Genomic DNA, 57,671 nt, shown 5'->3' with positions numbered 1-57,671 from the left:
GCACGAAGGTGCCTGCGCTGGTCGCGTCGATCTGGAGCAAGTTCGCCGAGTACGAGCGTGCGCACGCCGGCCACCAGCGGCTCGGGTTCGAGGGCTTCGCGGAAGCGGTGCTGGCCGCCGTCGACACCTACAAGGCGACCGGTGACCTCGAACAGGCCGCGCAAAAGGTCTGGCATCTGCCCGAAGCTCGCCGCGTGTTCCTCACCGACGGCCTGGGCGAGCAGACCCAGCCTTCGGTGACGGCGGCGTCGGTCCCGCCGCCTCCGAAGCGGCTCGCGCCGCTCTACACGGAGACGCGCAGCAACTGGTCGCGTCGCGCGTATTTCCGGCACGCGCTCGCGGCGCCGGGCCGCGTTGCGATGATGGGGCCGCATTATTCGCTCGCCGATGGTCAGGACTGCTACACCGCGGCGATCGCGTTCGAGCGCGACGGCACGCACGTGCTGTGCGTCGACTTCGTGCCGGAGGCGTCGCCGCCGGATGTGCGCACCGGCAGACGCGGCGCGAGACGTTAGCGACCCACGCCGCTACTCGTGCGCGCGGCCGCGCCCCGACTTGACCTCGCTGCGCCTGGCCTTGCTGTCGAGCCGCCGCAGGTTCGACGCGCGAGTCGGCCGCGTCGCGACCCGATGCTTGCGGGCCACGCTAACGCTTTCGATCAGTTCATCGAGCCGCGCGAGCGCCGCCGCGCGGTTCATCTCCTGGGTCCGATGCTCCTGCGCCTTGATGATCACGACGCCGTCGCGCGTGAGCCGGTGGTCGGACAGCGCGAGCAGACGCATCTTCAACACTTCCGGCAGCGACGAGGCACGCACGTCGAAACGCAGATGGATCGCGCTCGACACCTTGTTGACGTTCTGACCACCCGCCCCCTGCGCGCGCACGGCGGTCAATTCGATTTCGTTGGGCGGGACCGGATAGCGGGATGTCATGGGTGGTCGGGAAGGAAGATGCGTCAGTGTACAAGCGCTCGACGCGAGATGCCCGAACTCGCGGGAAGGCGGCGGAGCGCCCGGTGCGGCACCGGCTCGCGAACGCTACGAAAAAAACCATTTGCGTCGGCCCGACCGGTTCATCGATACTGGTTCTTTCGCTTACGGCGTAAATTCATATGAAAATCCGTCCCGGTTTCGTGCTCGAACTGGCCGTCAACTTTCTGCTGCCGTGGCTTGCTTACCGGCTCGCGTTGCCGCGGGTCGGCGAGACCGGCGCGCTGATCGCGTCCGCCGTGCCGCCGCTCGTGTGGAGCGCGATCGAGCTCGCGCGCTTCAGGCGCGTCGATGCGCTCAGCGTGATGGTGGTGGCGGGCATCGTGCTGTCGGTCGCGGCCATGGCGCTCGGGGGCAGTCCGCGCATGCTGCTGTTGCGCGAGTCGCTGGTGTCCGGCGCGGTCGGCGTCGTGTTCCTGCTGTCACTGCCGATGCGTCGTCCTCTGATCTTCTACCTCGCGCGCGCGACGGTCGCGCGCGAAATGGAAGGCGGCGCCGCGCATTTCGAGGCGCTATGGCGCGAGCGCCCCGGTCTCGCCACCGCGATGCGAACCATGACGCTCGTGTGGGGCATTGGGCTGACCGCCGAAACCGTGCTACGCGCGTGGATGGCGCTGACGTGGCCGATCGAACGCTTCCTCGTCGTGTCGCCCTTTATCGGCTACGGCATCTACGCGGGACTCGCGCTGTGGACACTGTGGTATCGCAGGACGATGCGCAGCCGCGTCGAGGCCATCGAGCGGGCGAGCGGGGTTGCCGGTTGAGCGCCGCTCGCACCACAAGTCCGCCACTTCGCTTTTTCTGCCTGCTGCCGCGCGATCAACGCGATGCTTCGCCAATCCGCGCGGCCAGCCCCGAATCACGCTGCGTCGGCGTCGCGATCGCCTGCGCGAGCACGGCCCGCGCGCCGATCACCTCGACGCGCTCGCGCGCGCGAGTAATCGCCGTATACACGAGCTCACGCGACAACACCCGGCTGAACGCCGACGGCAGCACCAGCACCGCTTGCTCGAACTCCGAACCTTGCGACTTGTGGACCGTCAGCGCGAACGCGGTGTCGTGCGGCGGCAGCGCGGCCGGCGACACCGCGCGCACACCGCCGTCGCCGGTGCGGAAGTACACGCGCAGCGCGCCACCCGCGCCCGGCAGCGTAATGCCGATGTCGCCATTGAACAGACCCAGCGCGTAATCGTTGCGCGTCACCATCACCGGACGTCCGGCAAACCACTGCGCGCCGACCGCGAGCGTGACGCCCGCGGCGCGGCGCACCTCAGCCGCCATCGCCGCATTGACCTGATCGACGCCGCGAGGTCCGAGCCGCGTCGCACAGAGGATGCGGAAGCGGTTGAGCGCGTCGAAGAGCGGCACTGGATCGGGCGTATCGACGGCGAGCGCCCTGGCAAGCGCGTCGGCGTACGGCGCGAAGCCGCCGGCAAGTCTTGCGGTGGTGCGCTCGGCCAGCGTCGTGTGAGCGTCCTCGTGCAGCGCCGCGGCGCAGACCTCGGTCGGGTCGATCTGCAATACGTCGAGCGCCGCGCTCGGTGAGCCGTTGCGAATCGCGACGGACAAACGGCCGATCGGCGACTCGAGGCCGAACCGGTAGTTGCGCTCGAGCCAGACGACGCAGTCCGCGAGCGGGTTGCGTTCGATCGCCGATCGCTTATCGCGATCCGCCTGCTCGTCAGTCACCGATGTCACGCCGTCACCGAACAGATCGCCCGACGCGGGTGACTCGAAGGTTTGCGGCGTCTCGGGCGGCGCAAATAAATCGTCCAACGGTGTTTCATCGACTTCACGCAACGCGCGCGGCAAAGCCCGCGCGAGCCGCGCCTCGTCGATGTCGAGCGCCTGCGCGACCCATTGCAATCCGCGCGCGCTCAACGCCGGCCGCGCGCTGAGTTCGGCGAACACCGCGCCGGCTTCGACCGCGGCGAGCTGGTCCTTGTCACCGAGCATCACGAGCCGCGTTTGCGGCCCGATCGCGTCGAGCAGATGCGTGGCCATCGCCACGTCGATCATCGACGCCTCGTCGATCACGACCACGTCATACGGCAACGGATTGTCGCGATGATGCCGGAAGCGCCCGCCCGGCCCCGACCCCAGCAAGCGATGCAGCGTGTACGACGTCTGCGGCAAACGCGCGGCGAGTTCGGGCGGCAGGTCGCCCGCGCGCGCGAGCAACGCTTCCTGCATCCGTTGCGCCGCCTTGCCGGTCGGCGCCGCCAGCGCGATGCGCAAATCGGCGCGCGCGTCGAGCAGACACGCAAGCACGCCGACCACGGTCGTGGTCTTGCCGGTTCCCGGGCCGCCGCTGACGATCGTCAGCCGCCCCGACAGCGCCATCACGGCCGCGACGCGTTGCCAGTCGACGTCGTCGTCTCGCGGCGGACCGAAGTAGCGCAGCAGGCGTTCGCGCAAAGCGGCGGGGGCGGTGTCCGCGTCGGCCTTCGCGGTGCTCGCCTCGCCCGTCGCATGCGCGACCAGGGCGTGGGCCAGGCGCCGCTCGTAGTCGTAGTAGCGCGCGAGATAGAGACGCCCCTGCGCGTCGACCACGAGCGGGCGCAACGCCGCCGCGCCCGCCGCGTCCGCCGCGCCATCGCTTGCCATGCCGCTCGCGAGCAGCGCCGCGCGCACTTCGGCGCTCGACGCGTCGAAGCGGCGCGCGAGCGTCGCGAGCGGCACGCACACGTGCCCTTCGGCGGTCGCGCGGCTCGCGGCGAACGCGCCGCGCGCGGCCCACTTCACCACCTCGGTCGATGCGCCACCGCGCCGCGCGAGCATGCCGATACGGCGCGCGAACCCTTCGGCCAGCGCGATGCTGAAATCGGCCGGCGCGGGCAGGTTGACGCCGATGTCTTCGAGCCCGAGCGACGCGGCCGTGGGCTCATCAAGCGTGCCGGACGTGCTCATGCGCCACCTCCGATCATCGCCGCGTCGAGCAGCGCCACCAGTTCGAACGGCGCACGCCGCCTGTGCACACCGGCGGCACCGTCGACATCGCGCCAGTCGGGCCGCACGCCGCGCACGAACAGATACAGGTAGCCGCCGATATGCGTGTCGTATGCATAGTCGCGCACGCGCGTCTTCAGATAGCGATGCAACGCGACCGTATAAAGCAGCGCCTGCAGGTGGTACGCGTGACTCGCCATCGCCGCTTCGAGCGGCGCGGCCGCGTAGTCGGCGGCGGTGTCGCCGAGATGGTTCGACTTCCAGTCGACGATCCAGAAGCGGCCGTCGTGCTCGACGATCATGTCGATAAATCCTTTGACGAACCCGCGCAGCATGCCGGGCTCCAGCGCGACATCGGGATAGCCGTATTCGATCAGCAGTTCGCGCAGCGCCGGAAAATCCAGCGACGGGGCCGCGAACAGAAACTCGAGTTCGTTCAGGCGCCGACGCGGATCGAGCCGCGCGAGCGTCATGCCCGGCACGAGTTCGGTCGAGACGACGTCGGCGATCAGCCGATGCATCATCACGGGCAAGCGCACGGCGAGCTCGGGCGCGGCCGGCGCCGGACGCTCGCGCAGCGCGCCGCGGATCGCGTCGGGCCAGGTGCGCGCCTCGGTGAAATCGGCGAGTTCGAACATCCGATGCAGGCAATCGCCTGCCGCCGCGCCGCGCGGGAACGCGAGGATGTCGTCGTCGGCATGCGCCGGGGCGCTCGACGCGGCGAGCGGCGTGAGCAGCGGCGCGGAGGGTAGCGCATCGGCGATTTCATCGTGGTCGGGCCGCACGTCTTCCTGCGGCGCGTGCGCGTGCGCATCCCCGCTCCTGCCGCCGGCCGCGATCAGCCCGCTGAAACTTGCCATGCGCCACTGATCGCGCAACGGCCGCCGATTCGCGCGCGCGTGCAGATGCGCGCCCTGATCCCGCAGACTTTCGAGCGGCACGCGGCGCGTCACTTCGGGCAGCGCCCGCAACGTGACCGGTCCGCCCGCGAGCGCCTGCCAGCTCGCCGCGAGCGCGGCTTCGTCGGGCGGCTCGGCGAGCCAGGCGTCGAACGTGTGGCCGCTGCCGCCGACGAGCCAGTTCAGCACGCTGCGCCGCGACTCCTTCGTCGAGCGCGACGACAGATAAGTGCCCGCGACCAGGTAGCAGCGATACACCGCGCGCGTGAGCGCCACATAGACGAGCCGCGCGCGTTCCGCCGCCTGCTCGCGCACCGCGTAACGCGAGGCGCGCTCGGCTTCCTCTTCGTCGCAACCGTAGTGCAGCACCGCGTCGCCGCTGTCGTCGTGATACTCGCGCGCGTCGGGCAAGCCCGACGAGGGCGGCTCGCGCAAGCCGCCATCGTTCAGGAACGGACAGAACACGACCGCGTATTCGAGTCCCTTCGATTTATGGACCGTGACGATCTGCACGAGATTGCGATCCGACTCGAGCCGCAGTTGCGCCTCGTCACCGCCGCCCTGCTCGCGCTGCGCGGCGAGCCAGCGCAAGGTAGGCGCGATACCGGGCTGGGTGGCCGCGCGCGCCTGTACGAGCTCGGCGAGATGGTTCACGTTGGTCAGCCGACGCTCACCGTCGACACCCGCGACGAGCCGCTGCGCGACGCGCAGCTCGCGCACCAGCGTGCGCCACATCACCGCGAAGCCGCGTTCGTGCCACAGCATCCGGTAGCGCGAAAAACGCTCGACCCAGCCCATCGCGTCGGCGACGTCGAGCGCCGGCGCGGGTTCGTCAACGGCCGCGGCCGCGGGCGCATCGGCGACCTGCGTGAGACGCCACAGCGCGGCGGCATCGAGCCCGAGCCAGTCGGTGGCGAGCGCGGCGCGCAGGCGACGCAGATCGCCGGGCGTGTCGATGGCGGCCAGCACGCGCTCGATCTGCTCGGCGTCGAGCGTCGCGAACACCGACGCCTGCGCAAGCTCCACGCTGCCGACGCCCCACGCCGCGAGCACGCGTTTGACGAGGCTGCCCTGCTTGTGCGTCTGCACCAGCACGGCGATATCGCCCGGTGCGAGCGGCTTGTCGCCGATCGTTACGACACCTTCGCGCGCCCCTCGCAAAAGCCGCACGATCTCGGCCGCGCACGCTTCGCTCGCGGCGCGCTGCGCGCTGCGTTTGTCCAGCGGCGTTTCGCCGCGCGGCAACGTCCAGATGCGGAAATCGCCGCCGCTCGCGTCGGGATCGGCAAACGGCGCGCGGCGCCGCTCGCCCGCACGCACTGGCTGATAGTCGAGCCCATCGAGCACGAACGCCTGGCGGTTCGCTTCGAAGATCCGGTTGCACGCCTCGACGATCGGGGCGGTCGAACGCTGGTTGACCGCGAGCGTGTAGCACGCGGACGCCGACTCGCGCGCCGCGAGATACGTATGCAGATCCGCCGCGCGAAAACTGTAGATCGCCTGCTTTGGATCGCCGACGAGGAACAGCGGTCCCGCCGGCGCGAAGATGCGGCTGAAGATCGCGAATTGCAGCGGATCGGTGTCCTGGAACTCGTCGATCAGCGCGGCCGGATAGCGGCTACGCAATGCATCGGCGAGCCAGGGATGCGCGGCCAGTGCGCGATACAGATTCGCGAGCAGATCGTCGAACGATACAACGCGGCGCGTGCGCTTGCGCGCCACCAACTCGGCCGGCGCGTAGTCGAGCCATGTCTGCACCAGCGCGAGCCAGCGCGCGCGCTGGGCGGCCTCGGCGGCGACCACGGCCGCGGCCAGCGCGTCGGCATGCTCGAAGAACGGATGTGCGGGCGGCTCGAACTTGACCCTGGTTGCCTTCTTCAACGCCGACGCCGTCAGCTTCAGCGCGGCGCGCGGCGGCGGCGCATGGCAGTCGCCCTGCGCGAAGTAGTCGGTCCACGCGGCGATCGCGGCGCTCACGTGATCGGGCTTGTGCGTGGTCTTGCTCAGGCGCTCCTGTGCCTCGGCCAGTAGCGCGACGATCGCGTCGCGTTCGGCCCGCCAGATCGCGCACGCGACATCGAAGCCGGCCTGCGGATCGGCGCTTGCGCCGGCCGCGTCGACGCTGCCCCAGCGCAATTGCGCGAGCGGCTTTTTCAGGCGCCGTGCCAGCTGCTCGTCGAGCGACGCGGGACCGGCGCGCTTGGCCACCAGCCACGCGGCGAACGCCGGATGCGCATGCGCGACCGGCTCGACCTGCTCGCGCCAGAAATCGGCGGCGAGTTCGAAACGCAGCGCCGCGTCGTCGGCTTCCATCTCGAACGCGAATGGCATCGCGGCGGCGAACGGCGCTTCCTGCAACGCGCGCTGACAGAACGCGTGGATCGTGTGGATCGCGGCCTGATCGAACGTGCGCAGCGCGCGGCGCACGACCTTCAACGCGGCCTCGCGCTCGATACCGCGCTCGGGCGCGAGCGTCGTTTCGAACAGCCGGCGGACGAACGGATCGTCGCCGTCGTCGTCCATCTCGATCGCGCGATGCAGTTCCGCGAGACGGCCGCGTATGCGCTCGTGCAGCTCCGCGGTCGCGGCCTTCGTGAACGTGACGACGAGAATCTGATCCGCGTTCAGGTTCTTTTCCAGCAGCAGCCGCACGTACAGCGCGCAGATGTTCCACGTCTTGCCGGTGCCCGCCGACGCTTCGATCTGGTTCACGCCGTCGAGCGGACATGCAAACACGTCGAGTTCGTCGGCGGCGAGGCTTTGATGGCGCAGCGCGTCGCTCATGAGGCGCTCCGCAAATGCTGGATCAGTGGCTTGAAGACGATCGCGGCGAGGCTGCCGAACGGTTCGTCGAGCGTGAGCGGTGTGCCGCGCAGCGCGATGCGCAACGCGGGGTCGTCGGATTCGCCGCGCACGCGGTCGTTGATCCACACGCCCTGCGCCGCCGATTCGCTTTCGCTGACCCTCGCCCATGCGCTTTTCGGGAAAAAGCGCAGCGGCAGCCGGCGGCCGGCATTGAAGAGCGCAGCCAACGGCGCGAGTTCGTCGAGCGGAGCCGCGACGGGCGCCAGCTCGAAGCTCTCGCCGCTGCCGTGCCATACGGTGCGACGCGGGCCGTCCGGCTGCGCCGCGCAATAGAACAGATGCGCGAGCCACGCGGACAGATAGTCGCGCGCGCTGGCTTTGGCATAACGAAAGATCACTTGTCCCGTTCCGGTCAGCAGGTTCAACGTGCCGCGCAATTGCAGCGGCGTTTCGGCGGACTCGCGCAGCAGCGCGTCGTAGTCGCCAAACAGGGAGACGGCGCTGTCGGTGCCATCGCCGCCTTGCGGCCAGCGCGGCGAGACGTCGAGCACGAACGGCAAACGCTCGACGCCCGCGGCCACTTCGCGCCGCACGCTTTGCGCCAACTGCCGCAGCGCGGACAACTCGCGCGCGCGCCACACCGCGCCGGTCGCGCCGCCGGGCAACTCGGGGCTCGCCTCGGCGACGCGCTGCACGCGGCTATACATCACCTCGTCGTCGGTGCCGGCGTCTAGCAGCACCGGCAGCACGCGCTCGGCGAGCGCGTCGCGGCCCGCATAGTCGAGATCGAACGGCTCGGTGTCGAGCAACTCGCCCTGCGCATCCGACAACGCGATACCGAGCCGGTCGCGCAGCAGTGCGCGCGCCGGATGACGCCAGAAGCGCACGAAGTCGTCGAACTCCACCTCGTGCATATCTTCCGGCGGCAGCGGTTGATCGAAGAACGGCGTGGCGGCCGCATGCTGCGGTTCGGCAAGCAGCGTGGCCAGTTCGGCGCGATCGGCGTCGTAGGTGAACAGGTCGGGCTTCGCCGCGAAGTAGTCCGACGCGAACGCCTGCAACGGATGCTCGACGATGAACTCGCGCCGCGCGCTGTCGACCTCGGCCGGACTCGCGTCCTCGCCCGCCGACACCTGCGCGAGATGATCGAGCAGTTCGTCGACGAGCGCGGCCGGCGGCAGCGGCGCGTTATCGCGAATGCTGCGGCCCGTGTAGGCGATGAAGAGCCGCTCGCGCGCGGCGAGCAGCAGATCGAGGAACAGATTGCGCTCGTCGTCGCGGCGCTGACGGTCGCCGGCCTTGCCAAACGCGGCCATCAGATCGAATTCGTCGGCGCGTGCGAGCGACGGCAGCACGCCGTCGTCCATGCCGAGCAGGCAGACCACGCGGAACGGCAAACCACGCAAGCTCGTCAGCGAAGAAAACGTCACGCTGCCCCACGGCACGCCGCCGCGGGCGGGGTCGTCGAGCGCTTCGGTGAGCGCGGTGCGCACCACCGACGCCGGCAGCAACACATCATGCGCGCCGGCCTGCATCGCGGCGCTCATCGCATCGAGCGCGTCGCGCACGGCCGCGAGCGAATCGGCGAACTCGACGCCGCCGTCGAAGCACTGCCCGAGCGTTTCGAGCAGCAGTTGCGACCAGTCGGACGGCGTGCGCTCGATCGCGCAGCTCGCCGCGAAGCTGTCGATGTCGTCGACGAAACGCGACAGACGGCCGAGCAGTTCAGCATCCGAACCGCCCGCGCCTTCGACCGGCAGCCACGCATCGACCGGCTCGCCGCCTGCCGGCATCGCGTAGCCGAGGTACAGGCGCGTCAGCGCATCGGCGAACGTATGACGCGCGACCGGCACGTGTTCACCCAACGGTTCGAGCGGCGCGAGCCCGCGCCGCGCGCCGGCGGCCGCGAGCCATTCCTGCGCGGCTTCGAGCGAATTCGCATCGATGCCGTAGCGCACCGCGACCGCATCGACGCGCAGCCATTCGATCAGATCCGGCGCGCCGACGCTGCGCTCGGGCAGCGCGAGCCAATCGAGCAACAGACGCGCGACCGGATTGGCCTGCGACGGCGGCAGGCCGGTAATGCGGTACGGAATGCGGCGCGTGTCGCCGGCTGGCGTGGTGCCGAACACCGCATCGATCAGCGGACCGGCCGCCGCGAGATCGGACACGGCGACCAGCACATCGGACGGTTGGAGATCGTCGAACTCGTCGAACCAGCCTAGCAGGCGATCGTGCAGCACTTCGAGCTGCCGCGACAGGCTATGGCAGACATGCACCTCTATGCCGCGCTCGATCGGCAGCTCGCGGGCATCGGCTTCATCGCGCAGATCGAGGATGCCGTTCTGCACGGCGGCGAGCCAGCTCGGCTCCGGGTTTTCGGTGAAATCGCCGGTCTCGGCCGATGCGGCGCTTTCGGTCAGCTCATGCAGCATATGCAGCTGCGCCTGAGTCTGGCGGCCCCATTCGGCGAGCAGCGGATGACCGACTTCCTGATAGTCGAGCTGCCCCGCCGCGTCGAGTGCCTGCACGCGCCCTTCGCTGACCACGTCGAACCAGAACTCGCGGCACGGGTTCATCACGTACAGACGCACGTCGATCCAGCGCGACAGCGCGCGCAGCAACGCGATATGCAGCGGCGGCATGGTCGGCAGCGCGAACACGCTGACCGCCTCGGGCCATCGCGCGTTCGAGATCGCCTCGAGATCGAGCGCCGCGATTTCATCGAGGAACCGATACGCGGGCGGCAGCGCGGCCGCGGATGTTTGCGCATGACCGCCGGCTTGCGCGAGCTCGGCAAGAACCGCGCGCCACAGCGCCGCCTGCCAGCGCTCGTCCTCGCGCGCCGCGTCGCTCGCGCCGGTCAGACGCGGACCGGTGTCGTCAGCCGCGCCGCTCGCGAAGATCGAGCCGCCCCTTGTGCCATTGCAGCAGCCATTCGGGGCGATAGGTCAGATAGTGATCGAGCACCGTCGCGACGCGCCGTGCCAGCTCGTAGCGCATCGACGCGTCGGCCGCATCGAGATAGGTGCGCAGACGCGGCGACGCGTTCCACGGCAGCGCTTCGTCTGAGTCGCCGAGCAGCCGGTAGCAGCGCCACACGAGCCGGTCCGGCGCGAACGGCGAATGCTTCGGCACCTCGATCACGCCGCCGATCTGCGCCCACAGCCATTGCGCGAGATAACCAAAGTTAACGCTCGCGCAGATGCCCTGGCGCGCGGCGATATCGAGCTCGAGCCGCCGGCGCACGGCCGCGCTCGGCACGATCACGGGCCGCGCGGTCCACGGGTCGGACGGCGCTTGCGCGAGGTTGTCGAGCAGCGCGCCCACCAGCGTTTCGTAGCGGTTCGAGTAGAAGAGCTGAAGCATGGATTCCAGATCACATTTGGCACGCCGATGGCCCGCGAGCGATGCGCGCGAGCCACGGCGGACATTGAAGCGACAGCATAACAAACCAATCCCCAGGGCATAACCTGGCCGAATGGACGAGGTCAGAACGTGCGCAAAATCAGTTAGACTCGACGGCAGTTTCGCGCTGTCTTTCCAACTGCGGTTTTCTCAGTGAATGGATTCAGGTAGTCGATGCGCTATTCGGTCGAAATAAGAAAATTCCTTTATAGCCAGTACTTTTATGGCGGCCTGCGCATCGCGGTCGGCGTGTCGTTACCGGCCATCCTGTGCCTGATCGTGTTTCACAATCGTGACCTCGGCTTCACGATCGCGACCGGCGCGCTCGGCGCTTGCGTCGTCGACATGCCGGGCCCGCTCAAGTACAAGCACAACGAGATGCTGGCCTGCTCGGTGATCGGCTTTCTGTCCGCGCTCGCCACCGGCCTCGCCACCGTCAATCCGATCGCGCTGTGGTGCACGGTCGTGCCGCTCACGTTCGTGCTGTCGCTAATCGTCGTGTACGGCAATCGCTGGCCGCAGATCAGCTTCGCGACGCTGTTCATGATGATCATGACGCTGGTGGAGCACTTCACGCCCTTGCAGGCGCTCGTCAACGCGTCGTGGATCCTGCTCGGCGGTCTCTGGTACACGTACTGGTCGACCTTCGTGAGCCGCTGGATGATGCATCGGATCGAGCAGCAGGCGCTCGCCGAAAGCGTGTTCGCGTGCGCGGACTATCTGCTCGCGCGCGCCGCCTTCTACGATCTCGACAACGATCTCGACGAGTGCTATCGCAACCTCGTCGACAAGCAGATCTCCGCGGTCGATCGCCAGGACGCCGCGCGCGACATCGTGCTGCGCAATCTGCCCAAGTTGAAGCGCGGCAAGCTCGAACCACGCCGCGCGATGCTCTACAACCTGTTCATCAATACCGTCGATCTGCACGAGCTGTTCGTCGGCGCGCAAACCGATTACACGCTCGTGCGCAGCACGTTCGGCGGCTCCGATCTGCTGGTGTTCTATCGCGATCTGATCCGCAAGGCGGCCGAAGATCTCGAGGAGATCGGCCTCGCGGTGCTGCAGAACCAGGCGCCGCGCATGCGCGTGAACGTGAAGGCGGAATTGCGCGCGATCGAGTATGAAATCGAACTGATGCGCAAGCAGGAGTTGCCGACGCAGAACCCGGAGGCGTATTCGGCCGTGTCGTCGAATTTCCGCCGCATCTGGAGCGCCACGCGGCTGATCGACAAGATGCGCCGAAGCCTTACCAACGAGCCGGGCCCGACCGAAACCGAACTGCGCATCGACCAGGCGCTGAGCCGTTTCGTGTCGAGCCGGCGCGTGCCGTTCGGGCAGATCCTGTCGAATCTGACGATGGCCTCGCCGAGCTTTCGACACGCGTTGCGCGTGACGATCGCGGTCGCCGTGGGCTTCTGGCTCGGCCGCCTGCTGCCGCTCACGAACGCGTACTGGATCGTGATGACCACCGTGATCATTCTGAAGCCCGGCTACTCGCTGACCAAGCAGCGCAACGGGCAGCGGATCATCGGCACGCTGATCGGCTGCGCGGCGAGCATCGCGCTGATCATCTTCGTGAAGGAGCCCCACATCCTGATGGTCGTGATGTTCGCGTCGATGGTGATGAGCTACAGCCTGCTGCTGTTCAACTACACGGCGAGCGTCGTGTTCACGTCATCATATGTGCTGCTGCTGTTCCATCTGCTCGCGCCGGGCAGCATGCGCATCATCGGCGAGCGCGCGATCGACACCGTAGTCGGCTGCGCGATCGCGATCGCGGCGAGCCACCTGTTCCCGTACTGGGAGTACCGCTTGATGGGCAAGCTCGTCAACAACATGATCAGCGCGACGCGGCAGTATCTCGAAGCGAGCTGGTGGTGGAGCGGTAAGCCGGCCGCGGCGGTGGTCGCGGCCGTGACCGAAGCGGGCGCGCGCGCGCCGGCGGCGGCGATGGCGGATCCGGCGATCGGCTTTGGCGGCCCGGCGCTCGCCGTCGCCGGAGCCGGAGCCGAAGTGGCGAGTGGCGTCCGTGCGCGCGGCGCTGGGCGCGCCGGCGTGGCACAGCCGGTCGCCGACGCCAATGCCGAGGCGAACGCGGGCGAGGCCGGCCATGACACCACCACCATCCGCAACGCGACCGCGCGCCCGGCAAGCGGTGCATCGGCCGCCGCTGCCGCCGCGGCGACCGCGCTCGACCGCGATTACCGTTATCGGCTCGCGCGCAAGAACGTTCACGTTGCGTTCGCGAATCTCGGTCAGGCGTTCCAGCGGATGATGCTCGAACCGAAGTCCGCGCAGAAGTTCGTGCCGGAGTTGAACGGTCTGCTGGTGCGCAGCCATGTGCTCGCGTCGCAGATCACGGCCGCCGCGCCGCTGTTGCGCACTTCCGCGCAACAGCAGCACCAGGTCGAGGATATCTCGCTACAGCCGCTGCAGCGCGCTTTGAGCCTCGTGCGCGACAACCTGAGCGCCGCCGAAGCCGGCACCGCGTTGCCCGCCGAGCAGGGCGAGCAGATCAAACTGATGAGTCGCGAACTCGATGCGATGGTCGTCGAAACGGAGAAATCGCCGGACTATACGGCCGATGCCGTGCATGACACGAAGCTGCTCGCGCATCAATGCAAGCAGATGCTCGCAGCGTCCGCGCAGATTCGCAAGGACGCGAGCATGATCCGGCTACCGGAGGAGTGAAGCAGGAAGCGCGCGGGCGTTATTGCGCGGCGCCGCTCGCCGGTTTCATCGCGGTGGCCGCCGCAGCCTCCGAGGCCACCGGCGGCACCTGCGTGGGCTGGCTGTCGAACTGGTGCTTTTCGCGGATCGCGTTATAGAACAGCGTGGCAATCACCAGCAGGATCGCCACCACGATAAAGACGGAGATGCCAAAGGTCGGATTCTTCTTGCGCAGCGGTCTGGTCATGAAGCGGGCTCGATTCGCGAAGCAGTCGCGGATGGGTCGGAGAAGGCGGCATTCTACGCCCAGTGGGCTTGCACGCGGCTTGCAGCCGGGGGAGCCGTATGGATGCGCTGTGGCGCGTTTACTGTCGAGGCAGCAAGCGGCGCTCCTGACGGCACGCGATCTGCCTCGTGTTACTGCTGGTGATTTTGGTCTGTGATCCGGCATTCGAAAAAGGTACTGCAAGCGCAGTCGCGAGCGCGCGTGCGCCCTCCTTCCATCATGCGGGTCGATGATCCTTGAGCCAGTCACGCAGCGCATCGTTCATTCGCGTTTGCCAACCCTCTCCCGTCGCCTTGAATGCATCGACCACGTCGGCATCGTAGCGAACCGTCAGCAGGACCTTCGGCGTCTCGAGACGCGGACGTCCTCGGGCGCCCACGCGCTTCAACTTTTTGAAATCATCGGCGGGCAGCTCATCATTATCTGTAGATACACAATGTCGCGCGTTAGCCGTTATTTGTGACAGTCACAGCCGGCCGCACCGGCAACGCCGTCGAATACTTGATCTGCTCCATCGCGAAGCTGGAACTCACGTCGTACAGCGGCACGGCCGTGATCAACTGTTTGTAGATCCGGTCGTAATCGTCGATATCGGAGACCACCACGCGCAGCAGATAGTCGGTCTCGCCGCTCATCCGGTAGACCTCGACCACTTCGGGAATATCGCGCACCGCTTGCGTAAATGCGGCGGCCCATGTCTCCGTGTGCTGATTCGTCCGTACCGCCACGAACACCGTGGTTCCGACCCCGAGCTTGCGCGCGTCGCACAGCGCCACCTGCGCGCGAATCACGCCCGCCTCCTTCAGGCGCTGCAGCCGCTTCCAGCAAGGCGTCTGGGACAGGTTCACGCGCTGCGCGAGTTCGGCGATCGGCATCGTCGCGTCTGCCTGCAGCAATTCGAGCAGCTTCCGATCGATGATATCCATACTCATACCACCACCCCTCATAGGAAATTATTCTACTTTTCTGACGGTCGAGGAAATTATATGGAAACTCTTTCTCCGGGCAAACCGGTATAAATATCGATACCGAAAATTGCCGAACGGCAGCGCCCGCGCTGCAATGAAACCATGAGCGACGACCTTCGCGCCACCGCTTTCGAGCACCTTCCCGACTACCTGAAGTCGCTGCCGGACCCGGCCCGACTTGAAGCGGCCGCGTTACCGACACAAACGCTGGGCGAGATCGGGCGCACACCGCTCGAGCGCCTGTGCGACACGCTCGACGCGATGTTCGAAGCCTGCGCGAAATTTTCGGAGCCGTCGCATTCGACGTTCTTCGCGCGCACCATGCGGCTCGCGCTCGCCGAGGCGGCCGCCGACCCGGCGCTGCTCGCACCGATGCAACGCGAAGGTTCCGCCGACACCTATCGGCGCCATCTGCTCATCGCCGATCCGCAAGGCCGCTATGCGATTGCCGCGCTGGTCTGGCAGCCCGGCCAGGCGAGCCCCGTGCACGCGCATCACACCTGGTGCGGTTACGCGGTGGTCGAGGGCAAGCTGAGCGAAACGGTCTTCGAATGGGACGATGCGCATCAATGCGCGAGCGCGCTGCGCGCTCAGACGCGCAAACGCGGCGCAGTGTCGTTCGTGCGCGGCGGCCGTGCTGCGATTCATCGGCTTGGCAACAGCAGTGATGCGCCGGCGGTGTCGCTGCATATCTATGGCGTCGAAGGCGCGCGGATCGGCACGCACGTGAACGACATCGTGCGCATGGCCGACGCGGCGGAGATGGTTTGACGGTTGCACGTCACGACGTGAGGTGACGTGACCTCACGTATTCGCGCGATTACGCGATTACGCGGTCACGCGAACATACAAGCGTGACCGTCGTCGCACGGCCCCCAACACCCCCCGCCTCAATTCTTCCCACCCACATCACCCGCCGTCGGAATCTGCGGCGGAATCGGCGCGGTCTGTCCGGTCGTCGGCGGCGCCGGACGCGGTTCGTGCGACACGTCACGCGCGGGCGCAAGCGGCACCTGTGTCGACGCGCGCGCCGACGGGCCAACGACGCCCACCTCATACTCAGCTTCGCGCGGATACTCGTGCGCCGCTTCGCGGTCTCTTTCGCGAGTGGGTTCATGCGCCCTTTGATGGATTTTGCCGCGCTCGCCGTCCGGCGCCCGCTGCTGCGCCTCGCCATGCGCATGCCGGCTGTCATCGGCACCGGCATTCACAGGCGCGACGAACCCGGTCATCTCATCGTCGCGCAGCGGCTCGCCCTCGCTATCCTTCGACGATGTGTACACCCGCATCTGCGCGACCGGAATCTCGATGCCCGCCTCGTCCATCTTGCGCTTGAGCCGCAGGTTGAACGCGCGCGCGACGCTCCATTGCTGCAGCGGCCGCGTCTTGATCTGCCCTTTGACGACCATCCAGTTCGGATCGAAGCGGTCGAGGCCCCACACCTCGATCGGCCCGAGCATCTCGCGCCGGTAGCGGAAGTCGGCCATCAGCTCCGCGCCGACTTCGCGAATCAGCTGCGTGATCTCGTCGACATCGGTCGAGAACGACATGCGCACCTCGAACACCGCGTACGCGAAATCGCGCGACAGGTTCTTCACGATCTTGATCTGCGAGAACGGAATCGCGTGGATCGCGCCCTGCCCGTCGCGCAGCCGCACGGTGCGGATCGACAGATGCTCGACCGTGCCCGCATGCCCGCCATCGACGTCGATCCAGTCGCCGACCGAGACCGTGTCCTCGATGATGATGAAGAGCCCGGTGATCAGGTCGGTCACCAGCGACTGCGCGCCGAAACCGATCGCCAGACCGATCACGCCCGCGCCCGCGAGCAGCGGCGTCACGTTGATGCCGAGGTTCGCGGCGGTGACGATCCCACCGATCGTCATGATCGTGACGAGCAAGACGTTACGCACCAGCGGCAACATCGTGCGGGCGCGCATGCTCGGGCTGCGCGCCTTGTTGCGCGGGCTGCCCGGATTGAGCGTCTCGGTGATCGCGGTGTCCACCAGAATCCACAGCAGCCACGCGATGAACACGGTGGCGACGATCGCCGTCATCGCATGCGCGACGCCGCGCGCCGCCACGTTCCTCTCGATCACCGCGGCCAGCGACACGCCCCACAGACGCGCAGCGGATTCGAAGAAAAACAGCCAGATGAACAATGTCAGCAACGTGCCGCAAAAGCGCAGCAGCCGCGTCAGATACGGCGAGCGGCGCCGCGCGCGGGCGCTGCGCGGCCGCGTCATGCGCAGCACGATCGCCGACAGGAAGAACGCCAGCACCAGCAGCAGCGCGGTGACGATCGAGATCTGCAGCACGTTTTCGCTGGAGCTGGAGCCGCCGAGCGTCGCGACCACCGACGCGGCCGAGAGCACCAGCACCGGCAGGTGCCACAGCGCGGCGAGCACCTCGAACGCATCGGTCGCGGCCTTGTGGTCGTTGCGCTGTTCGTACGACCGGTTGCGGATCAGATGCGCGACCGGCCGGCGAAACGCGAGCGCGAAATAGCCGGTCAGCACGGCGGCCGTCATGTTGGCCGCGGTCGAAATCAGCGCGGCGAGGTTGGTGCCGAGCTGATGCTCGACGTCGTAATTGACGGCTGCGTCGCCGAGCGCGCCGCACACGCCGATCACGAACAGCACGCGGCGCGCGTGATCGATCAGCAGGCGCACCGCGACGCGGCGGTGGCCCGAGCCGAACAGCGAAAACATGATCAGACAGATCGCGGAAAACACCGCGCCCGCGACGATCGCATACGCGACCACCATGCCGAGCGTGCGGCCGAGCGCATCGGGCATCGCGCGCATGAACAGCAGCGCCGCGACGAACGCGATGATCCACGGACCGACGCGGCGCAACGCGAAGATCAGCAGCTCGCGCGTGGTGGGATTGGGCCGCAGCACCAGCTCGACACCGAAGCGCCGGTGCAGCCGTTGCTGCAGATAGATCAGCGCGCCGGCACAGGCGCCCCAGCCGGCCAGCATCCCCAGCATCGCCAACAGGATCGTGCCGACACCCTCGTGTCCCTGGCCCGAGACGATCGTGTACAGCTCGTTGCCGGCCGCGGTCACGCGCCCGCTCCAGTAGCGCACCGGCGTGCGGCCCTGATGCACGTCGGATTCGAACGATGCGATACCCGAGGCGATCGCGCCGAGCAGGCCCGGGCTAGGTTGCGCGGACGCGGGCGCGGGTGGCCCGACGGTTTGCGCGGCGCTTTGCGACACATCGCGCAGCTTTTTCAGCTGGGCAACGAGCGCGTTGCGCTGGCGGTCGTTGTCGAGCGTGGCGATCACGCTGTCGAGCGAGCGCGCCAGCTCCGCCTGGCTCGCGGGCGACGGCGCCGACGCCGCCTCGGGCGCCGACGCCCCCGATGCCGCGGACGCAGGCGTTGCGTTCACCGTCGCGCTGTTGATCAGGCTCTGCAATGCCGGGATCACGGGCGTGCCGCCGCCGACCGCGGGGCCCGCGGCTTGCGCCATGCGCGGCAGCGCGCCGAGGCACAGAATCAGCGCGGCGCACAGCAGCGCGGCAAACCAACCGACGGCATCTGTGCTCGCGCGCGGGCGGGCGTCGCCGCTGGCAGTGTCGCGAGCGGTGTGAGCGTAGGAGAGATGGGGGGCGCTGAGAATCGCCGGCTGCTGCCCGCCGCCAGACGGCGCAGCCTCGGACTCACGCTGCGACGGGCATGACTGCATGGCAATCCGTGAGAAAACGGCAGACGCCAGTGTAGCCGCAGTTTCGCCCGGCGCGGCCGAACATGCGTAACCGAATGTTAGTACGCTTGCGCGGCCGGCGAATTCGAACCGCGGGTCGTCAGTACGCGACCGTCGCGATCTGGCGGATGAAGCGGCCCTGCTCCAGTTCGTCGACGAACGCGATCGCGTAGTCTTCGGCCGAAATGCGGCTGTTGCCGTCCGCGTCCGCAATCAGCGTGTTCGCGCCCGTGCGGAACTTGCCGGTGCGCTCGCCCGGCGCGATTAGCGCGGCTGGCGCGAAGAACGTCCAGTCGAGATCGGTCACGCCGCGGTAGTACTCGAAGGCGTCGCGGTGCGCGAGTGCAATACCCTTGTACGCGTCCGGAAAGCTGTCGGTATCGACCAGTTGTTTGCCCGGTGCGACTTCGAGCGAGCCCGCGCCGCCTACCACGACGACGCGCTTCAGCCCCGCCGCGCGCACCCCCTCGACCAGCGCGCGTGTCGCTTGCGTCAGCGTGGCGAGATCGCCCTGCGGCGGCGCATACGCGCTTGCGACCACGTCCTGACCGCGCACCGCCGCGCCGACGCTCGCGGCGTCGAGCAGATCGGCCTGCGCCGCATGCAGATTCGCGACGCCGGCCGGCACCCGCGCCGGATCGCGCACCAGCGCCGTCACCTGGTGCCCGCGACGCGCGGCTTCCGCGGCAATCCGCGAACCGATCACGCCAGTCGCGCCAAACAGGGCGATCTTCAGTTGCTTGCTCATATCAGCATACTCCTCAGGTTGTCTTATATGTAACTCTTATAGTTACATATAACGAGAAAAAAAGCGGGGCGCTCACCCCGTTCCATTGTTTGGCACGCGTGCCGGAATAGTTCGACCCGCGCCCTACGACACTGCGCTTCTATCGTTCACCGCCGCCGCGTCTTGCGCGCGAAGGCACGCTCAAGCACGGCGCTTGCGCTCGCGCTGCTTCTCCGAGCGGACCACGTCGGCGGTCGCGTCGGCGAGCGTGCGCGCGGCCAGCGTCGCTTCCATTGCCTGCTGCGCTTCGTCGATGATCCCGCTCAACACGCTCTGGATATTGCGCCCCACCATGCACGCTGGATTTGGCTCCTCGCGATGCAACGCGAACAACTGCGCGTCTTCCACCGCGCGATAGACGTCGAGCAACGTGATCCGTTCCGGCCGCCGCGCAAGCAACGCGCCGCCACCGGCGCCCATCTGCGAGGTGGTGAGGCCGGCGTCGGAGAGCATGATCAGAAGCCGGCGAATGAGCGCGGGATTGGTGTTCACGCTGCCCGCGATCATCTCCGACGACAACGGCACGCCGCCCTGTAGCGACAACAGCGCGAGCACATGCACGGCAAAGGCAAACCGGCTACTCGTGTTCACGGCAGATCCGTCCCGAAACGACAATGTGTAACCATCGTAATTACATATAACGCTAATGTCAAACGGCGAAACCGGATCGAACGGCGCGAGTCATTTATCCATCTGCTTCTGCGCGTCGGCGGAATCGGTCGATGCAGTCGACGAAGCCGACGCGCCCGCATTCTGCGCCGACCACGCCTGCAACTTGCGCCCCGCCGTTTCGAGGCCCTGGCCCGTGATCGACGCGGCCTTGCCGAGCTGCGCGTTGGCCGCGCTCGCCGCGTTCTGCACGTTGGCCTGCGCGCTCGACGCGAGCGCGGCCGGGTCGATCTTGAGCGACGGCGCGGAGGCCGAGTCGAGGTTCTGTTGCGCGGCGTCCTTGGTCGCGTCGACCTGTTGGCCGACGTAGCTCGCGGCCTGATCGAGCTTCTGACCGGCAAGCTGCGCGGCGTCGTTCAGCTTGCCCGCGACCTGGCCGGCCGACGCGTCGTTCTTCTGGCACGCGGCCAGCGCGCCGAACACGAGGACCACGACCGCCGCGCGGTGCAATAACGATGAGGAAAGAGATGAAATCATGATCTGGAAGGAGCCGCGTCGGGCGGCTCGCACATGCGAAGACGTGCCCATGATACCGCCGTTGCGCCGCGCGGCCGCTTCGGATCGCCCTGGGGAGTTGGTCGCGGTTCTGTCGAACCTGATGGAGCTGACGTCCGCGCGAATCAAAAGGCGACCCTTCCCTCAACGATCGTCTTCGGCGCGCGCCTCTTGCCGCGGCAGTATTGCGAAGCCCCAATTAGCAAATAAAAGTTGATTATGTCGCCAATCATGTACGGCTAGTTTGTGTCAATCGCCGAGCTTACGATGGCATCACTTCATCACACACGTCGGAGAGACATCATGGCTAACGTTCAACAGGGTGGTTTCAAGCGGGTATGGTTCATCACCGGCGCATCGCGAGGCATCGGCGCATTGATAGCTGAAGCTGCGCTCGCGGACGGCAACGCGGTGGTGGCCGCCGGACGCAAGGTCGCGGCGATCAGCGAGCGTCTTGGCGAGTCGGCTGCGTTGCTGCCGGTGGAGCTGGACGTGACCAACGAGGCCCAGGCAAAGGCGGCGGTGCAGGCCGCGATTGAAAAATTCGGCCGCGTCGACGTGTTGGTCAACAACGCCGGGTTCGGTCTCCTTGGCGCGGTGGAAGAATCCGCCGACAACGACGTGCGTCGCATGTACGACACGAATGTCTTCGGCTTGCTCAACGTCACGCGCGCTGTATTGCCGACCATGCGCGCGAACCGCTCGGGCCACGTGATCAATGTTTCATCGATTGGCGGCTATCGTGCCGCGGCGGGCTTTGGCGTGTATTCGTCGACGAAGTTCGCCGTCGAAGGCATCACGGAAGCGTTGCATGCCGAGTTGAGACCGCTGGGCATTCACGCGACAGTCGTCGAGCCGGGGTATTTTCGTACCGACTTTCTCGATGCGTCCTCGCTGGTCGTGGCGCCCGAGGTGATCGACGATTACGACGAAACCTCGGGTGCGGTTCGCCGCAAGGCCATGCAATTGAATCACAACCAGCCTGGCGACCCGACCAGGCTTGCGGCCGCGATGATCGCGCTGGTCGACGCGGCGTCCCCGCCGTTGCGCCTGCCGCTTGGGACGGACACGCTGGCCGCCATCGCTGCGAAAAACGCTTATGTGACGCAGGAAACGGAAACGTGGAAACAGCTGTCGTCTTCGACCGACTTCGCTGCCTGAGCGAAGAAAGCGGCGGTTCGGCATGGGTTGAGCCGCTGTTCACCTGAATGACCGTTGTAGCCTGGAAGTCGGGACTTCTGTAGGTGATGACGGGAACTGCACGAGAGGCGCGAATACCACCGGGCCAGTTAGTTCACCGGCGTCAAGATCGGTGCGCCGGCCTTCTTCAGCAGGAATACCGGGAATTTAGCCAGTTTGGTCTGACTGGCATTGCGCCCGAACCCTGCGAGGATTGATGCAATCTGGCGAGCACATCGATGTACTCGCAGCTGGGCGGCACGCGGATCGCGCACCGAGTCCCGAGACCACGTGCAGCAACGAGCGTCGACTTGCAGCGGCGCTCGCCTCAACATCGCTCAACAGCGCCCCACAATTCAGAATCTTCCGACAGTTGCAGGCGAAACACCTCCCTATAGTCGCGGCTGCTTTTGGGGAGTGCTGTTTCGATGAAACTGATCGACTGGATCGTCACCCTCGCCATCACGCTGATGGCGATCGTTTTTTTGTGCGCGCGCCGGCTGCCCACCTGGTCGCACGACACCCGCGCTCGACATATGAAAGGGACCCGTTTGCTGATGCAGGCTGCGTGTGCACTGTGGGCGGCGCTGCTGGGTGTCACGCACGGCCTGTTTGCCGTCGAGGGTCTTGCCGGCATTCGGCCAACACCGGCCGAAACGTTCGCCGGCATCGCCGTGCTGCTGGCATGCGGTTGCTACTGGTCGGTGCGCGGCAGAAGACTGCTGAAGCCGCGGCGGATTTTCGCCGGTTGATGCGCGGGCGAGCGCCATCCGCGCCGCACGATCGAGCGCCCCCTACCGCGTGCTGATTCCTCGCACCGCGTCGATCGAACGCGCGGACGACCCGCTGCCTGCGCCCAAGCCTGGCCCCGCAGCGCACGGCACGCTCTGACGCGCACCGCGCGCCGCCGGAGCCGGAGCCGGAGCCGGAGCCGGAGCCGCCGCGGCAAGCGCAGCCGCGCCAGCCGCGGCCGGTTTCGCGCCCGCAGCACCCGCCTCCGGCAGCGACAGATAGAACGTCGTGCCCACCCCCTCCTTCGATTCACGAGCGGCGCGCGCAGGTCGTGCGACACGCTGTAGTTGAACATTTCGTTTTCCTGGGTCTGCTGGCGCAGCGTCTCGTTGCTGCGCGCGAGCTCGGCGGCGCGCCACTCGAGGTCCGCGTGAAAGCGAGCTTCGATGCGTTCGGCTTCGAGCAGTCGGCGGCTCGTCTCGTGCAAGGTCAGATCGAGCCGCGCGATTTCATCGCTGCCCGCGCCGAGCGGCGCGAGCGGCTCGTTGCCGGCGAGCCGGCCCGCGTTGTCGGACAGCAGCGCGAGCCGGCCGCGCACACCGCGCGTGAACATCCAGACGGCGAGCGCGACGAACAGCAGCGAGCCCAACGCGGCCGCGACGATTAGCGTCTGTTCCCGTTCGCGCACGGCGGCGACGGCATTCGAGCGCGAGCTATCGAGACGGCGCTCCTCGGCCTGGAACGCGGTCACCTCCACACGGAAATGATCGAGCACGTCGGCCTGGGCGAGAGCGTGGAAGCGCGCGAGAATCTCGCCGGTCCGCCCGGCGTGCAGCATGTCCTGGATCCGGTCGGACCACTGGCGGTACGCCTGCACCGCCTGGCGCACCTCGGCCACGCGCTCGACCTGCGCCGGATCGTCCGCGACGAGTTCGGCGAGCTCGTCGATGCGCCGGTCGACGTCCATCCATACCGCGATCGGGGTGGTGAAATGCGCATCGTTGGCGAGCACCGCGCCCCGCAGCGCGACCGATTCGGACAGCACCGGATCGAGAATCTCCGTAGTCTGGCGCAACACCTCCTCGCTATGCATCCTCCAGCGCTCCGCCATCGTCGCATCGGCCTGGGCCTTCACGACACCGGTGAGCAGCGCGAGTTCGAAAACGGCCGGGATCGCGATCAGAAGCAGGCCTTTAGTGGTCAGTCTCATGCGTGCCCATGGGAGGGGTTGGCCGGCGGATCGTGCACGGAGTTGGCACATTATGTCGAGGTTTGCGCGGGAAAAGAAAGAGGGGCACAAACCCGTCGACGGCAGCTTCTGCTGTTCGCGCACAGCGGCCAGAAATGGGCATCGACGCGCCCGGCCAGCATCTCGCTGCGCCAGGATTCCAAATGAAAATGTAATTTAAATCGAATATTTCGCCCTCGTCTGGGTCGATCTGCGCAATGGGGTCGATTTATGCACTTTTCCTGTGCGGCTCCTCTCTGTTCAGGTGCATGACGCGCTCGGGCGGCGCATGGCTCAAAACCCACCGGATGCCCATCCCGGTGCCCGATTGCACCGTGTCGACGCGACCAGCACAACTTTGGCCCACTTCTTGCTCACATAGCGCACTTTTTTGCATAAGCGGGACATATCGATGGAAAGTCTGAAATACGGCGCCGATACCGAGTTTCTTTTGATCGGCGCCGCCATGGTGCTGGCGATGCACGCGGGATTCGCCTTCCTGGAGCTTGGCACCGTGCGCAAGAAGAATCAGGTGAATGCGCTGGTCAAAATTCTGGTGGACTTCGCGGTCTCGACGATCGCGTACTTCTTCATCGGCTACACGATCGCATACGGCGTGCAGTTTTTCGACAGTGCGGCGACGCTCGCCCAGCACAACGGCTATGCGCTCGTGCGCTTTTTCTTCCTGCTGACGTTCGCCGCCGCGATCCCCGCGATCGTGTCGGGTGGCATCGCCGAGCGCTCCAAGTTCAATCCGCAGCTGTTCGCGACGTTCGTGCTGGTCGGTTTCATCTATCCGTTCTTCGAAGGCATCGCGTGGAATAACCGCTTCGGCATACAGGACTGGCTGACGCAGGCTTTCGGCGCGCCGTTCCATGACTTCGCGGGCTCGGTGGTGGTGCACGCGTTCGGCGGCTGGGTCGCGCTCCCGGCCGTGCTGCTGCTCGGCGCGCGCCACGGTCGCTATCACCGCGACGGCGGCATCGCCGCGCATCCGCCGTCGAACATTCCGTTTCTCGCGCTCGGCGCATGGGTGCTGACGGTCGGCTGGTTCGGCTTCAACGTGATGAGCTCGCAGACGCTCGACAAGATCAGCGGCCTCGTCGCGGTCAATTCGCTGATGGCGATGGTCGGCGGCACGCTGAGCGCGTGGTTCGCGGGCCGCAACGACCCGGGCTTCACGTACAACGGCCCGCTCGCCGGGCTCGTCGCGGTGTGCGCGGGCTCGGACATCATGCATCCGCTCGGCGCGCTGGTCACGGGCGGTATCGCTGGCGTGCTGTTCGTCTACATGTTCACCTGCGTGCAGAACCGCTGGCGCATCGACGACGTCCTCGGCGTGTGGCCGCTGCACGGGCTGTGCGGCGCATGGGGCGGCATCGCGGCTGGGATCTTCGGCATCCATTCGCTCGGCGGGCTGGGCGGCGTGTCGTTCGCCTCGCAGGTCATCGGCACGCTCGGCGGAATCGTCGTGTCGGGGCTCGGCGGCACCGTCGTGTACGGCGTGATCCGCATGACGGTCGGTCTGCGCCTCGACCAGGAAGAGGAATACAACGGCGCCGATCTGTCGATTCACAAGATTTCGGCAACGCCGGAGTGAACGAAGGCGGCGCTCGCGGGAAACGGGAGAGGCGCGAATCACGCGCCTGTCCCCAGATGCGCGCGCCGATGCTAGACTTCGCGGCTGGAGATGGCATTCTCCATTAACCGCCCTTGGGGCTGATGATGCCTGCTACGCCCGGTTATGCGGACGCGGCATCAACTCGCCCGCATCAACCGGTCTGTCGACATTCCGGTTTCGATCCTCTTCCATGTATTGGTCTTTTCTCGCTGTCGCGATTGGCGGCGCACTCGGCTCGCTGTTTCGCTGGTTCCTCGGCTTTCGACTTAACCCTGTCTTTAGCGACCTGCCGCTCGGCACGCTCGCCGCCAACGTGATCGCCGGCTACATCATCGGCGTGGCGGTCGCGGGCTTCGCGCGTGTGCCCCAGCTCACGCCGGAATGGCGGCTGTTCGTCATCACTGGTCTGATGGGCGGGCTGTCGACGTTCTCGACGTTCTCCGCGGAGGTCGTGCAGCGTCTGCAGGACGGCCGGTTCGGCTGGGCGGCGGGCGAAGTGGCGATTCACGTGATCACTTCGCTAATCATGACGATTCTCGGCATCGCGACGGTTTCGTTGCTGGCGCGCTGAGGCGAAAACGTTGACGAGGATCACGGACGCGGGCCCGAGCCGTCGGCAATCGGGCTCGCGCCTGTTTTCATCTGAGCTCGGTGCGAGCCAGCTCGACGATCTCGTCGCCGCGTCCGTTCAACATCGCACGCAGCATATAAAGGCTGAATCCCTTCGCATGGGCAAGTTCCACCTTCGGAGGCATGGCAAGCTCATGTTTCGATGTGACCACATCGACGAGTGCGGGACCGGGATGCGCAAACGCCTGCACCTGGCCGGCAGCGCGTCTCACTGTGTCTTCGGCACAGACGTCGCAGGCAGTGGCGCGGGCCGCGCTGCGTCCCAGCGGCTCTTCAGCACGCGGCGCAGCCTGGTCCTCAGCGGCAACACGACCCGCTCCTGAAACAGCACCGACGCCACCAGCACCAGGATCAGATAGACCGGATAGGCGGAAAGATGCACGGGCGCCTGGCTTGCCGCCTCCCGGCAAACATGCGGTCGAGGCACGCATGACAACAGCGAATACGGAATGCCAAACAGCTTCTGCACTTTGAGAAAGCCGATAAATAGCGGGTATTGCAGCGCGAAGATCGACAACGAAGCGTTGTCGAGCCGTCTCGTCCAGGGGGCCACGCGCGGCGACGCGTTTTGCAGTGCGCTCGCGCAAACAAAAATCACCGCGACTTGCGCGGGCAAGAGTGCGACGTTGTGAAGAAGTACTTCCCACGAACGCATTCCCGCCGTAAACAGAAAAGTGGCGCCGATGAAAGTGCCCCTGTAGCAGCGAATATGATCCGCCGGCAACTCGCGATCATGCCAGTAATGCTTTCGACGTTCGCCTCGAATATCCCGTAAGCGAGAATGCCCGCCAGAAACTCCGGAAGCCGCACCAGCGGATTGGTATGCAACACACCGATCGGCCACGCCTGATACCAGCCGCCTGCAACAACGATCACGGCCGCCAACAGGCTGGCGCCCCACATCGCCATCAGCATCGTGGACTTCAAGCGCATCGACAGCAGGCGTGGCGCGAGCGCCGGAAACAATAAATAGAAAAAAACAGCGTCGACAACGACCACGACGGAATGTTGAATGACAGATAAAAGGGATTCCAAGCCTGCAATAACAGGATCTGTAAAACCGCATTGACCGCCATTTCCACACCGCTCATGGTGTGCACAATCGGCGGTGTTGAATCGAGGTTGCTCAGTTCGGTGTCGAAGGGATGGGAATTCACAGCCATTAAATGCAACGCTCAGCGCTAACGTAACAATGTGAATTGGATAAATATTGCTAAAACGGTTGATAAAAAACTTCGATGCCGAAACCGCAATTGGTGCGGACGCGCACATACCGCGAAGATCGCCCGAAACCAGCGCGCGCGTTTCTCCGCCCGCCATCCCGTTAATGAGAAAACAGTGTCAAAATAAATGCGCAGAGTTGCGATGTAAAAACCCGCAACCAATAGGCGACCAGCAGTTCTCGCGTGACGTCTTTTGCGCGAGGCGGCAGTTTCTTAAGATTTCACCCGAGCGCTGCTTAATGCTTCGAGGCTTTCGTTCGGGGCGCCGCGCTTGTGAAACTTCTCGGACTTACCCGCGTGGAGATTTCCGAGGCGAATGTAAGTGAGCGAAATACTTACGCAAGCGTTTTGCCGTCACGACCACCGGATCTATGCATGTTCTGATAGTGTCGTTCGAATGAATCCGGGCGGATACGAACAATGGCTTGTGTGAACGACAAAAAAAAGGCGTCACGTTGCCGTGACGCCTTAAAAAGTTCTAGCCATTCCGAGGGCCGTGCTAGAACCTGAGAGAAGGTATTCGAAAGGCGCAAGCGCATTGGACGGGCAATCGATCCTGGATTTTGGGATTTTTCCGCTCACGCGCCCGCAAAATGCAGCGGAGACAAGCGACTTTCGAAATGAGGTTCCATTTTTTATGGTTATGCTGACTAAGTCAAGCAAAAAGATACCGTCGAACATCGATCGGCAATTTCTTCCGATACAATGACTTTTCTTAAAAATGTATGAATGGATGCCCTGGTTTGGAGATGTCCCTGCCTCTGTGAGCGGCCGTCAACAGTTGTCGCACGAACAATTTGAAATGCTGTTCCAAAAAAACGCATGAACCGATCCACTCCCAACCAACCCGTCGCCTCCAAGGTCCCCGCCAGCAAAGACCGAGACGGTCCGGGCGATGAAGTCACCGCGCTCGCGCGCGGCCTGACCGTACTGCGCGCCGTCGCCGCCGCGCACGCACCACTCAGCAATCGCGAACTCGCCGAGTTGACCGGCATCCCGAAGCCCACCGTGTCGCGCATCACCGCGACGCTCGTGGGCACCGGTTTTCTGCTGCGACTACCCGACAGCGAGCGCTTCGTGCTGACCTCGTCGGTGCTCGAACTGAGCAACGGCTTTCTGCGCAACTTCGACATCCGCTCGCGCGCGCGGCCGTTTCTGATCGAACTCGCGGAACGCACCGCGTTGTCGGTGCATCTGGCGGTGCGCGACCGCTACGACATGGTCGTCATCGACGCGATCCGGCCGCGTTCGGCGGTGCTCGTGTCGCGACTTGAAATCGGCTCGCGCATGAGCTTGACGCGCACCGCCGTCGGCCGGGCGTACCTCGCGGCGCTCGCGCAACCGGACCGCGACCGTCTGCTGGTCGGCCTGCAGACGGCCGAAGGTGACGATTGGGGCTATATCGGAAGCCGTCTCGCAAGCGCGATCCAGGACACCCTCGAGCGCGGCTTCGCAATCGCCACCGGCGAGTGGTATAACGGGCTGAACGCGATCGCGCTCGGCTTCGTCGGGCCGTCGGGCGAGCGCTACGCAGTCAATTGCGGAGGCTCGGCCGACCAATGTCCGCGCGACTGGCTGATCACGCGCGCCGCGCCCGCGCTGCTCGAATGCATCGACAAGATCGTCCTGGAGATCGGCGGCACGCCGGGGCGCCGGCTCGACGAATGAGCCGTCGGCGGCAACGGGCGCGAAACGGCGCCCCGCGGGGATCGAACGCGGCGCCAGCCGCCCGTGATCTGCGAGAGTGGCGACGGCGGCCCGCCCTCGCCCGACGATTCGCCGACATGCTGTAACCTTCGTAATCAACCGAAAAATACGCGGCTGGACTGTTACAGACGCCGCAACGTACGATCACGCAATCCGGTCGCGGGACCGCGCGCCGCGAGCCGTGAGCGCCGTCGAAACGGCCGCGTCCAGCCGTGATGATTCCGCATTGCGTTAACATCTCTGTCCCGCGCCTCGGGTAGCATCGCGCTGAACATCGCGCGGCGCCCGCCGCCACGACCACCTGACATGCCGCCCATGTGCCGGCCAGCCGCCCTTCGAATGGCGCCGACCGCATTGGCGGCTCACATCATCAAGCCAGCCACCCGACCGAACCGATGGACGAACAACAAAAGCACCCGGAAACCCAACGCCCTGCCGCTCCCCAGCCGTCCGCGAACGGCGCGCAATCGAGCGCGCCCGGCGCGGTGAAACGCCACCGTGGCCGCACTGTCGCGCTGATCGTCGCGGCGCTGGTCGTGCTCGGCGTCGTGCTGTGGCGCTGGCATCCGTGGGGCGGGCCCGGCAGCGGCGCGAGCGCGCCGGGTGTGGCGAGCGGCGCGCGCAGCGGCCGCTTCGGCCGCGGCGGTCCGAACGCGATGGCCAACATGGCGCAGCCGGTGCACGTCGCCGCCGCGACGCAGGGCGAGATGCCGGTCGTGCTGACCGCGCTCGGCACGGTCACGCCGCTCGCCACCGTCACCGTGCTGCCGCAACTGAGCGGCGTGCTGCAGGACGTCTATTTCAAGGAAGGCCAGATGGTCAAGAAGGGCGACGTACTGGCCCAGATCGACCCGCGCCCGTACGAAATTTCGCTGCGCAACGCCGAGGGCACGCTGGTGCGCGACGAGGCGCTGCTCGCCACCGCGCGTCTCGATCTGAAGCGCTATCAGACGCTGCTCGCGCAGGACTCGATCGCGAGTCAGCAGGTCGACACGCAGGCGTCGCTGGTGCGGCAATATGAAGGCACGGTGAAGTCCGACCAGGCGAACATCGACAGCTTCAAGCTCGACCTCGTGTACGCGCGCATCACCGCGCCGGTGTCGGGACGCGTCGGTCTGCGTCAGGTCGACCCGGGCAACTACGTGACCTCGGGCCTCACCAACGGCATCGTCGTGATTACGCAGCTCGATCCGATTAGCGTGGTGTTTACGACTTCCGAAGACAATCTGCAGCAGATCATCGAGCACACGCAGAACGGCGAGTCGCTGTCGGCCACCGCGTACGACCGCAGCAACACGCATCCGCTCGAAGTCGGCTCGCTAAAGACGATGGACAATCAGATCGACACGACCACCGGCACGATCAAACTGCGCGCGATCTTCGAGAACAAGGACAATGGCCTGTTCCCGAACCAGTTCGTCAACACTCGCCTGCTCGTCGATACGATCAGGAACGCGGTGATCGTGCCGACCTCGGCGGTGCTGAATGGCTCGATGGGTCCCTTCGTGTACGTCGTGAAGGCCGACAACACGGTCACCGTGCGCCAGGTCAAGGTCGGCCCGGTCGACGGCGAGCGCACCAGCATCCAGTCGGGCCTCGCGGTCGGCGAGCGCGTCGTGATCGACGGTTCGGACCGGCTGCGCGAAGGCGCGAAGATCACGATTCCGGCCGAGGGGCCGCGTGGCGCCTCCGGCGCATCGGCCGCATCCGGCGCGCACGGCGCGAGCGCTCCGGCGAGCGCCTCGGGCGCGCACGCGCATCGCGGCCGGCACGCTGCGGCGCAAGCATCGCAATAAAGTAAAGGCACGGCACTTACCGCATGAATCCATCCCGCGCTTTTATTCTGCGTCCTGTCGGCACCGCGCTGCTGATGGCGGCGATCATGCTGGTCGGCCTCGTCGCGCTGCGCTTTCTGCCGCTGTCCGCGCTGCCCGAGGTCGACTATCCGACGATCCAGGTGCAGACCTTCTATCCGGGCGCGAGCCCGGAAGTGATGACGTCGTCCGTGACGGCGCCGCTCGAGAGGCAGTTCGGGCAGATGCCGTCGCTGAACCAGATGTCGTCGCAAAGCTCGGCCGGCTCGTCGATCATCACGCTGCAGTTCAGCCTCGACCTGCCGCTCGACATTGCCGAGCAGGAGGTCCAGGCGGCGATCAACGCGGCGGGCAACCTGCTGCCGTCCGACCTGCCCGCGCCGCCGATCTACGCCAAGGTCAACCCGGCCGACGCGCCGATCATGACGCTCGCGATCACGTCGAAGACACTGCCGCTCACGCAGGTGCAGGATCTCGCCGACACGCGTCTCGCGCAGAAGATTTCGCAGGTCGCCGGGGTGGGTCTCGTGAGCCTGTCGGGCGGGCAGCGCCCGGCGATCCGCATTCAGGCGAACCCGCGCGCGCTCGCCGCGTACGGGCTGAATCTCGACGACCTGCGCACCACGATCTCGAACCTGAACGTCAACACGCCGAAGGGCAATTTCGACGGTCCGACGCGCAACTACACGATCAACTCGAACGACCAGTTGACCGACGCCGACGAATACAAGAGCGCCGTGGTCGCATACAAGAGCGGCCGTCCGGTGATGCTGACCGACGTCGCGAGCATCGTGGCGGGACCGGAGAATACGAAGCTCGGCGCGTGGGTCGACAACACGCCCGCGATCGTCCTGAACGTGCAGCGCCAGCCAGGCGCGAACGTGATCCAGGTGGTCGACAGCATCAAGGCGCTGCTGCCGCAGCTGCAGCAGTCGCTGCCCGCCGCGCTCGACGTCGAGGTCGTCACCGACCGCACCACGACGATCCGCGCGTCGGTGCGCGACGTGCAGTTCGAACTGGCGATGTCGGTCGTGCTGGTCGTGCTGGTGATGTACCTGTTCCTCGCCAACGTCTACGCGACGATCATTCCGAGCCTGTCGGTGCCGCTGTCGCTGATCGGCACGCTCGCGGTGATGTACCTGTGCGGCTTCTCGCTCGACAACCTGTCGCTGATGGCGCTGACCATCGCCACCGGCTTCGTCGTCGACGACGCGATCGTGATGATCGAGAACATCGCGCGCTACGTCGAGGAAGGCGACACGGCGCTCGAAGCCGCGCTGAAGGGCTCGAAGCAGATCGGCTTCACGATCATTTCGCTGACGGTCTCGCTGATCGCGGTGCTGATTCCGCTGCTCTTCATGGGCGACGTGGTCGGGCGCCTGTTCCACGAATTCGCGATCACGCTCGCGGTGACGATCGTCATCTCGGCGGTCGTGTCGCTGACGCTCGTGCCGATGATGTGCGCGAAGCTGTTGCGCCACACGCCGCCGCACGACAGTCAACGTTTCGAGGCGAAGGCGCACCGCTTCATCGACTGGGTGATCGCGCGCTACGCGGTCGCGCTCACGTGGGTGCTGAACCGTCAGCGCTCCACGCTGGTCGTCGCGGTGCTCACGCTGGTGCTGACCGGCCTGCTGTACGTGTTCGTGCCGAAGGGCTTCTTCCCGGTGCAGGACACTGGCGTGATCCAGGCGATCACGCAGATGCCGCAGTCGGTGTCGTTCGCATCAATGGCCGAGCGTCAGCAGGCGCTCGCCGACCAGATCCTGAAGAACCCGGACGTCGAAAGCCTGACCTCGTTCATCGGCGTGGACGGCAGCAACATCACGCTGAACAGCGGCCGCATGCTGATCAACCTGAAGCCGCGCGACGACCGCAGCAATACCGCGAGCGAGGTGATCCGCCAGTTGCAGAAAGACGTCGCGCATATTCCGGGCGCGTCGCTGTACATGCAGCCGGTGCAGGACCTGACGATCGACTCGACCGTCAGCCCGACGCAGTATCAGTTCATGCTGACCGATCCGAACATCAGCGAATTCAGCACGTGGGTGCCGAAGCTGGTCGACCGGCTCAAGCAGTCGCCCGAGCTCGCGGACGTCGCGACCAATCTGCAGGACAACGGCCGCTCGGTGTTCATCGAGATCGACCGCGGGACCGCCGCGCGCTTCGGGATCACACCGGCCACCATCGACAACGCGTTGTACGATGCGTTCGGCCAGCGCATCATTTCGACGATCTTCACGCAGTCGAACCAGTACCGCGTGATTCTCGAAGCGCAGCCGACGATGCAGCACTACACCACGTCGCTGAACTCGATCTACCTGCCCTCTTCCACGTCGACGGGCGGCCAGGTGCCGCTGTCGTCGATCGCGAAGTTCATCGAGCAACCCGCGCCGCTGCTGGTCACGCACCTGAGCCAGTTCCCGGCCACCACGGTGTCGTTCAACCTCGCGCCGGGTTCGTCGCTCGGCGCGGCGGTCAAGGCGATCCAGCAGGCCGAGAAGGACGTCGGTCTGCCCGCGTCGTTCCAGACGCGCTTCCAGGGCGCGGCGCTCGCGTTCCAGGCGTCGCTCGCCAACGAGCTGTTCCTGATCCTCGCGGCGATCGTCACGATGTACATCGTGCTCGGCGTGCTGTACGAGAGCTTCATCCATCCGATCACGATTCTGTCGACGCTGCCGTCGGCCGGCGTCGGCGCGCTGCTCGCGCTGCTGATCACCGGCCACGATCTCGACATCATCGGCATCATCGGCATCGTGCTGCTGATCGGTATCGTTAAGAAGAACGCGATCATGATGATCGACTTCGCGCTCTACGCCGAGCGCGAGGAAGGCAAGCCGCCGCGCGAGGCGATCTACCAGGCGTGTCTGCTGCGCTTCCGGCCGATCCTGATGACCACGCTCGCCGCGCTGCTCGGCGCGCTGCCGCTGATGCTCGGCACCGGCGCGGGCTCGGAGCTGCGCCGGCCGCTCGGTATCGCGATCGCCGGCGGCCTGATCGTGAGCCAGCTGCTGACCCTGTTCACGACGCCGGTGATCTACCTCGCGTTCGATTCGCTCGGCCGCCGGCTGCGCGAGCGCTTTAACCGCGGCGATTCGTCCGGTAGCGCCACGCCGCCCGCCACCGATGCAGGGAACTGAGCGATGAACCTGTCGCGTCCGTTTATCTCCCGTCCGGTCGCCACCACGCTGCTGGCGATCGGCGTCGCGCTGTCGGGCGTATTCGCGTTCACGAAGCTGCCGGTCGCGCCGCTGCCGCAGGTCGACTTCCCGACCATCTCGGTGCAGGCGACGCTGCCGGGCGCGAGCCCGGAGACCGTCGCGACGAGCGTCGCGAGTCCGCTCGAGCGGCATCTCGGCTCGATTGCCGACGTCACCGAGATGACGTCGCAGAGCTCGGTCGGCTCGACGCGCATCACGCTGCAGTTCGGCCTGAACCGCAACATCGACGGCGCCGCGCGCGACGTGCAGGCGGCGATCAACGCGGCGCGCGCCGACCTGCCCGCGAGCCTGCGCAGCAACCCGACCTACCACAAGGTCAACCCGGCCGACGCGCCGATCCTGATTCTCGCCCTGACGTCGAGCACGCTGACGGCGGGCCAGCTATACGATTCGGCCGCGACGGTGCTGCAGCAGTCGTTGTCGCAGGTGCAGGGGGTTGGCGAAGTGGATGTCAGCGGTTCGGCGAATCCGGCCGTGCGCGTCGAGTTGCTGCCGCATGCGCTGTCGCATTACGGCATCGGCCTCGAGGACGTGCGCGCGGCGCTCGCCGCGGCCAACGCGAACAGCCCGAAGGGCGCGATCGAGTTCGGCGAGAACCGGGTACAGCTATACACCAACGACCAGGCGAGCAAGGCGTCGCAATACAAGGACCTCGTCATTGCCTATCGCAACGGCGCGCCGGTCAAACTCTCCGACATGGGCGAAGTCGTCGATTCGGTCGAAGATCTGCGCAATCTCGGTCTCTTCAATGGCAAGCGCTCGGTGCTCGTGATCCTGTACCGGCAGCCGGGCGCGAACATCATCGAGACCGTCGACCGCGTGAAGGCGATGCTGCCGCAACTGCACGCGTCGCTGCCCGCCGACGTCGACATCGCGCCGACCTCGGACCGCTCGACGACGATCCGCGCGTCGTTGAAGGACACCGAGCGCACGCTCGTGATCGCGGTCACGCTCGTCGTGATGGTGGTGTTCCTGTTCCTGCGCAACTGGCGCGCCACGCTGATTCCGAGCGTGGCCGTGCCAATCTCGATCGTCGGCACGTTCGGCGCGATGTACCTGATGGGCTTCTCGATCGACAATCTGTCGCTGATGGCGTTGACCATCGCGACCGGCTTCGTCGTCGACGACGCGATCGTCGTGCTCGAAAACATCTCGCGCCACATCGAAGACGGCGTGCCGCGCATGAAAGCGGCGTTCATCGGCGCGCGCGAGGTCGGCTTCACGGTGATGTCGATCAGCATCTCGCTGGTCGCCGTGTTCCTGCCGATCCTGCTGATGGGCGGCATCGTCGGGCGGCTGTTCCGCGAGTTCGCGCTGACGCTGTCGCTCGCGATCGCGGTGTCGCTGGTCGTATCGCTGACGCTCACGCCGATGATGTGCTCGCGCCTGTTGCGCGAGCCGCACGAGAAAGAACAGGAAAGCCGCTTCGGCCGCTGGCTCGAATGCGGTTTCTCATCGATGCAGCGCGGCTACGAGCGCACGCTCGGCTGGGCGCTGCGGCATCCGCTGCTGATCGTCCTCGTCCTGCTGCTGACCGTCGCGCTGAACATCGCGCTCTACATCATCGTGCCAAAGGGCTTCTTCCCGCAGCAGGACACGGGGCGCCTGATCGGCGGCATCCAGGCCGACCAGAGCACGTCGTTCCAGGCAATGAAGGGCAAGTTCTCGCAGATGATGGAAATCGTCAGCAAGAATCCGGCGGTCGACAGCGTGGCCGGCTTCACCGGCGGCCGGCAGACCAACTCGGGCTTCATGTTCATGTCGCTGAAGCCGAAGAGCGAACGCAAGCTGTCCGCCGACCAGGTGATCCAGCAACTGCGTGCGCCGCTCGGCGACGTGGCCGGCGCGCGCACGTTCCTGCAGGCGGTGCAGGACATCCGTGTCGGCGGCCGGCAATCGAACGCGCAGTATCAGTTCACGCTGCTCGCCGACTCGACGCCCGATCTGTACAAGTGGGGGCCGAAGCTCACCGAGGCGCTGCAGGCGCGCAAGGAGCTCGCGGACGTGAACTCCGACCAGCAGCAAGGCGGTCTCGAAGCGATGGTGACGATCGACCGCGCCACGGCATCGCGCCTCGGCATCAAGCCCGCGCAGATCGACAACACGCTGTATGACGCGTTCGGCCAGCGCCAGGTGTCGACGATCTACAACCCGCTGAACCAGTATCACGTCGTGATGGAAGTCGCGCCGCAATACTGGCAGAGCCCGGAGATGCTGAAGCAGATTTTCGTCAGCACGTCGGGCGGCAGCGCGAGCGGCGCGCAGACCACCAACGCGCCGGCCGGCACCGTAACGTCCAGAGCGACCAGCACGTCGACCACGACGAGCGCGGCAACCGGCGGCACGGCCGCCACCACCGCGACGAGCGCGGCCAGCATCGCAGCCGACTCCGCGCGCAACCAGGCGATCAACTCCATCGCGGCGAGCGGCAAGTCGAGCGCGTCGTCGGGTTCGGCAGTGTCGACCGCGAAGGAGACGATGGTGCCGCTGTCGGCGATCGCGAGCTTCGGGCCGGGCACCACGCCGCTATCGGTCAATCACCAGAGCCAGTTCGTCGCCTCGACGATCTCGTTCAACCTGCCGCCGGGCGTGTCGCTGTCCACCGCCACGCAGGCGATCTACGACACGATGGCCGAAATCGGCATGCCCACCACGATTCACGGCAGCTTCCAGGGCACCGCACAGGCGTTCCAGCAGTCGATGTCCGACCAACCGATCCTGATCCTCGCCGCGCTCGCGGCGGTGTATATCGTGCTCGGCATCCTGTACGAGAGCTACATCCACCCGCTGACGATCCTGTCGACGCTGCCGTCCGCGGGCGTCGGCGCGTTGCTCGCGCTGCTGCTGTTCAAGACCGAGTTCAGCATCATCGCGCTGATCGGTGTGATCCTGCTGATCGGCATCGTGAAGAAGAACGCGATCATGATGGTGGACTTCGCGATCGACGCGTCGCGCAAGGGAATGCCGTCGCGCGACGCGATCTACCAGGCCTGTCTGCTGCGCTTCCGGCCAATCATGATGACCACCTTCGCCGCGCTGCTCGGCGCGTTGCCACTCGCGTTCGGCAGCGGCGAAGGCGCGGAGATGCGCGCGCCGCTCGGTATTTCGATCGTCGGCGGGCTGATCGTCAGCCAGATGCTGACGCTCTATACGACGCCGGTCGTCTATCTGTACATGGATCGCATCCGCGTGCGCTGGGAGGCGAGAAAGGCACGCCGCGCGGGTGGCGCGGCGCCGACGTCGTCATGATGTAGTGAAGGTGCCGCTCACAGCTTCTGCTCGATGGCCAGCGAGAAAATCCGCTGCCATCGGCGCGCCGCCCGCTCGTTCGACATCGGCACGAGCCACTCGCCGTGCCGTGAGTCCTTGACCTTCAGCGCGAGCCGCGCCTGTGCGTCGCGGCCCTGTGCTTCGGCGGCGAGCAGATCGGCGAAGATATACGCGCCCTGCTGGTCGCCGACGCGAATCTCGCAGAGCCGCTTGGCCGCCGCGAGCCGCACCGAGCCCCAACTTCCCTTCAATTCGTGCGTCCAGTCGCCGTCGCGCACGTTCGGCGCGACTTCGCGGCGCCGCTGCCGCCAGTACGCGAGCGCACCGGCGATCAGCAGGGCAACCAGCACAGCCACACCCTCCGCCACCGCCAGCCCGAAAGCGGCCTGCAGCGCATAAAAGGCACGCACCGCGCCGTACCCCAGCGCGATCAGCGCAATCAACGCAACGACAATCGGCATCGCAAGCTCATCCGGCAAATGGTTTTAGTCGGCTAGCGCGGGCAAATGCGACGGCGCGTTCGGCCCCTCACTGCCCCTCACTGCCCCTTATGCGCGGCCGACCACTCCTTGAGCGCGTTCAGCGTGTTCTCGACATGCTTGTCGGGCGACAGGCTCGTGTACTCGTAGATGATCTTGCCGTCGGGCGAGATCACGTACGACACGCGATTCGCCATGCCGGCCTTCAACGGCATGCCCGCGTCGTATGCGTTGATCACCTTCGCGTCGGCGTCGGCCGCGACCGGGAATTTGCTGCGGCATTCGCTGACCGAAAACTTCGTCAGCGTATCGATGTTGTCGTGCGACACGCCGATCACCGTCGCGCCGTACTTCTTGTATTCGTCGACGGCATCGGCGAACTCGTGCGCCTCGATCGTGCAGCCCTTCGTGAACGCGGCCGGATAGAAGTACAGCACGACCGGGCCCTTCTTCAGTTCGTCGGCGAGCGAATACGTGTAGGTCTTGCCGCCGAGCGAGGCCTCGGCGGTAAACGTCGGCGCCGTATCGCCGGGCTTCAGGGTTGCCGAGGCGAGCGGCGAATGCATTGCGAATCCGAACGCCATGACGGCGGCCAGTACCGCCGGTATGTGTTTTGTCTTCATCTGCTCCTCCACGCGTGAGCGCACGCAATTGATCGGGTCCATCGGAGACAGCTTCGGCCGACGTCACAGGCCGTCGCTGAACTTCCTATTGGACCACGGATGCGCACGCGGCGTGGGTCGTCGCCCGGATCACAAGCGAATCGAAAGGGTGCGGCGCGCGAGCTCGACGCATCAAACGCCCAATTCCGCCACGTGCGCGCCGAACCACGCCGCCGCCGACAGGTTCAGCTCCGACAGCACGTCGGGCGTCAGCGCGTGGAAGCCCGCCGCCGTCGCGACCGGCGCCGCGTCGCCGCCCTCGCCCGCGACCTCGGCGATCAGCAGCAGCGCGCCCAGTTCGCCCTTGCGCGCGACGATCGCGTCGCGAATCTGCGGCGCGAGGCCGAGTTTCTCGAGCACCGCGTCCGGCGTGCTGTCGAGCACGATGTGCACGAGCGAAAAAATCCCGGTCATGAACGCGGCGTCGGCGAATTCGCCGTCGGCCGGACGCAGCCAGTTCGCGGCGAGCTCCATGAAGCGCGAGCGCGTCGCCGCCAGTTGCACGAGCGGATCGGCGCGCCACGGCAACTCGCCGGTGTCCGCGTACAGCAGCAGTTGCGCCCAGCGCGCGATCTGCCGCGTGCCGGTCGCGATGATCGCCTCGCGCAGCGACGCGATGTTGCGCCCGAGGCCGAATGCACTCGAATTGACGAGCCGCAGCAGTTGCACGACCACGCCCGGGTTGACCTTCAGCTCCGCCTCGAGCTCGACGATGCCGGCGTCGCGCGACAGCAACGCGAGCAGCCGCAGCAGGCCCGGACGCAGCGAGCGGTTGCGCGGCGCGGCCAGCACCTGCGGCCGCGCGAAGAAGTAGCCCTGGAACAGATCGAAACCGAGCTCGTGGGCGAGCGCGAAGTCCTCGCGCGTCTCGACCTTCTCGGCGAGCAGCGTCTTGCCGTGGCCGCGCAGCGTCGACGCGAGCTTCGCGACGGTGCGGCGCGGCGTCTGCAGGAAATCGATCTTGACGATGTCGGCGTACGGCAGCATCGCGCTCAGCTCGTCGGACAGATCGTGCACGTCGTCGAGCGCGACCTGGAAGCCGGCGCCGCGCAACTCGCCGAGACGACGGGCGAGCGAGGCGTCGTAGCGCACGGTTTCGAGGATTTCGAGCACGAAGCGCTCGGGCGGCATCAGATGGACGATGTCGCTAAAGAGCAGCGCGCGATCGATATTGACGAAGCCGCGATGCTGGCCGAGCACGGCGGGTACGCCGATTCCGCCGATCGTGCGCGCGACCACCTGCGCGGTGGCCTGCGTGTCGTCGCTGATTTCGGCGTAGTTGTACGTTCCGGCACGGAACAGCAGCTCGTAGGCGTGAAGCGCGCCATCGCGATCGAGAATCGGCTGGCGGCCGACATAGACGTACTGCGGGGCAGCGTCCAGCTCCCCGTGCTCACGATAGCCGGCCGACGCGCCGGCGAGGACATCACGCACCTCGACGTCCCGCGGGACGGGCCGTGGGGCTCTGGCGGACCTGACGACGGGGCGTTCGGACATGGATCATCAGTGCAAGGTTCGGAAAGTCTATGCAGCGCGACGTCATCAGCGTCGCCAAATAAAGGGGATTCGCCGTATTAACGGCCGCGAGGCGGTGTCACTTTAACCGAATCGTGCCGGCGACGGCGCCAGGCTTCTCCTTACCAGATGTTTTTCTCCACGGCCGCTAAAGATTTCCCCGCATGCGTCGTTATCTCGTTCTGATGGGGCGGCCTGCTATCTCCTGGCCGCCCGGACCGGCGGACAAGCAGCCCCCGCCCGCGGACGAACCCAGGTTGCCAGCGACAAACATGGAAGCGAACACGATCACCGCGCCCCGCCGGGGCTCCTTGCGCACGGTCATCGACCGGCTGCGAGCGTTCGGCCGGCGCGAGGACGACGACCAGCCGAGCAGCGCGAATCGCCCGCCCCCACTGGAACAGGTGGTCGGCGCGGTCGATCTGCTCGCGCACGTCGACGATGCGCTGCGCTTCATTTACGTGTCCGACGCGAGCCTGCGCTTCATCGGCTATCACCGCGAATACCTGAAAACCGCGACGCTGCACGATCTGGTCGCGCCCGCCGACGTGCCGCGCCTCGACGCGCTGCTCAAGCTCGCGGCGGCCTCGGGCAACGTCGAGAAAGCGACGCTCGGGCTCGTCAAGTCGCTGACCTATCCGATCACGGTCGAGCTGCGGGTCGTGCGCAGCAGCCACGACGGCGTCGAAGGCTACGCGATCGCCGGCTTTGACGTGTCGTCGTGGCGCGCCACCGAAGAGCGCCTGACCCAGGCGCTGCATCTGGACCGGCTGACCAGCCTGCCGAATCAGTCGGGCTTGCTGCACGCGTTGCTCGACGCGCAACAGAGGGCCGACGCGCACGGCACGCCGGTCGCGCTCTTGCTGCTCGATCTCGACGACTATCAGCGCGTGAATCGCGCACTCGGCTACGACGCCGGCGACGAGATGCTGCGCGACACGTCGCGGCGCCTGTTGAACATGACGAGCCCGAACGAAACGATCGCGCGCGTCGCCAGCGACGAGTTCGCGATCCTCGTGAAGCCTGCCGCGAGCCGCACCGACGCGGCGGCGGCCGCCGAAGCGCTGGCGCGGCGTCTGTTGACCGCGATCCAGCAGCCGTACGTGTTCAAGGGCCAGCAAGTGCACCTGTCGGCCAGCATCGGCATCGCGCTGTACCCGGACGTGCGCCACGCCAACGACACCGGCGGCCACGACACGCACCTGCTGCGCTGGGCCGACCACGCGCTGTTGCAGGCGAAGGCCGCGGGCGGCAACACGCTGGCGTTCTACGTACCGGACGACAACCCGGCCGACGCCGAGCGCCTTAAACTCGAGGCCGACCTCTACGACGGCGTACGCAACGGCGAGTTTTCGCTACACTTCCAGCCGATCACGAGCAGCCGCACGCGGGGCGTGGTCGGTGTCGAGGCGTTGATTCGCTGGACGCATCCGGTGCACGGCCTCGTGCCGCCGTCGATGTTCATTCCGCTCGCGGAGTCGATCGGGCTCATCAACTTTCTCGGCAACTGGGTGCTGAAGGTCGCGTGCATGCAACTGATCCAGTGGGACGCGAAGGGCATTTCGCTGCAGTACGTGGCCGTCAACGTGTCGCCGCAGCAGTTTCGCGATCCGCGCTTCAAGGACTCGGTGCGCGAGGCGATCGAGCTGACCGGCATCGATCCGCGCCGCCTCGTCTTCGAGATCACCGAAAGTCTGCTGATGCACGACCCTGCGCACGCGAAAGGCTTGCTCGAAGACCTGACCGCGATGGGCATCCGCTTCGCCGTCGACGACTTCGGCACCGGCTATTCGAGCCTCGCGTACCTGCAGCGTTTTCCGCTCGCGAAGCTGAAGATCGACCGGAGTTTCGTCGAGAATCTGCTAACCTCGCGAAACGATCAGGCAATCGTTAGCGCTGTCGTCGGCCTTGCGCAGACGCTCGACCTCGAACTGGTTGCCGAGGGCGTCGAAACGGAAGCGCAACGCGCGTTGCTCACCGAGATGGGCTGCGATCACATTCAGGGCTGGCTCGTTTGCAAGGCGCTGCCGTCCGAGGAACTCGCGCAGCGTTTCGAAACGCGCGAGCTTCAGTTGCACGGCGCGTAACGGGCGATGCAGACACGACGCCCAGGCAGCGCAACAAGCCGGCTCACGGCCGGCATGGCATTCACTGGAACACGTATGGCTTTTGCGGGACTCACATGGTAAAGGCGGCAGTGCTCGACCGGCTCTGGACGCGAATGAGCGAGCGCGGCGATTTCCCTATGCTGTCGCAATCGCTGCGCACCACCATGGCGGCAGTGACCAACGACGACCTCGACTTCACCGGCCTCGTGCAAGTGGTGCTGTCGGACTTCGCGCTCACGCAGAAGGTGCTGCGCCTCGCGAACTCGGCGATGTACATGGCGTTCGGCGGCAACATCACGACCGTGTCGCGCGCGCTGATGGTGCTCGGCATGGATGCGGTCGGCCATCTGGTCGTCGGTCTGAAGATCGTTGATCACTTTCATCAAAGCGCGCCGCGCCGCATCGACGCGAAACTCGAACTGAACCGCACGCTGCTGTCGGGCTGCGTCGCGCGCAAGCTGACCGAGCGCGGCGACCTGCGCGCCGGTGAGGAAGCGGTGGTCTGCACGCTGATGCGGCAGATCGGCAAGCTGCTGGTCGTGTTCTATCTCGACACCGAATGGGACCAGATTCGCCGCCATATCGATGGCGGCGCACTCGAAACCGATGCGTGCGTGCTCGTGCTCGGCGTGACGTTCGATGAAATCGGCGCCGAAGCCGCGGTGCGCTGGCGCCTGCCTGACACGATCCGCTCGGGCATGGGTGAGTTCGATCCGGAGGATGTGACGCAACCGCGCCAGGTGCAGTGGCTGCGCGCGATCACCAATTACTCGACCGCGGTCGCCGACGTGCTCACCCAGCAGAACATGCCCGAGGGGGAGCGCGAGGCACGCATCGGCGAGCTTGCGCACGAGTACAGCAGCGCGCTGAACACCGACCCCGAGGTGCTGCTGCAGATGAGCGTCGCGCTATCGCGTGAGGATGGCGGCGACAGCGTGATGCGCGAGATCGTCGAGTTACGCGCGAATGCCGATGCGATCGCGCGCGAGGCGCTCACACCCGAGGCGCGCATCGAGATCGGGGTGAAGGATCTGCGCGGCCTGCCCGAGGGCAGCCCGCTCGCACCGGCGCTCGCGATGGCCGCCGAGACCGTGCTCGCGGCGCTCGGCTTCTCGCGCACCGTGGTGTACGTCAAGCACAGCAGCGGCGCGTTCAAGGCGCGTCTCGGCTTCGGGCCGAAGATCGACGCGGCGCTGCCTCGGCTCTCGTTCAACACCGCGTTCGAACCCGACGTATTTCATCTCGCGATCGCGAACTCGGTGGGCATCTTCATCGAGAATGCGCGCGATCCGAAGATGGTCGCGCGGCTGCCCGAGTGGTTCCGGCGCTCGTTCGACGACGCGCGCGCGTTCGTGCTGCTGCCGATCGTCGACGAAACCGATCAGACGGTCGCGCTGCTCTACGGCGACTGGTCGCATACGCAGGAGGCGCGCCGCATCTCGCAGAAGGAGATGAGCGTGCTCAACGAACTGGCACGGGAGTTAGGACGTTTTTTCGGCCAGGGGCAGATGCGGGAAATGGAGACGATGTGAAGACCTGGCGTGATCGTTGAACACGCCGCTTCACTTCGATCCTTTCCGTGTTTGCCCGAAAACGATTTTATCCGGGCACCGTGTGGGGCTTTTACCCCACTCAATCCTCGATCCGCTCGAGCCCTTCCGCGCTGCGATCCGCGACACCGGCCCATGCGCCGGCCGCGAGACCCATCTGCGCGACCTCTTCCACGGTCAACGGAGCAAGACGCTCGCATAGCGTGGCGACGCGCTTCCATGCACCGCCTTCGAGCGCTTCGACCGCGCTCAACAGCAGACCCAGCCTGCCCTCGCGATGCAGGATCGCGGCCTGGATCGGTCGCGACAGCGTAAGGATGTTCAGCGTATTTTCGAGCGAGCCGCCGAACACCGCATCGACGAACGAAAACACACCGGTCAGGAAGGCCGCATCGGCTTCGTCGCGGCCCGCCTCGGGCATGCGCTCGATCGCGAGTTCCATGAAGCGCGCGCGCGTGGCCGCGAGTTGCAGCAGCGGATCGTCCTCCAGCGCGACCTTGCGGCCGTCTGCGTAGAGCAGCAGCTGCGTCCAGCGCGCGATGCGGTCGGTGCCGGTCGCGTTGATCGCGTCGCGCAGCGTCGTCACCTTGTGACCGACCGCGAGGCCGCTCGAATTCGCGAGCTTCATCAGATGCATGACGAGCACCGGGTTCAGCTTCAGCTCGGCTTCGAGCTGCGCGACCGTCGGGTCGCCCGCGAGCAGTTGCAGCAGATTGAGCAGCGCGTGGCGCGGCGCGCTGACCCGGCGCGTCGCCGAGCTTTGCGCGCGCGCGAAGTAATAACCCTGGAAGCGGTCGAAGCCGAGCTCGTGCACCGTTTCGAAGTCGGCCTGCGCATCGACACCTGATGCGAGCAGCAGCTTGCCAGCCGACTTCAGCACGCTCGCGAGCTTCGGCAGCAGCGCGCGCGGTGTGCGCGTGACGTCGATCTTGACGACTTCGGCGTACGGCAGCAGCTTCGCGAAAGTCTCGTTGGGCTGCGTGACGTCGTCGAGCGCGAAGCGGTAGCGGCGGCCATGCAGATACACGATACGCGCGATCAACGCGTCGTCGACTTCGAGCGATGAAGGCAGCTCGAGCATGAAGCGCTCGGCGGGCAGTCTCAGGATCGCGTCGTCGAGCAGCAGCTCGCGGCTCACGTCGAGGTAGGCCGGATGGCCGGTCAGCGCGCCGCGCACGTCGCCCTGCACGAGCCCGCGCACGATCGCGCGCGCGACGCGTTGCACCGGCGTGGGCGCGCGGCCCGGCAACGCGTCGGTTTCGGGAGGGAGATCGGTATTGGCTTGCGGGGCGATGCCGTCCGCGTCGGCGAGCGGCAGCTCGGGCGCACGCACCTTGATCTCATAGCCGCACAGCATGCCGTCCCGATTCAGAATGGGCTGCCTTGCGTAGCTGGCGGTGAGCGACGCGTCGTCGGTCGTGCCGCTGTGGCTCAGAGTCTCGATTGCGATGGTGGTCATTCCAGTCCCCGCTCGGCGCCGCTGGCGCCTGGCCGCTATGTTCTGTTTTTCGCTGCACGTTGGCGCGTTTCTGTGACGTTGCAAGCTCCGTCGCGCGCGGCAGCGTGCGTCGCAATTTTATCGCAGCGTCATTGGGCACGAACAGGCTCACGAGGCAATATCTCGAAATATTTGTTGAACGTTTGCGACACGCGTGCAGAAAGCAAAACGGCCGCAACGAGCGGCCGTTTTGCACACTTCGATGCATCGTTACTTCAGCACGACTTTCACGTCGAAGTATTTGGCGGCGAGGCGGTCGATCGTGCCATCCGCCTTCAGCTCCTTCAACGCGCCGTTCAGCGCATCCTTCAGTGCCTTGTCGTTCTTGCGCACGCCGTAGCCGACACCCGCGCCGAGCAGCTTGTCGTCGCTGACGGCCGGACCGGCGAACTCGAAGCCCGCGCCCTGCGGCTTCTTCAGAAAGCCCTTCGATGCCGCTTCGGCGTCCTGGAACGACGCATCGAGACGGCCTGACGCGAGGTCCGCGTAGATCTGGTCCTGCGTCTGATATGGCACGACGTCGACCCCGGCCGGCGCCCAGCGCGCCTTCGCATAGGTTTCCTGGATCGTGCCCTGCAGCACGCCGACGTGCTTGCCCTTCAGCGATGCGGGCGTCGGCTGCAGAGCGCTGCCCTTCTTCGCGATCATCTGGTTCGGGATCGTGTAGATCGGATCGGTGAAGTCGATCGCCTGGCGACGCTGGTCGGTGATCGTCATGTCCGAGTTGATCGCGCTGAACTTGCGCGCTTCGAGCGCCGGGATCAGGCCGTCGAACGAGTTCTCGACCCACACGCATTTGGCCTTCAGCTTTGCGCACACGGCATTGCCGACGTCGATGTCGAAGCCCTGCAGCTCGCCAGCGGGCGACTTCGATTCGAACGGCGCATACGACGCCTCGACGCCGAAGCGCACTTCCTTGATCTCAGCCGCCGACGCGGTGCCTGCCGTCAACACCGCCGTCGCGAACAGCGCGAGTGCGGCCAGGTTGGGCCAATTCTTCTTCATTACGGATGTTCCTTTACGGTGTGGACTGAAACGGAGCCGATTCTGCGCGCACAGTCGGATTACGCCGGCCGCGCTTCGGACTCGCGCGGCCGGCGTGACCCGTAGATGCGACAGCCGCGAAGCCCGCGATTGTACATGGAACCTGTCTAGACAAGCCTGGACAGCGTATCGGCGGTGGTGTCGACGACGAGCAGACCGGCGCGCAGGCCGGGCTTGACCGTCGGGTTCGGAAACACGATGCGCTCTTCGTCGCGCTGCACCGTGTATCGATAGTCGCCGTCGCGCGCCAGCAAGCTGCCCTTGATGAGCGGCGTGAAGTTCGGCACGTCCGGCGCGAGCAGCAGCTCGAATGCGTCGCTTTGCTTGGTCAGCTGATCGACGACGGTGAACACACGCGGCAGAGCGGCTTGCGTGTTGGCTTGCGAACCCACGCGCGTGCCGGCCAGCAGCGCGCGCACCGCGAGATCCGCGCCCTCGAAGCGTGTCAGGTCGTTCTCGCCGAACGGCCGCACCTTGCCGAGTTCGAGCGTGCACGCATCAGCGCCACACGCTTGCGCGGTGAAGTGCGAATAGGTGTTGCCCTTCGTCGTGTGCAGCAGCACCGCGCTGATACGCGCGTCGCCGAGCCATTCGAACATCGCGCGCGAAAACGGCTTGCCGGTATGCGGCAACAGCGCGAAGCGCTCGAACACCGACGCGCGGATCGCCGTATGCATGTCGATATGCCAGCGCGCGCCGGGCGTGGCGGACGCGTCGGCGAAAAAGCGCGTCGCGGCCTGTTCGAGCGCGGCCGCGCGCGGCGCCTCATGACTGTGCGGCAGTTGCAGATGACGGCCGCTGAACAGCCGGTTCAGATCGTCGTCGCGATAGCGGCCGCCGTCGCGCATCGCCTCGATGTTGCCGAGAATCACGAGCAACCGGCATGCAAGCACGGCGCGGCCCTGCGCGATATCGGCGACGATGCGCGACAGCAGTTCGATCGGCGCGGTTTCGTCGCCATGCACGCCGGCCGACACGAGCACGCTACGGATGTCCGCGTGCTGCTCCGCGGGCTCGATGACGAGTACACCGTCGCCCTGCCAAGTCCAGCGCACGCCGTTCGCACACGTGCCTTGCACTTGATGCGCGGCAGGCCGGGAACCCGCGAGCGTCCACGCGAGAAAATCGTCGAGCATCGCGCTCGGGGCCGCCATTGTGTGCTCAGCGCTGGAAGTCATACAGCGAGCCCAGCGCGAGGATTTGCGTCAGCTCATCGAGCGCGGTGCGCGACTCGACCAGCAGCTTCGGATCGGTCAGCTCGGCGGGTGCGAGACGATCGCGGTAGTGCTTTTCGATCCACGCATCGAGACGGCCGAACAGCGTGTCGTCGATCCACACACCCGGCGCGACCGCGGCGCGTTCGGTGTCGTCGAGTACGACGCGCAGACGCAGACATGCGGGGCCGCCACCGTTCTTCATGCTCTCGCGCAGATCGAACACGAGCACCTCGTCGATCGGACCGCTGCGCGAAGTCAGCTCATCCAGATACGCGGCCACGCGCGGATTTTCGCGGCACTCCTGCGGCACGACCAGCACCTGCTTGCCATCGGGCCGAGTCAGCAGCTGGCTGTTGAACAGATACGACGTCACCGCATCGGCGACGCTGACCTGGGCGTCGGGCACTTCGATTACGTTGAACCCTGCGTGCAGGCTCGCGAGCTTCGCGCGCAGCTCGTCGTACACCGCCTGCTGCTCGACGAACGCGAGCTGATGGCAGAACAGCGTGTTGCGATTGCCGACCGCGATCACGTCGTTATGGAACACGCCCGCGTCGATCACTTCAGGGTTCTGCTGCGCGTACACGGTCGCCGCTTCCTGCAAGCCATGACGATGCGCGACCGCGCGGCTCGCCTCGAACGTCTGGCGCGCCGGATAGCGCTTCGGTTCCGGCCCGCGACGATACTCGCTGCGCCCATACACGAAGAATTCGACACCGCGCGCCTTGTATTGCTCGCAAAAGCGCGTGTGATTCGCCGCGCCCTCGTCGCCGAGCGCGGGCGTGCCGGGCAGCGCCTCGTGCACGACGAAGCGGTCGGTGTCGCTGAACATCGCGCGCAGCGTGCGGCGTGTCGACTCATGTTCGATCGCGCGATGCAGCTTGCTGCACAGATTGGCCGGCGTGAAATGCACGCGGCCGTCGTGCGTATCCGCGGACGGGCTCACCGTCGCCGCGTTCGCGGTCCACATCGCCGAGGCCGAACTCGCCGCCGCGAGCAGTTCGGGCGCGTTCTTCGCGACGCGCGCGATCACCGAAGCATCGTCGCCGGAAAAACCGAGCTCGCGCAACAGACGCATCGACGGACGCTCCTGCGGCGGCAGCACGCCCTGATGAAAGCCGAGGTCCGCCAACTGCTTCATCTTGCGCAGACCCTGGCGCGCGGCGGCCTTCGGATTCGCGACCGACTTCTCGTTGTTCTGCGACGCGACGTTGCCGAACGACAAGCCCGCGTAGTTGTGAGTCGGGCCGACCAGGCCGTCGAAATTGGCTTCAGTGGCTTGCAGCATCGTCGATCCTTAGAATTGAAGGCCCGGCGAGACGCTCGCGGGCATGCTCAGTTGCGCGCTCTCGACCGAGGCCATTGGGTATGCGCAGTAGTCGGCCGCATAGTACGCGCTCGGCCGATGATTGCCCGAGCGGCCCGGCCCGCCGAACGGCGCTCCTGAAGAAGCGCCATTGGTCGGCCGGTTCCAGTTGACGATGCCCGCGCGAATCGTGCGCTGGAAATGCGCCCACAGCGCTTCGTCGTCGGCGAGCAGGCCCGCCGAGAGACCGAACTCCGTATCGTTCGCCCGTTCGAGCGCGTCGTCGAAATTGCGGTAGCGGATGATCTGCGCGAGCGGACCGAAGTGCTCCTCGTCGGGCAGGTCCTTTACGTCGGTCACGTCGAGAATCGCGGGCGTGACGAAGCCGAGTTGCGGATCGCGCTGCTCCATTTTCAGCAGAGCCTTCGCGCCGCTCGCGAGCAGACGCTCCTGCGCGCCGATCAAACGCGAGGCCGCGCGCGCCGACACCACGGCGCCCATGAACGGCTGCGGCCTGGCGTTGTATTCACCGACGCCGATGCGCGCGGTCACTTCCGTCAGGCGCGCGAGGAAACGCTCGCCGAACGCATCGTCGGGCACGAAGATGCGGCGCGCGCACGTGCAGCGCTGCCCCGCCGACAGAAACGCCGATTGAATCGTGTGGTGCACGGCGGCGTCGAGGTCCGCGACCGGGCCGATCACGAGCGGATTGTTGCCGCCCATTTCGAGCGCGAGCACGATCTCCGGCCGTCCGCCGAACTGTTTGTGCAGCAATGTTCCCGTATCCGAACTACCGGTGAAGAACAGTCCGTCGATCTGCCGGTGATTCGCGAGCGCGATGCCGGTGTCCTTCTCACCCTGCACGAGATTCAGCACGCCGGCAGGCAGCCCCGCGTCGCGCCAGATCTGCACGGTCAGCGCCGCGACGCCGGGCGCAAGTTCGGACGGCTTGAACACGACCGCATTACCGGCGATCAGCGCGGGCACGATATGCCCGTTCGGCAGATGGCCCGGGAAGTTGTACGGCCCGAACACCGCCACCACGCCATGCGGACGATGCCGCAGCACCGCGGTGCCGTCGGCCATCGCCGAGCGCTTTTCGCCGGTGCGTTCGTTGTAGGACTGAATCGATATCTCGACCTTCGCGGCCATCGAGGCCGCTTCGGTGCGCGCTTCCCACAGCGGCTTGCCGGTCTCGCGGCCGATCGCTTCGGCGAGCGCTTCCTTGCGCTCTGTCACGAGCGCGGCGAAGCGGCGCACCACCGCGCAGCGCTCGTCGAGCGTCCGCGCCGACCATGCGGCGAACGCGCGGCGCGCGCTACGTACCGCGCGATCGACGTCGTCCGCCGACGCGCTGTTGCCTTGCCACACCACCGCGCCCGTGCCGGGATTGCGCGATGCGAATACGGGTCCTGTGCCGGCGGCCCATTCGCCGTCGATGAAAAGCTCACTCATGATCATCCTTGTTTGTGTTTCAACGGCAGCGCCCGCAGCGGATCGCCCGCCTGCACGCGAAGCGCGTCGGCCTCGGCCGCGCTCAGGCGGCACACACCGTTGCGCGGCACGCCCGCCACGACGCCAACGCGAAAATCGCCGAGCGACGTATTCGATACCATCGACTTCGGCCCGTCCTGCGCGGCTTGCTCCGCTGCCTCGCCAATTTCAGCCGCCACCAGCACGCTTTCGCGCACCGTGCGCAAATCGGCGATATGGCATTCGAGCACCGGACCCGCGTCGAAAATATCGACGTGATTCTCATAGCGCAGCCCTTCGGCTTCGAGCATGCGGCGCGCGGGGATCGTGTCGTTATGCGTGAGGCCGACGCAGCGCTGCGCCTCTTCCGGCAACAGTTCGACGTACACCGGATAGCGCGGCATCAGCTCGGCGAGAAACGCCTTGCGGCCGTGCGAGCTCAGATAGTCGGCCGCATTGAAATCGATCTGGTAAAAATGCGAGCCGACCGCGCGCCAGAACGGCGACGTGCCCTGCTCGTCGAAATGGCCGCGCAACTCCGCGCACAGACGCTGCGGAAAACGCTCGCGAAACTGCGCGAGAAACATGAAGCGCGAGCGCGACAGCAAGCCGCCGACGCCGCTCGTGCGATAACGCGGGCTCAGGAACAGCGAGCACACTTCCGCATAACCGGTGAGGTCGTGCGAGATGTTCAGCGCGTGCATGCGCGTCCAGATGCCGAGATCCTGGCTCGCGTGCACGACCGTGCTCACGCGATAGTTGTAGAACGGCTGCTGCAGACCCACCGCCGTTTCGATACCGCAGACGCCGGCCACGTCGCCGGTCGCGGTGTCTTCCATCACGAAGAAATAACCGGCCTCGTGCGGCGCGGCCTGATCTTCCATCGTGCGGCGCGCGCGCTCGACACGCGCCGCGAGCGCATCGCGATCCGGTTTGAAGGTGGTCAGGCCGGGTCCGGTTTCCTGCGCGAGCCGCATCAGCGCATCCACATCGCCTCGTTGTACTACGCGAACGACGATCATTGCGCGTCTCCCGATTGTTCATCCTGCGGCTGATGCAGCGGCACGCAGCGCACCGCATCGCCTTCCCGTACGCCGAGCGCGGCGCGCGCCGCCTGTGACAACCCGGCGCCCGACTCCTTGCCGGGCGCGAGATCGCCGAGCACGCAACGGAACTCGCCGGCGGCGCCGTTGTGAGCGATCAGATACGTTGCGCCGTGCGTCGCAGATGCCTCGCGCACGACGCGCGTTTCGTTGTGCTGCACGCTGACACTGCGATCCACCTGCGCGGTCAGCACCGGACCCGCGTCGAAGATATCGACGTAGCGGTCGGTCTCGAAGCCTTCCTCGAGATGAATCTCGTAGGCGAGCAGCGCGTTCGCGTCCGGCTCGCCGAGCACGCGCTGCGCCGCTTCGGGCAACAGCGGCACATACACGGGATAGGTCGGCATCACTTCGGCGATGAAGGTGCGGCTGCGGCCGCCCGATTCGACTTCGATGTCGGCGAAATCGCGGCCGAAAAACTTGCGCCCCACCGCTTCCCAGAACGGTGATACACCGTTTTCGTCGGTCACGCCGAGCAGCAGCGAGAACACCTCGGGCGTGAAGCGCTTGCGATTCGCGGCGATGTACATCATCCGCGCGCGCGACATCAGTTGCGCGGCCGCGTCGCCGCGCAGCGACGGGTCGATGTAGTAGCCCGCGAGCCGGCTCTTGCCGGTCAGCTCGTGCGACATCGTCAGCGCGTGAATCTTGCGATTCACGTGCAGTTCGCGCGACGCATGAATCAGCGCGTCGTTGCGAAACACGTAGAACGGGTCCGCGTAACCGGCCGCCGCGACGATGCTCGCGGTGCCCATCAGCTTGCCGGTCTCCGAGTCTTCGAGCACGAATAGATAAAACTCCTCGCCCGGAAAATCGACCTCCGCGCGAAACGAGTCTTCCGACAACGCGACCCGCGCTTCGAGCGCGCGCCGGTCGTGCGGCAGGGAATGCAGCACCGGCTGCGCGGTGCGCGCCATATGCTCGAGCGCATCGAGATCGGCAAGGCGGCCTGGACGTACGAAGAGCATCATCGTTCCTGTTGAATGTGACGCATGATCCGCTGCATCAGCGTGGGCGTGCGGGACTGCCTGAACATCAATGCGACGCCGCCTGCGCGTTCGCGCCGACGAGTTCGCCGAACGCCGTCTCGAGACGCGCGAAGCCTGCGGCCATGTCGTCGAGCGGCATGATCAGCGACGGCACGAAGCGCAGCACGTCCGGACCCGCCATCAGCATGATCACGCCGTGCTGGCCGGCCGCGGTGACGAAGTCCTTCGCGCGGCCCCGGAACGCGTCGTTCAATTCGGCGCCGATCAGGAGACCCTTGCCGCGCACTTCGGTAAAAAGCCCGAAGCGCTCGTTCAGTTTCGCGAGATGACCCTTCAGCACTTCGCTGCGCGAGCGTACGCCTTCGAGCAGCTTCGGGTCGCTGACGAGTTCGACCACTTTTTCCGCGATCGCCGAGCCGAGCGGATTGCCGCCGTATGTCGTGCCGTGCACGCCGACCTTGAAGTGCGCGGCGAGCTCTTTGGTGGTCAGCATCGCGCCGATCGGGAAGCCGTTGCCGAGCGCCTTCGCGGTGGTCAGGATGTCCGGCGCCACGCCGGTGTCCTGGTACGCGTAGAAGAAGCCGCTGCGGCCCACGCCGGTTTGCACTTCATCGAAAATCAGCAGCGCGTCGTGCTGGTCGCACGCTTCGCGCAGCGCCTTCAGGAACGCCGGATCGGCCGGGATCACGCCGCCCTCGCCCTGGATCGGCTCGACGATCACCGCGCAGGTCTGCGCGCCGATCGCCTTCTTCGCCGCTTCGATGTCGTTGTACGGCAGATGCGTGATGCCGGCCGGCACCGGGCCGAAGCCTTCCGAGTACTTCGGCTGGCCACCGACGCTGACGGTGAACAGCGTGCGGCCGTGGAACGACTGCGCGAACGAAATGATTTCATCTTTCTGCGCGCCGTGACGGTCGAACGCGACGCGGCGCGCGAGCTTCAGCGCGGCCTCGTTCGCCTCGGCGCCCGAATTCGCGAAGAACGCGCGGTCGGCGAACGTGAGGCTTTCGAGGCGCTTCGCGAGGCGCAGCACCGGCTCGTTCGTGTAGCCATTGCCGATGTGCCACAGCTTGCTGCCCTGCTCATGCAATACCTTCAGCAGCTCGGGATGCGCATGACCGAGCGCGGTGACGGCGATGCCGCCGGCGAAGTCGATGTAGTCGCGGCCTTGCGTGTCCCACACGCGCGAGCCGAGACCGCGATCCGGTACGAAGGCGGCGGGGGCAAACACCGGCACCATGACTTCGTCGAAGGTCTGGCGTGTCACAGTCAGGTCGTTCATGGCAATTCCTTTTACGGGTGACAGGTAATACAGCTAGTGTAGGAAACCGCGCGCGGCACGTCTTGCGCATACGCGACGCTTTCTATGAGGTTCCGCGCGTCGCCGGGCCACGGCGGGTACTTTTCGTGCAGGCGTTTCGTTCGTACTCTGTGAGCGGTTCGTGTCGGGCTTGTGTCGCGCTTTTGTCGCGCTTTGGTCGGACCCGCGCCCGGCTTGCCCCGGCTTCGCTTTCAGGCGGCTTCCAGCGCGCGCACGAGCCATGCGTGCCTGGCGCGCCGCCTTGCGTCAATCGAGCTCGGGCCGCTCGATCAGCGCGGCCGGCCGCGGCTCGCTCGCGCCGCCGTGCGCGCCGGTCTGGCGGTCGATCCAGTTGCGGCGATCCTCGCGCGGCGTGACGCCGAAGCGCTCCCGATACGCATTCGAAAAGTGCGCCGCCGACGAAAACCCACATGCGAGGCTGATCTGCACGACGGATTTGCTGGTGCGCTGCAATTGCGTGCGCGCCTTCGACAGCCGCAGCCCCAGATAGTATTTGGACGGCATCGAACCGAGATACTGGCGAAACAGGCGCTCGAGCTGCCGCCGCGAGACGCCGACGAGGCCGGCGATTTCATCGGTGGTCAGCGGGTCCTCGATATTGGCTTCCATCAGCAGCAGCGCGTCGTTCAGGCGCGGGTGGCGCTCGCCCGGCGCGGTCACGAACGGAATGCGCTGACGCTCCTCGCCCGCGCGCAGCACGCCTACGCCGAGCGTATCGGCGATGCGCTCCGCGAGTTCGGGCCCGTGCTCGCGGCCGATCATCGCGAGCATGAAGTCGATGGTCGCCTGGCCGCCCGCGCAGGTCGCGCGATCGCGATCGATTTCGAAGATCTGCTGCGTGACGATCGAGCGTTCGAACTGTTCAGAGAACTGCTGATAGGTTTCCCAGTTCACGCTGACGCGATAGCCGGACAGCTGCCCCGCCATCGCGAGCCACCACACGCCGTGGTGGATACCGGTGACGAGCGGCGTGCGCTGACCGACGCGCGCGAGGCTCGCGAGAAACAGACGGTAGTCGGCGAACTGCTGGAACCGCTCGGTGACGATGATCAGCCAGTCACACGCGATCGCGTCGCCGAACGCGGCATCGGCCGGCCATTGCGCGCCGCCCGCGAGCGGCACCGCGCGGCCGTCCCACGAACATACCTGCACGCGATACAGCGCGCGGCCGTCGATTTCATTGGCGAGACTGAGCGCGTCGACGATCGGCCCGACGCCCGACATCGACACGGGCGGCAGTGCGACGATCGCGACTTTGGTCGTGCGAGCCGGGCTGGACGTGCGGGCCATCGGGTGTCCGTGAAAAGCGAGCCGCGCGTTACTTCAGGCTGCCGGACAGGAACTGCTTCAGGCGCTCGCTGCGCGGCGCGCTCAGCACCTCGGCGGGATTGCCCTCCTCCTCGGTGCGGCCCTGGTGCAGGAACATCACATAGTTCGACACATTGCGCGCGAAGCCCATTTCGTGCGTGACGACGATCATCGTGCGGCCTTCCTCGGCGAGCTTCTGCATCACCTTCAGCACTTCGCCGACGAGTTCGGGGTCGAGCGCGGAGGTCGGTTCGTCGAACAGCATCACGTCCGGGTCCATCGCGAGCGCGCGCGCGATCGCGACACGCTGCTGCTGGCCGCCCGACAGATGCGACGGATACTGCTTCTCGAGACGCGGCGCGAGCCCGACCTTCTCCAGATACTCGCGCGCCCGGTCCTCGGCCTCCTTGCGCTTCAGACCGAGCACATGAATCGGCGCTTCGATCACGTTCTCGAGCACGTTCATGTGCGCCCACAGGTTGAAGTGCTGGAACACCATCGCGAGCTTCGTGCGGATGCGCTGCAGCTGCTTGTGATCGGCGACTTCGAGATTGCCGGCGCGATCGGTCTTCGTCTTGACCGCTTCGCCGTCGACGATGATCTGCCCGGCGTTCGGCCGCTCGAGAAAATTGATGCAACGCAGGAAAGTGCTCTTGCCCGAGCCGCTCGCGCCGATGATGCTGATCACGTCGCCCTTGTTCGCGTTGAGCGACACGCCCTTGAGCACTTCGTTGTCGCCGTAGCGCTTGTGGATGTCCTGTACGGCGAGCTTGCAAGCTTCGGTTTGAGTGGTATGGAGCAAGATGCTCTCCCAGTGAGAATACGGATCGGTCTGGTGCGGACGACGCCCTGCCGAAGCTCGAGGCGCCCGATGCTGTGTCGTCAACGCGCGCTCAGTGCGTGCGCACCGCGAGATGCGCGAGCCAGCGACGCTCGGCACGCCTGAACAGCGCGACGAGCGCGAACGACACCACGAGATAAATCAGCGCCGCGAGCCCGAACGCGTTGAACGACTGGTAGGTCGCCGAGTTCGCGTCGCGCGCGACCTTCAGGATGTCGGGCACCGTGGCCGTGAACGCGACCGTCGTCGCATGCAGCATCAGGATCACTTCGTTACTGTACAACGGCAACGCGCGGCGCAGCGCGGACGGTATCACAATGCGCCGGTACATCGTGAACGCGCTCATGCCGTAGGCACGCGCCGCCTCGACTTCGCCGTGCGAGGTCGAGCGGATCGCGCCCGCGAAAATCTCGGTCGTGTACGCGCAGGTGTTCAAGGCGAACGCGAGGATCGCACAGTGAAAGCCGCTGCGAAAGAACGCGTCGAGCAGACTGTGCGAACGCACGAACGCGAGACTGTACACGCCGGTGTAGATCAACAGCAGCTGGACGTAGAGCGGCGTGCCGCGAAATACGTAGGTGTACAGACGTACCGGCGTCGACAGCCAGCGCTTCTTCGACACGCGCGCAACCGCGAGTGGCACGGCGCACACGAAGCCGATCGCGATCGATGCGACCAGCAGCCACAGCGTGACCGCGAGACCCGACAGGCGTTGCCCGTCCCAGAACAGATACGCCTTCCAGAATTGATTGAGGATTTCGATCATGACGCTCAGAGCTCCGCGTGTCGCACGCCGATCGAATAGCGGCGGTTCAGCCAGATCAGCACGAGGTTCGATACGGTGGTGATCGCCAGATAGATCAGCGCGGCGACGAGGATGAAGAAGAACATGTTGAAGGTACTCTTGCCCGCGTCCTGCGCGGCCTTGACGACGTCGGCGAGACCGATGATCGACACGAGCGCGGTGGCCTTCACGAGCACCTGCCAGTTGTTGCCGATGCCGGGCAGCGCGAAGCGCATCATCTGCGGGAACAGGATGCGCGTGAACACGCGCCCGCCGCTCATGCCGTACGCGCTGCCCGCTTCGAGCTGGCCGCGCGGCACCGCGAGAAAGGCGCCGCGAAAAGTCTCGGTGAAATACGCGCCGTAGATGAAACCGAGCGTCAGCACGCCGGCCACGAACGGATCGATGTCGATCTGCTCGATGTTGAACATGTCGGTCAGATCATTGAGCCAGATCTGGATGCTGTAGAACAGCAGCAGCATCAGCACGAGGTCGGGCACCGAGCGGATCAGCGTCGTGTAGCCGGTCGCGATGACCCGCAAGGTCCGGTTGAACGAGAGTTTCGCCGCCGCGCCGGCGAGGCCGAGCAACACAGCGGCCGCCAGCGACAGAACGGACAGCTCGATCGTCTGGAGCGTGCCGGCGAGCAGCACGGGACCAAAGCCGTATAGGAACACGCGTGTCTCCATCCAGGTTCGTTGAATTGGCGCGGATGGTGGCGGCTTCATGGGCTGCTCGCTGCTCCGGCATGGCGCGGAGTCTCGCAAGCTGAAATCAATTTCTCAAATACCGGGCGGGTGGTTTGCTGCGACGCAACATTGCACTTCGACGCACGACGGAACGCTCGTAGCGCTTGGTTTCACGGGGGTTATCGTGTTGTCGGGCGCGCCGCGCGCGCCTGGCCGTGCGGCGATTTCGCAAGTTTCGGGTCGCTTTTTCGATAGGCCGCGCCGACGGCGGTGGCGCCGCCCGATCGCGTCGCGCCGTTGCGTCAGCGCGTCCACGCCGGCTCCGACGCCTGACAGCTCGCGCTCAGTCGAGCCCGAGCCGCGCGCGAATCGCCGGCAGCATCTGCTCGACCGCCTCGCGCCCTTCCTCGATGGCTGGCGCCGCGCGATGAAAATCGAAGATGCCCATGCCGCCGAGACGCGGCTGGATCAGGATATCGGCCGGTTCGCCAGCGAGCCGGCTGCGCGTGATGCGCACTTGC

General features: G+C 66.1%; 42 protein-coding genes, 3 pseudogenes and 1 riboswitch (2 of these 46 cut by a window edge). Of the genes and pseudogenes, 14 read left to right on the top strand and 31 right to left on the bottom strand.

Annotated elements, in window-relative coordinates; all coding sequences use genetic code 11:
• Positions 1–515 carry the 3' end of an EAL domain-containing protein gene (locus OKW41_RS27910; RefSeq protein ID WP_429576494.1) on the top strand. It extends 781 nt beyond the left edge of the window, so 515 of the gene's 1,296 nt are visible here — the last part of the coding sequence; the start codon falls outside the window, past its left edge; the stop codon is at positions 513–515.
• A gap of 12 nt (positions 516–527) precedes the next feature.
• On the opposite strand, the gene arfB is transcribed toward OKW41_RS27910, so the two are convergent.
• On the bottom strand, positions 528–932 hold the full coding sequence (gene arfB / locus OKW41_RS27905) for an alternative ribosome rescue aminoacyl-tRNA hydrolase ArfB (protein WP_429449072.1): 405 nt from the start codon (positions 930–932) through the stop codon (positions 528–530).
• Between the two features lie 179 nt (positions 933–1,111).
• Here arfB and OKW41_RS27900 point away from each other — a divergent pair, with 179 nt between their 5' ends.
• Positions 1,112–1,753: a VC0807 family protein gene (locus OKW41_RS27900; protein ID WP_429574624.1), complete on the top strand. Its 642-nt coding sequence runs from the start codon at positions 1,112–1,114 to the stop codon at positions 1,751–1,753.
• A 55-nt stretch (positions 1,754–1,808) separates the two neighbouring features.
• Here OKW41_RS27900 and OKW41_RS27895 read toward each other — a convergent pair whose 3' ends face one another.
• The 3 genes and pseudogenes from OKW41_RS27895 to recC form a co-directional block, all read right to left on the bottom strand.
• A complete protein-coding gene (locus OKW41_RS27895; protein ID WP_429574623.1) occupies positions 1,809–3,899 on the bottom strand; it encodes an AAA family ATPase in 2,091 nt (696 codons plus the stop codon).
• Positions 3,896–7,621: an exodeoxyribonuclease V subunit beta gene (gene recB, locus OKW41_RS27890; protein WP_429574622.1), complete on the bottom strand. Its 3,726-nt coding sequence runs from the start codon at positions 7,619–7,621 to the stop codon at positions 3,896–3,898. Before recB ends, OKW41_RS27895 begins: the two co-directional genes overlap by 4 nt.
• A pseudogene (gene recC, locus OKW41_RS27885) lies at positions 7,618–11,011 on the bottom strand (exodeoxyribonuclease V subunit gamma). The gene recB and the pseudogene recC overlap by 4 nt, the downstream one beginning before the upstream one ends.
• Positions 11,012–11,224: 213 nt before the next feature.
• Here recC and OKW41_RS27880 point away from each other — a divergent pair.
• Positions 11,225–13,741: an FUSC family protein gene (locus OKW41_RS27880; RefSeq protein WP_429449063.1), complete on the top strand. Its 2,517-nt coding sequence runs from the start codon at positions 11,225–11,227 to the stop codon at positions 13,739–13,741.
• A gap of 19 nt (positions 13,742–13,760) precedes the next feature.
• On the opposite strand, the gene OKW41_RS27875 is transcribed toward OKW41_RS27880, so the two are convergent.
• The 3 genes from OKW41_RS27875 to OKW41_RS27865 form a co-directional block, all read right to left on the bottom strand.
• The gene (locus tag OKW41_RS27875) at positions 13,761–13,967 is read right to left on the bottom strand and encodes a hypothetical protein (protein WP_429449061.1); all 207 of its coding nucleotides are present in this window, start codon (positions 13,965–13,967) and stop codon (positions 13,761–13,763) included.
• A gap of 256 nt (positions 13,968–14,223) precedes the next feature.
• The gene (locus OKW41_RS27870; RefSeq protein ID WP_429576493.1) at positions 14,224–14,472 is read right to left on the bottom strand and encodes a BrnA antitoxin family protein; all 249 of its coding nucleotides are present in this window, start codon (positions 14,470–14,472) and stop codon (positions 14,224–14,226) included.
• The gene (locus OKW41_RS27865) at positions 14,453–14,938 is read right to left on the bottom strand and encodes an Lrp/AsnC family transcriptional regulator (protein WP_090804098.1); all 486 of its coding nucleotides are present in this window, start codon (positions 14,936–14,938) and stop codon (positions 14,453–14,455) included. The genes OKW41_RS27870 and OKW41_RS27865 overlap by 20 nt, the downstream gene beginning before the upstream one ends.
• A 138-nt stretch (positions 14,939–15,076) precedes the next feature.
• On the opposite strand from OKW41_RS27865, the gene OKW41_RS27860 reads away from it, so the two are divergent.
• Positions 15,077–15,745: a cysteine dioxygenase gene (locus OKW41_RS27860; RefSeq protein ID WP_429574621.1), complete on the top strand. Its 669-nt coding sequence runs from the start codon at positions 15,077–15,079 to the stop codon at positions 15,743–15,745.
• Between the two features lie 119 nt (positions 15,746–15,864).
• On the opposite strand, the gene OKW41_RS27855 is transcribed toward OKW41_RS27860, so the two are convergent.
• From OKW41_RS27855 to OKW41_RS27840, 4 genes are all read right to left on the bottom strand, one after another.
• Positions 15,865–18,669 carry a mechanosensitive ion channel family protein gene (locus OKW41_RS27855; protein ID WP_429574620.1) on the bottom strand — a complete coding sequence of 935 codons (2,805 nt, stop codon included), beginning with the start codon at positions 18,667–18,669 and terminating at the stop codon, positions 15,865–15,867.
• Between the two features lie 118 nt (positions 18,670–18,787).
• A complete protein-coding gene (locus OKW41_RS27850) occupies positions 18,788–19,435 on the bottom strand; it encodes an NAD(P)-dependent oxidoreductase (protein ID WP_429449056.1) in 648 nt (215 codons plus the stop codon).
• A 180-nt stretch (positions 19,436–19,615) separates the two neighbouring features.
• Positions 19,616–20,065, bottom strand: coding sequence for an Rrf2 family transcriptional regulator (locus tag OKW41_RS27845; protein ID WP_018418385.1), 450 nt, complete (start codon positions 20,063–20,065; stop codon positions 19,616–19,618).
• A 90-nt stretch (positions 20,066–20,155) separates the two neighbouring features.
• Positions 20,156–20,620, bottom strand: coding sequence for a hypothetical protein (locus tag OKW41_RS27840; RefSeq protein ID WP_429454408.1), 465 nt, complete (start codon positions 20,618–20,620; stop codon positions 20,156–20,158).
• Between the two features lie 321 nt (positions 20,621–20,941).
• Between OKW41_RS27840 and OKW41_RS27835 the strand changes: the two genes are divergently transcribed.
• Complete coding sequence (locus OKW41_RS27835) at positions 20,942–21,799, top strand: oxidoreductase (RefSeq protein ID WP_429574619.1); 858 nt, start codon at positions 20,942–20,944, stop codon at positions 21,797–21,799.
• A 446-nt stretch (positions 21,800–22,245) separates the two neighbouring features.
• The gene (locus OKW41_RS27830) at positions 22,246–22,569 is read left to right on the top strand and encodes a hypothetical protein (protein ID WP_429449054.1); all 324 of its coding nucleotides are present in this window, start codon (positions 22,246–22,248) and stop codon (positions 22,567–22,569) included.
• A gap of 280 nt (positions 22,570–22,849) precedes the next feature.
• Here OKW41_RS27830 and OKW41_RS27825 read toward each other — a convergent pair.
• Positions 22,850–23,759: pseudogene (locus OKW41_RS27825) on the bottom strand (CHASE3 domain-containing protein); the annotation flags it as partial.
• Positions 23,760–24,189: 430 nt separating this feature from the next.
• Here OKW41_RS27825 and OKW41_RS27820 point away from each other — a divergent pair.
• Both OKW41_RS27820 and crcB read left to right on the top strand, forming a co-directional pair.
• A complete protein-coding gene (locus tag OKW41_RS27820; RefSeq protein ID WP_429449050.1) occupies positions 24,190–25,377 on the top strand; it encodes an ammonium transporter in 1,188 nt (395 codons plus the stop codon).
• A 77-nt stretch (positions 25,378–25,454) separates the two neighbouring features.
• Positions 25,455–25,516: riboswitch (Fluoride riboswitch) on the top strand.
• A 72-nt stretch (positions 25,517–25,588) separates the two neighbouring features.
• The gene (gene crcB, locus OKW41_RS27815; RefSeq protein ID WP_429574618.1) at positions 25,589–25,969 is read left to right on the top strand and encodes a fluoride efflux transporter CrcB; all 381 of its coding nucleotides are present in this window, start codon (positions 25,589–25,591) and stop codon (positions 25,967–25,969) included.
• Positions 25,970–26,036: 67 nt separating this feature from the next.
• Here the strand turns inward: crcB and OKW41_RS27810 are convergent.
• The 3 genes and pseudogenes from OKW41_RS27810 to OKW41_RS27800 form a co-directional block, all read right to left on the bottom strand.
• Positions 26,037–26,213 (bottom strand): annotated as a pseudogene (locus OKW41_RS27810) (ubiquinone-dependent pyruvate dehydrogenase); the annotation flags it as partial.
• Between the two features lie 23 nt (positions 26,214–26,236).
• Positions 26,237–26,581 (bottom strand): hypothetical protein, encoded by a 345-nt coding sequence (locus OKW41_RS27805; protein ID WP_429449047.1) that lies wholly within the window; start codon positions 26,579–26,581, stop codon positions 26,237–26,239.
• Positions 26,582–26,622: 41 nt separating this feature from the next.
• A complete protein-coding gene (locus OKW41_RS27800; RefSeq protein ID WP_429574617.1) occupies positions 26,623–27,348 on the bottom strand; it encodes a hypothetical protein in 726 nt (241 codons plus the stop codon).
• Positions 27,349–28,073: 725 nt separating this feature from the next.
• On the opposite strand from OKW41_RS27800, the gene OKW41_RS27795 reads away from it, so the two are divergent.
• The 4 genes from OKW41_RS27795 to OKW41_RS27780 all read left to right on the top strand — a co-directional run bounded on the left by OKW41_RS27795 (position 28,074) and on the right by OKW41_RS27780 (position 37,242).
• Positions 28,074–28,919, top strand: coding sequence for an IclR family transcriptional regulator (locus tag OKW41_RS27795; RefSeq protein ID WP_429574616.1), 846 nt, complete (start codon positions 28,074–28,076; stop codon positions 28,917–28,919).
• Between the two features lie 434 nt (positions 28,920–29,353).
• Positions 29,354–30,754, top strand: coding sequence for an MdtA/MuxA family multidrug efflux RND transporter periplasmic adaptor subunit (locus OKW41_RS27790; RefSeq protein WP_429574615.1), 1,401 nt, complete (start codon positions 29,354–29,356; stop codon positions 30,752–30,754).
• Positions 30,755–30,777: 23 nt separating this feature from the next.
• Positions 30,778–33,912 (top strand): MdtB/MuxB family multidrug efflux RND transporter permease subunit, encoded by a 3,135-nt coding sequence (locus OKW41_RS27785; protein ID WP_429574614.1) that lies wholly within the window; start codon positions 30,778–30,780, stop codon positions 33,910–33,912.
• 3 nt (positions 33,913–33,915) lie between these two features.
• A complete protein-coding gene (locus tag OKW41_RS27780) occupies positions 33,916–37,242 on the top strand; it encodes an efflux RND transporter permease subunit (protein ID WP_429574613.1) in 3,327 nt (1,108 codons plus the stop codon).
• 17 nt (positions 37,243–37,259) lie between these two features.
• On the opposite strand, the gene OKW41_RS27775 is transcribed toward OKW41_RS27780, so the two are convergent.
• The 3 genes from OKW41_RS27775 to OKW41_RS27765 form a co-directional block, all read right to left on the bottom strand.
• The gene (locus OKW41_RS27775) at positions 37,260–37,724 is read right to left on the bottom strand and encodes a hypothetical protein (RefSeq protein ID WP_429449035.1); all 465 of its coding nucleotides are present in this window, start codon (positions 37,722–37,724) and stop codon (positions 37,260–37,262) included.
• A gap of 77 nt (positions 37,725–37,801) precedes the next feature.
• Entirely contained in the window at positions 37,802–38,365 is a 564-nt protein-coding gene (locus tag OKW41_RS27770; RefSeq protein ID WP_429574612.1) for a peroxiredoxin, read from the bottom strand.
• Between the two features lie 171 nt (positions 38,366–38,536).
• On the bottom strand, positions 38,537–39,838 hold the full coding sequence (locus tag OKW41_RS27765; protein WP_429574611.1) for an EAL and HDOD domain-containing protein: 1,302 nt from the start codon (positions 39,836–39,838) through the stop codon (positions 38,537–38,539).
• A 353-nt stretch (positions 39,839–40,191) separates the two neighbouring features.
• On the opposite strand from OKW41_RS27765, the gene OKW41_RS27760 reads away from it, so the two are divergent.
• On the top strand, positions 40,192–42,006 hold the full coding sequence (locus tag OKW41_RS27760) for a putative bifunctional diguanylate cyclase/phosphodiesterase (protein ID WP_429449030.1): 1,815 nt from the start codon (positions 40,192–40,194) through the stop codon (positions 42,004–42,006).
• 95 nt (positions 42,007–42,101) lie between these two features.
• Positions 42,102–43,559, top strand: a complete 1,458-nt coding sequence (locus OKW41_RS27755; protein ID WP_429574610.1) for an HDOD domain-containing protein — start codon at positions 42,102–42,104, stop codon at positions 43,557–43,559.
• 100 nt (positions 43,560–43,659) lie between these two features.
• Here OKW41_RS27755 and OKW41_RS27750 read toward each other — a convergent pair whose 3' ends face one another.
• From OKW41_RS27750 to OKW41_RS27690, 13 genes are all read right to left on the bottom strand, one after another.
• Complete coding sequence (locus tag OKW41_RS27750; RefSeq protein ID WP_429574609.1) at positions 43,660–45,036, bottom strand: EAL and HDOD domain-containing protein; 1,377 nt, start codon at positions 45,034–45,036, stop codon at positions 43,660–43,662.
• Between the two features lie 249 nt (positions 45,037–45,285).
• Positions 45,286–46,080 (bottom strand): ABC transporter substrate-binding protein, encoded by a 795-nt coding sequence (locus tag OKW41_RS27745; RefSeq protein WP_176365738.1) that lies wholly within the window; start codon positions 46,078–46,080, stop codon positions 45,286–45,288.
• Between the two features lie 146 nt (positions 46,081–46,226).
• Complete coding sequence (gene astE, locus OKW41_RS27740; protein ID WP_429574608.1) at positions 46,227–47,297, bottom strand: succinylglutamate desuccinylase; 1,071 nt, start codon at positions 47,295–47,297, stop codon at positions 46,227–46,229.
• Positions 47,281–48,621, bottom strand: coding sequence for an N-succinylarginine dihydrolase (astB, locus tag OKW41_RS27735; protein ID WP_429576492.1), 1,341 nt, complete (start codon positions 48,619–48,621; stop codon positions 47,281–47,283). Before astB ends, astE begins: the two co-directional genes overlap by 17 nt.
• A 12-nt stretch (positions 48,622–48,633) precedes the next feature.
• Positions 48,634–50,097, bottom strand: coding sequence for a succinylglutamate-semialdehyde dehydrogenase (astD, locus tag OKW41_RS27730; RefSeq protein ID WP_429574607.1), 1,464 nt, complete (start codon positions 50,095–50,097; stop codon positions 48,634–48,636).
• 2 nt (positions 50,098–50,099) lie between these two features.
• Positions 50,100–51,137 (bottom strand): arginine N-succinyltransferase, encoded by a 1,038-nt coding sequence (gene astA / locus OKW41_RS27725; RefSeq protein WP_429574606.1) that lies wholly within the window; start codon positions 51,135–51,137, stop codon positions 50,100–50,102.
• Positions 51,134–52,186, bottom strand: coding sequence for an arginine/ornithine succinyltransferase subunit alpha (gene aruF / locus OKW41_RS27720; protein WP_429574605.1), 1,053 nt, complete (start codon positions 52,184–52,186; stop codon positions 51,134–51,136). Before aruF ends, astA begins: the two co-directional genes overlap by 4 nt.
• A 67-nt stretch (positions 52,187–52,253) precedes the next feature.
• Positions 52,254–53,489: an aspartate aminotransferase family protein gene (locus OKW41_RS27715; protein ID WP_429574604.1), complete on the bottom strand. Its 1,236-nt coding sequence runs from the start codon at positions 53,487–53,489 to the stop codon at positions 52,254–52,256.
• A gap of 285 nt (positions 53,490–53,774) precedes the next feature.
• Positions 53,775–54,818 carry a GlxA family transcriptional regulator gene (locus OKW41_RS27710; protein ID WP_429574603.1) on the bottom strand — a complete coding sequence of 348 codons (1,044 nt, stop codon included), beginning with the start codon at positions 54,816–54,818 and terminating at the stop codon, positions 53,775–53,777.
• Positions 54,819–54,846: 28 nt separating this feature from the next.
• Entirely contained in the window at positions 54,847–55,638 is a 792-nt protein-coding gene (locus OKW41_RS27705; protein WP_429574602.1) for an ABC transporter ATP-binding protein, read from the bottom strand.
• 91 nt (positions 55,639–55,729) lie between these two features.
• The gene (locus OKW41_RS27700) at positions 55,730–56,443 is read right to left on the bottom strand and encodes an ABC transporter permease (RefSeq protein WP_429574601.1); all 714 of its coding nucleotides are present in this window, start codon (positions 56,441–56,443) and stop codon (positions 55,730–55,732) included.
• A gap of 5 nt (positions 56,444–56,448) precedes the next feature.
• Positions 56,449–57,138 (bottom strand): ABC transporter permease, encoded by a 690-nt coding sequence (locus OKW41_RS27695; RefSeq protein ID WP_429576491.1) that lies wholly within the window; start codon positions 57,136–57,138, stop codon positions 56,449–56,451.
• A gap of 355 nt (positions 57,139–57,493) precedes the next feature.
• Positions 57,494–57,671, bottom strand: partial view of a patatin-like phospholipase family protein gene (locus OKW41_RS27690; RefSeq protein ID WP_429449012.1) — the end only. It continues 776 nt past the right edge of the window; the window shows 178 of its 954 coding nt (coding positions 777–954); the start codon falls outside the window, past its right edge; the stop codon is at positions 57,494–57,496.

Origin of the sequence: Paraburkholderia sp. UCT70, assembly GCF_050434085.1 — a bacterium.
GTDB lineage: Bacteria > Pseudomonadota > Gammaproteobacteria > Burkholderiales > Burkholderiaceae > Paraburkholderia > Paraburkholderia tuberum.
This window is presented reverse-complemented; position numbering and strand designations above follow the sequence as displayed.

Coding starts and splice junctions, on each gene's coding strand:
- OKW41_RS27755 (WP_429574610.1), top strand. CDS start 42,102: ATGGTAAAGGCGGCAGTGCTCGACCGGCTCTGGACGCGAATGAGCGAG.
- OKW41_RS27785 (WP_429574614.1), top strand. CDS start 30,778: ATGAATCCATCCCGCGCTTTTATTCTGCGTCCTGTCGGCACCGCGCTG.
- OKW41_RS27895 (WP_429574623.1), bottom strand. CDS start 3,899: ATGAGCACGTCCGGCACGCTTGATGAGCCCACGGCCGCGTCGCTCGGG.
- arfB (WP_429449072.1), bottom strand. CDS start 932: ATGACATCCCGCTATCCGGTCCCGCCCAACGAAATCGAATTGACCGCC.
- recB (WP_429574622.1), bottom strand. CDS start 7,621: ATGAGCGACGCGCTGCGCCATCAAAGCCTCGCCGCCGACGAACTCGAC.
- OKW41_RS27750 (WP_429574609.1), bottom strand. CDS start 45,036: ATGACCACCATCGCAATCGAGACTCTGAGCCACAGCGGCACGACCGAC.
- OKW41_RS27790 (WP_429574615.1), top strand. CDS start 29,354: ATGGACGAACAACAAAAGCACCCGGAAACCCAACGCCCTGCCGCTCCC.
- OKW41_RS27860 (WP_429574621.1), top strand. CDS start 15,077: ATGAGCGACGACCTTCGCGCCACCGCTTTCGAGCACCTTCCCGACTAC.
- astD (WP_429574607.1), bottom strand. CDS start 50,097: ATGAGTGAGCTTTTCATCGACGGCGAATGGGCCGCCGGCACAGGACCC.
- OKW41_RS27800 (WP_429574617.1), bottom strand. CDS start 27,348: ATGGCGGGCGGAGAAACGCGCGCGCTGGTTTCGGGCGATCTTCGCGGT.
- OKW41_RS27880 (WP_429449063.1), top strand. CDS start 11,225: ATGCGCTATTCGGTCGAAATAAGAAAATTCCTTTATAGCCAGTACTTT.
- OKW41_RS27775 (WP_429449035.1), bottom strand. CDS start 37,724: ATGCCGATTGTCGTTGCGTTGATTGCGCTGATCGCGCTGGGGTACGGC.
- OKW41_RS27745 (WP_176365738.1), bottom strand. CDS start 46,080: ATGAAGAAGAATTGGCCCAACCTGGCCGCACTCGCGCTGTTCGCGACG.
- OKW41_RS27770 (WP_429574612.1), bottom strand. CDS start 38,365: ATGAAGACAAAACACATACCGGCGGTACTGGCCGCCGTCATGGCGTTC.
- astA (WP_429574606.1), bottom strand. CDS start 51,137: ATGATCGTCGTTCGCGTAGTACAACGAGGCGATGTGGATGCGCTGATG.
- OKW41_RS27840 (WP_429454408.1), bottom strand. CDS start 20,620: ATGATTTCATCTCTTTCCTCATCGTTATTGCACCGCGCGGCGGTCGTG.
- OKW41_RS27835 (WP_429574619.1), top strand. CDS start 20,942: ATGGCTAACGTTCAACAGGGTGGTTTCAAGCGGGTATGGTTCATCACC.
- OKW41_RS27710 (WP_429574603.1), bottom strand. CDS start 54,818: ATGGCCCGCACGTCCAGCCCGGCTCGCACGACCAAAGTCGCGATCGTC.
- OKW41_RS27865 (WP_090804098.1), bottom strand. CDS start 14,938: ATGAGTATGGATATCATCGATCGGAAGCTGCTCGAATTGCTGCAGGCA.
- crcB (WP_429574618.1), top strand. CDS start 25,589: ATGTATTGGTCTTTTCTCGCTGTCGCGATTGGCGGCGCACTCGGCTCG.
- OKW41_RS27875 (WP_429449061.1), bottom strand. CDS start 13,967: ATGACCAGACCGCTGCGCAAGAAGAATCCGACCTTTGGCATCTCCGTC.
- OKW41_RS27795 (WP_429574616.1), top strand. CDS start 28,074: ATGAACCGATCCACTCCCAACCAACCCGTCGCCTCCAAGGTCCCCGCC.
- aruF (WP_429574605.1), bottom strand. CDS start 52,186: ATGCTCTTCGTACGTCCAGGCCGCCTTGCCGATCTCGATGCGCTCGAG.
- OKW41_RS27820 (WP_429449050.1), top strand. CDS start 24,190: ATGGAAAGTCTGAAATACGGCGCCGATACCGAGTTTCTTTTGATCGGC.
- OKW41_RS27830 (WP_429449054.1), top strand. CDS start 22,246: ATGAAACTGATCGACTGGATCGTCACCCTCGCCATCACGCTGATGGCG.
- OKW41_RS27780 (WP_429574613.1), top strand. CDS start 33,916: ATGAACCTGTCGCGTCCGTTTATCTCCCGTCCGGTCGCCACCACGCTG.
- astE (WP_429574608.1), bottom strand. CDS start 47,297: ATGACTTCCAGCGCTGAGCACACAATGGCGGCCCCGAGCGCGATGCTC.
- OKW41_RS27700 (WP_429574601.1), bottom strand. CDS start 56,443: ATGATCGAAATCCTCAATCAATTCTGGAAGGCGTATCTGTTCTGGGAC.
- OKW41_RS27855 (WP_429574620.1), bottom strand. CDS start 18,669: ATGCAGTCATGCCCGTCGCAGCGTGAGTCCGAGGCTGCGCCGTCTGGC.
- OKW41_RS27760 (WP_429449030.1), top strand. CDS start 40,192: ATGGAAGCGAACACGATCACCGCGCCCCGCCGGGGCTCCTTGCGCACG.
- OKW41_RS27900 (WP_429574624.1), top strand. CDS start 1,112: ATGAAAATCCGTCCCGGTTTCGTGCTCGAACTGGCCGTCAACTTTCTG.
- OKW41_RS27715 (WP_429574604.1), bottom strand. CDS start 53,489: ATGAACGACCTGACTGTGACACGCCAGACCTTCGACGAAGTCATGGTG.
- OKW41_RS27850 (WP_429449056.1), bottom strand. CDS start 19,435: ATGAGCAAGCAACTGAAGATCGCCCTGTTTGGCGCGACTGGCGTGATC.